At 65.4% G+C, this 54,329-nt stretch carries 56 protein-coding genes (2 of these 56 only partly in view); 27 read left to right on the forward strand and 29 right to left on the reverse strand.

Annotation, left to right across the window (positions count from 1 at the left end; translation table 11 throughout):
• On the forward strand, positions 1-133 hold the 3' portion of the coding sequence (locus tag EPK82_RS01455) for a PLDc N-terminal domain-containing protein (RefSeq protein ID WP_037050625.1). The gene continues 59 nt to the left of window position 1, outside the view; 133 of the gene's 192 nt are visible here — the last part of the coding sequence; its start codon lies beyond the left edge, outside the window; it ends in the stop codon at positions 131-133.
• 38 nt (positions 134-171) lie between these two features.
• Here the strand turns inward: EPK82_RS01455 and EPK82_RS01460 are convergent, their stop codons facing one another.
• From EPK82_RS01460 to EPK82_RS01470, 3 genes are read right to left on the reverse strand one after another with little or no spacing between them, the layout of a single operon-like run.
• Complete coding sequence (locus EPK82_RS01460) at positions 172-669, reverse strand: methylated-DNA--[protein]-cysteine S-methyltransferase (protein ID WP_047591497.1); 498 nt, start codon at positions 667-669, stop codon at positions 172-174.
• Positions 670-672: 3 nt separating this feature from the next.
• Positions 673-1,551, reverse strand: coding sequence for a DNA-3-methyladenine glycosylase family protein (locus tag EPK82_RS01465; RefSeq protein ID WP_134675563.1), 879 nt, complete (start codon positions 1,549-1,551; stop codon positions 673-675).
• A gap of 50 nt (positions 1,552-1,601) precedes the next feature.
• Positions 1,602-2,642 carry an AraC family transcriptional regulator gene (locus EPK82_RS01470; RefSeq protein WP_208651073.1) on the reverse strand — a complete coding sequence of 347 codons (1,041 nt, stop codon included), beginning with the start codon at positions 2,640-2,642 and terminating at the stop codon, positions 1,602-1,604.
• Positions 2,643-2,891: 249 nt separating this feature from the next.
• Here EPK82_RS01470 and EPK82_RS01475 point away from each other — a divergent pair, with 249 nt between their 5' ends.
• From EPK82_RS01475 to EPK82_RS01490, 4 genes are all read left to right on the forward strand, one after another.
• Positions 2,892-4,367 (forward strand): flavin-containing monooxygenase, encoded by a 1,476-nt coding sequence (locus EPK82_RS01475; protein WP_208651075.1) that lies wholly within the window; start codon positions 2,892-2,894, stop codon positions 4,365-4,367.
• Positions 4,351-5,280 (forward strand): alpha/beta hydrolase, encoded by a 930-nt coding sequence (locus tag EPK82_RS01480; RefSeq protein ID WP_134675565.1) that lies wholly within the window; start codon positions 4,351-4,353, stop codon positions 5,278-5,280. Before EPK82_RS01475 ends, EPK82_RS01480 begins: the two co-directional genes overlap by 17 nt.
• 276 nt (positions 5,281-5,556) lie before the next feature.
• Positions 5,557-5,901, forward strand: coding sequence for a ribonuclease E inhibitor RraB (locus EPK82_RS01485; RefSeq protein WP_037050633.1), 345 nt, complete (start codon positions 5,557-5,559; stop codon positions 5,899-5,901).
• 156 nt (positions 5,902-6,057) lie between these two features.
• The gene (locus EPK82_RS01490) at positions 6,058-6,765 is read left to right on the forward strand and encodes a type 1 glutamine amidotransferase (RefSeq protein ID WP_134675566.1); all 708 of its coding nucleotides are present in this window, start codon (positions 6,058-6,060) and stop codon (positions 6,763-6,765) included.
• Position 6,766: 1 nt separating this feature from the next.
• Here the strand turns inward: EPK82_RS01490 and EPK82_RS01495 are convergent, their stop codons facing one another.
• The 10 genes from EPK82_RS01495 to acnA form a co-directional block, all read right to left on the reverse strand.
• A complete protein-coding gene (locus tag EPK82_RS01495) occupies positions 6,767-7,117 on the reverse strand; it encodes a hypothetical protein (RefSeq protein WP_134675567.1) in 351 nt (116 codons plus the stop codon).
• Positions 7,114-7,656, reverse strand: a complete 543-nt coding sequence (locus EPK82_RS01500; protein ID WP_134675568.1) for a DinB family protein — start codon at positions 7,654-7,656, stop codon at positions 7,114-7,116. Before EPK82_RS01500 ends, EPK82_RS01495 begins: the two co-directional genes overlap by 4 nt.
• Before the next feature lie 4 nt (positions 7,657-7,660).
• On the reverse strand, positions 7,661-8,233 hold the full coding sequence (locus EPK82_RS01505; RefSeq protein ID WP_134675569.1) for a GNAT family N-acetyltransferase: 573 nt from the start codon (positions 8,231-8,233) through the stop codon (positions 7,661-7,663).
• Positions 8,209-8,454 (reverse strand): hypothetical protein, encoded by a 246-nt coding sequence (locus tag EPK82_RS01510; protein WP_037050643.1) that lies wholly within the window; start codon positions 8,452-8,454, stop codon positions 8,209-8,211. The genes EPK82_RS01505 and EPK82_RS01510 overlap by 25 nt, the downstream gene beginning before the upstream one ends.
• Positions 8,455-8,659: 205 nt before the next feature.
• Positions 8,660-9,022 carry a VOC family protein gene (locus tag EPK82_RS01515; protein ID WP_134675570.1) on the reverse strand — a complete coding sequence of 121 codons (363 nt, stop codon included), beginning with the start codon at positions 9,020-9,022 and terminating at the stop codon, positions 8,660-8,662.
• Between the two features lie 33 nt (positions 9,023-9,055).
• Complete coding sequence (locus EPK82_RS01520; protein ID WP_037050646.1) at positions 9,056-9,292, reverse strand: helix-hairpin-helix domain-containing protein; 237 nt, start codon at positions 9,290-9,292, stop codon at positions 9,056-9,058.
• 50 nt (positions 9,293-9,342) lie between these two features.
• The gene (locus EPK82_RS01525; protein ID WP_134675571.1) at positions 9,343-9,864 is read right to left on the reverse strand and encodes a P-loop NTPase family protein; all 522 of its coding nucleotides are present in this window, start codon (positions 9,862-9,864) and stop codon (positions 9,343-9,345) included.
• Positions 9,865-9,978: 114 nt separating this feature from the next.
• Entirely contained in the window at positions 9,979-10,383 is a 405-nt protein-coding gene (locus EPK82_RS01530; RefSeq protein WP_134675572.1) for an acyl-CoA thioesterase, read from the reverse strand.
• 101 nt (positions 10,384-10,484) lie between these two features.
• On the reverse strand, positions 10,485-12,050 hold the full coding sequence (locus EPK82_RS01535; RefSeq protein ID WP_037050651.1) for a methyl-accepting chemotaxis protein: 1,566 nt from the start codon (positions 12,048-12,050) through the stop codon (positions 10,485-10,487).
• 181 nt (positions 12,051-12,231) lie between these two features.
• The gene (gene acnA / locus EPK82_RS01540) at positions 12,232-14,973 is read right to left on the reverse strand and encodes an aconitate hydratase AcnA (protein WP_134675573.1); all 2,742 of its coding nucleotides are present in this window, start codon (positions 14,971-14,973) and stop codon (positions 12,232-12,234) included.
• 222 nt (positions 14,974-15,195) lie between these two features.
• On the opposite strand from acnA, the gene rlmM reads away from it, so the two are divergent.
• The gene (rlmM, locus tag EPK82_RS01545) at positions 15,196-16,251 is read left to right on the forward strand and encodes a 23S rRNA (cytidine(2498)-2'-O)-methyltransferase RlmM (protein ID WP_037050655.1); all 1,056 of its coding nucleotides are present in this window, start codon (positions 15,196-15,198) and stop codon (positions 16,249-16,251) included.
• Positions 16,252-16,467: 216 nt separating this feature from the next.
• The gene (gene tusA, locus EPK82_RS01550; protein ID WP_037050659.1) at positions 16,468-16,719 is read left to right on the forward strand and encodes a sulfurtransferase TusA; all 252 of its coding nucleotides are present in this window, start codon (positions 16,468-16,470) and stop codon (positions 16,717-16,719) included.
• On the opposite strand, the gene EPK82_RS01555 is transcribed toward tusA, so the two are convergent.
• Together EPK82_RS01555 and EPK82_RS01560 are read right to left on the reverse strand one after the other, a co-directional pair.
• Complete coding sequence (locus EPK82_RS01555) at positions 16,716-17,798, reverse strand: DUF3080 domain-containing protein (RefSeq protein WP_134675574.1); 1,083 nt, start codon at positions 17,796-17,798, stop codon at positions 16,716-16,718. The genes tusA and EPK82_RS01555 overlap by 4 nt on opposite strands.
• Before the next feature lie 45 nt (positions 17,799-17,843).
• Positions 17,844-19,217 carry an MATE family efflux transporter gene (locus tag EPK82_RS01560; RefSeq protein WP_134675575.1) on the reverse strand — a complete coding sequence of 458 codons (1,374 nt, stop codon included), beginning with the start codon at positions 19,215-19,217 and terminating at the stop codon, positions 17,844-17,846.
• 150 nt (positions 19,218-19,367) lie between these two features.
• On the opposite strand from EPK82_RS01560, the gene pdxB reads away from it, so the two are divergent.
• From pdxB to EPK82_RS01575, 3 genes are all read left to right on the forward strand, one after another.
• Complete coding sequence (pdxB, locus tag EPK82_RS01565; protein ID WP_134675576.1) at positions 19,368-20,498, forward strand: 4-phosphoerythronate dehydrogenase PdxB; 1,131 nt, start codon at positions 19,368-19,370, stop codon at positions 20,496-20,498.
• A 118-nt stretch (positions 20,499-20,616) separates the two neighbouring features.
• Positions 20,617-21,102 carry a glutathione peroxidase gene (locus tag EPK82_RS01570; protein ID WP_134675577.1) on the forward strand — a complete coding sequence of 162 codons (486 nt, stop codon included), beginning with the start codon at positions 20,617-20,619 and terminating at the stop codon, positions 21,100-21,102.
• Complete coding sequence (locus EPK82_RS01575; protein WP_134675578.1) at positions 21,099-21,557, forward strand: MarR family winged helix-turn-helix transcriptional regulator; 459 nt, start codon at positions 21,099-21,101, stop codon at positions 21,555-21,557. Before EPK82_RS01570 ends, EPK82_RS01575 begins: the two co-directional genes overlap by 4 nt.
• On the opposite strand, the gene EPK82_RS01580 is transcribed toward EPK82_RS01575, so the two are convergent.
• A complete protein-coding gene (locus tag EPK82_RS01580) occupies positions 21,547-23,868 on the reverse strand; it encodes a response regulator (protein WP_134675579.1) in 2,322 nt (773 codons plus the stop codon). The two genes, EPK82_RS01575 and EPK82_RS01580, sit on opposite strands and share 11 nt — an antisense overlap.
• 108 nt (positions 23,869-23,976) lie before the next feature.
• Between EPK82_RS01580 and EPK82_RS01585 the strand changes: the two genes are divergently transcribed.
• The 3 genes from EPK82_RS01585 (at position 23,977) to queF (ending at position 26,313) form a co-directional block, all read left to right on the forward strand.
• Entirely contained in the window at positions 23,977-24,867 is an 891-nt protein-coding gene (locus tag EPK82_RS01585; protein WP_134675580.1) for an ATP-binding protein, read from the forward strand.
• Positions 24,864-25,346 (forward strand): GAF domain-containing protein, encoded by a 483-nt coding sequence (locus tag EPK82_RS01590; RefSeq protein ID WP_134675581.1) that lies wholly within the window; start codon positions 24,864-24,866, stop codon positions 25,344-25,346. The genes EPK82_RS01585 and EPK82_RS01590 overlap by 4 nt, the downstream gene beginning before the upstream one ends.
• Before the next feature lie 136 nt (positions 25,347-25,482).
• Positions 25,483-26,313: an NADPH-dependent 7-cyano-7-deazaguanine reductase QueF gene (gene queF / locus EPK82_RS01595; RefSeq protein WP_134675582.1), complete on the forward strand. Its 831-nt coding sequence runs from the start codon at positions 25,483-25,485 to the stop codon at positions 26,311-26,313.
• Between the two features lie 71 nt (positions 26,314-26,384).
• Here the strand turns inward: queF and EPK82_RS01600 are convergent, their stop codons facing one another.
• The 3 genes from EPK82_RS01600 to EPK82_RS01610 form a co-directional block, all read right to left on the reverse strand.
• A complete protein-coding gene (locus EPK82_RS01600; RefSeq protein WP_037050680.1) occupies positions 26,385-26,651 on the reverse strand; it encodes a DUF4404 family protein in 267 nt (88 codons plus the stop codon).
• 116 nt (positions 26,652-26,767) lie between these two features.
• Positions 26,768-27,484, reverse strand: a complete 717-nt coding sequence (locus EPK82_RS01605; RefSeq protein ID WP_037050681.1) for a phosphatase — start codon at positions 27,482-27,484, stop codon at positions 26,768-26,770.
• 62 nt (positions 27,485-27,546) lie between these two features.
• Positions 27,547-27,957, reverse strand: a complete 411-nt coding sequence (locus EPK82_RS01610; protein WP_037050683.1) for an acyl-CoA thioesterase — start codon at positions 27,955-27,957, stop codon at positions 27,547-27,549.
• Positions 27,958-28,061: 104 nt separating this feature from the next.
• Between EPK82_RS01610 and EPK82_RS01615 the strand changes: the two genes are divergently transcribed.
• Positions 28,062-28,766, forward strand: a complete 705-nt coding sequence (locus tag EPK82_RS01615; protein WP_037050686.1) for an MlaA family lipoprotein — start codon at positions 28,062-28,064, stop codon at positions 28,764-28,766.
• A gap of 58 nt (positions 28,767-28,824) precedes the next feature.
• Here the strand turns inward: EPK82_RS01615 and EPK82_RS01620 are convergent, their stop codons facing one another.
• Positions 28,825-29,124, reverse strand: a complete 300-nt coding sequence (locus tag EPK82_RS01620; RefSeq protein WP_134675583.1) for a PilZ domain-containing protein — start codon at positions 29,122-29,124, stop codon at positions 28,825-28,827.
• Between the two features lie 214 nt (positions 29,125-29,338).
• Between EPK82_RS01620 and rssB the strand changes: the two genes are divergently transcribed.
• Positions 29,339-30,523 carry a two-component system response regulator RssB gene (gene rssB, locus EPK82_RS01625; protein WP_037050690.1) on the forward strand — a complete coding sequence of 395 codons (1,185 nt, stop codon included), beginning with the start codon at positions 29,339-29,341 and terminating at the stop codon, positions 30,521-30,523.
• An 8-nt stretch (positions 30,524-30,531) separates the two neighbouring features.
• Entirely contained in the window at positions 30,532-31,014 is a 483-nt protein-coding gene (gene rssC, locus EPK82_RS01630; RefSeq protein ID WP_037050692.1) for an anti-sigma factor antagonist RssC, read from the forward strand.
• A gap of 54 nt (positions 31,015-31,068) precedes the next feature.
• On the opposite strand, the gene tal is transcribed toward rssC, so the two are convergent.
• On the reverse strand, positions 31,069-31,995 hold the full coding sequence (tal, locus tag EPK82_RS01635; protein ID WP_134675584.1) for a transaldolase: 927 nt from the start codon (positions 31,993-31,995) through the stop codon (positions 31,069-31,071).
• Between the two features lie 196 nt (positions 31,996-32,191).
• Between tal and EPK82_RS01640 the strand changes: the two genes are divergently transcribed.
• On the forward strand, positions 32,192-32,518 hold the full coding sequence (locus EPK82_RS01640) for a transcriptional repressor (protein ID WP_037050700.1): 327 nt from the start codon (positions 32,192-32,194) through the stop codon (positions 32,516-32,518).
• Here the strand turns inward: EPK82_RS01640 and dusA are convergent.
• The 4 genes from dusA to dctP form a co-directional block, all read right to left on the reverse strand.
• On the reverse strand, positions 32,488-33,426 hold the full coding sequence (gene dusA, locus EPK82_RS01645; protein WP_037050733.1) for a tRNA dihydrouridine(20/20a) synthase DusA: 939 nt from the start codon (positions 33,424-33,426) through the stop codon (positions 32,488-32,490). The two genes, EPK82_RS01640 and dusA, sit on opposite strands and share 31 nt — an antisense overlap.
• A gap of 275 nt (positions 33,427-33,701) precedes the next feature.
• A complete protein-coding gene (locus tag EPK82_RS01650) occupies positions 33,702-35,000 on the reverse strand; it encodes a TRAP transporter large permease (protein WP_134675585.1) in 1,299 nt (432 codons plus the stop codon).
• 54 nt (positions 35,001-35,054) lie between these two features.
• Positions 35,055-35,630, reverse strand: coding sequence for a TRAP transporter small permease (locus EPK82_RS01655; protein WP_134675586.1), 576 nt, complete (start codon positions 35,628-35,630; stop codon positions 35,055-35,057).
• Between the two features lie 34 nt (positions 35,631-35,664).
• The gene (gene dctP, locus EPK82_RS01660) at positions 35,665-36,696 is read right to left on the reverse strand and encodes a TRAP transporter substrate-binding protein DctP (protein ID WP_167494316.1); all 1,032 of its coding nucleotides are present in this window, start codon (positions 36,694-36,696) and stop codon (positions 35,665-35,667) included.
• A gap of 317 nt (positions 36,697-37,013) precedes the next feature.
• Between dctP and EPK82_RS01665 the strand changes: the two genes are divergently transcribed.
• From EPK82_RS01665 to EPK82_RS01685, 5 genes are all read left to right on the forward strand, one after another.
• Positions 37,014-37,922, forward strand: coding sequence for a dihydrodipicolinate synthase family protein (locus EPK82_RS01665; protein ID WP_134675587.1), 909 nt, complete (start codon positions 37,014-37,016; stop codon positions 37,920-37,922).
• Positions 37,922-39,430, forward strand: a complete 1,509-nt coding sequence (locus tag EPK82_RS01670) for an aldehyde dehydrogenase (protein WP_134675588.1) — start codon at positions 37,922-37,924, stop codon at positions 39,428-39,430. Before EPK82_RS01665 ends, EPK82_RS01670 begins: the two co-directional genes overlap by 1 nt.
• 155 nt (positions 39,431-39,585) lie before the next feature.
• Positions 39,586-40,932 (forward strand): NAD(P)/FAD-dependent oxidoreductase, encoded by a 1,347-nt coding sequence (locus tag EPK82_RS01675; RefSeq protein WP_134675589.1) that lies wholly within the window; start codon positions 39,586-39,588, stop codon positions 40,930-40,932.
• 103 nt (positions 40,933-41,035) lie between these two features.
• Complete coding sequence (locus tag EPK82_RS01680; protein ID WP_134675618.1) at positions 41,036-41,704, forward strand: AzlC family ABC transporter permease; 669 nt, start codon at positions 41,036-41,038, stop codon at positions 41,702-41,704.
• Positions 41,701-42,027: an AzlD domain-containing protein gene (locus EPK82_RS01685; RefSeq protein ID WP_134675590.1), complete on the forward strand. Its 327-nt coding sequence runs from the start codon at positions 41,701-41,703 to the stop codon at positions 42,025-42,027. The genes EPK82_RS01680 and EPK82_RS01685 overlap by 4 nt, the downstream gene beginning before the upstream one ends.
• A 32-nt stretch (positions 42,028-42,059) precedes the next feature.
• Here the strand turns inward: EPK82_RS01685 and EPK82_RS01690 are convergent, their stop codons facing one another.
• Positions 42,060-43,010 (reverse strand): LysR substrate-binding domain-containing protein, encoded by a 951-nt coding sequence (locus tag EPK82_RS01690; protein WP_037050721.1) that lies wholly within the window; start codon positions 43,008-43,010, stop codon positions 42,060-42,062.
• Between the two features lie 253 nt (positions 43,011-43,263).
• On the opposite strand from EPK82_RS01690, the gene EPK82_RS01695 reads away from it, so the two are divergent.
• From EPK82_RS01695 to nahK, 5 genes are all read left to right on the forward strand, one after another.
• Positions 43,264-44,301: a GlxA family transcriptional regulator gene (locus tag EPK82_RS01695; protein ID WP_134675591.1), complete on the forward strand. Its 1,038-nt coding sequence runs from the start codon at positions 43,264-43,266 to the stop codon at positions 44,299-44,301.
• Between the two features lie 134 nt (positions 44,302-44,435).
• Positions 44,436-46,826, forward strand: a complete 2,391-nt coding sequence (gene pqqF, locus EPK82_RS01700) for a pyrroloquinoline quinone biosynthesis protein PqqF (protein ID WP_134675592.1) — start codon at positions 44,436-44,438, stop codon at positions 46,824-46,826.
• Between the two features lie 313 nt (positions 46,827-47,139).
• On the forward strand, positions 47,140-48,324 hold the full coding sequence (locus EPK82_RS01705) for a porin (RefSeq protein WP_047589428.1): 1,185 nt from the start codon (positions 47,140-47,142) through the stop codon (positions 48,322-48,324).
• 273 nt (positions 48,325-48,597) lie between these two features.
• Positions 48,598-49,761, forward strand: a complete 1,164-nt coding sequence (gene nosP / locus EPK82_RS01710) for a nitric oxide-sensing protein NosP (RefSeq protein WP_134675593.1) — start codon at positions 48,598-48,600, stop codon at positions 49,759-49,761.
• Positions 49,691-52,333: a hybrid sensor histidine kinase/response regulator NahK/ErcS' gene (gene nahK, locus EPK82_RS01715; protein ID WP_167494317.1), complete on the forward strand. Its 2,643-nt coding sequence runs from the start codon at positions 49,691-49,693 to the stop codon at positions 52,331-52,333. Before nosP ends, nahK begins: the two co-directional genes overlap by 71 nt.
• A gap of 608 nt (positions 52,334-52,941) precedes the next feature.
• Here the strand turns inward: nahK and EPK82_RS01720 are convergent.
• The 3 genes in view from EPK82_RS01720 to EPK82_RS01730 are tightly spaced (at most 54 nt apart) and all read right to left on the reverse strand, a layout consistent with a single transcriptional unit that may run on beyond the window.
• On the reverse strand, positions 52,942-53,361 hold the full coding sequence (locus EPK82_RS01720) for a GNAT family acetyltransferase (protein ID WP_134675595.1): 420 nt from the start codon (positions 53,359-53,361) through the stop codon (positions 52,942-52,944).
• A gap of 54 nt (positions 53,362-53,415) precedes the next feature.
• Positions 53,416-54,081, reverse strand: coding sequence for a response regulator transcription factor (locus tag EPK82_RS01725; protein WP_134675596.1), 666 nt, complete (start codon positions 54,079-54,081; stop codon positions 53,416-53,418).
• A 23-nt stretch (positions 54,082-54,104) separates the two neighbouring features.
• A protein-coding gene (locus EPK82_RS01730) for a PQQ-dependent catabolism-associated CXXCW motif protein (RefSeq protein ID WP_134675597.1) crosses the window boundary here: on the reverse strand, positions 54,105-54,329 show its end. The gene runs 351 nt beyond the window's last position; 225 of the gene's 576 nt are visible here — the last part of the coding sequence; its start codon lies off the right edge, out of view; its stop codon occupies positions 54,105-54,107.

The raw sequence follows: 54,329 nt of genomic DNA on the forward strand, positions 1-54,329 counted from the left end.
CATCATCAACGTGGTCAAGAGCGGTGCCGAGACTGGCATCAAGATCCTGTGGATTCTGCTGATCGTGCTGTTGCCGGTGGTCGGCCTGATCATCTGGGCGCTGATGGGGCCGCGCGGCAACGTCAGGATCTGACCCGGCCGTGCGGCTGGCGCCGCAGGCGTGCGCCGCGTTCACAGCGCCAGCTGCGCCTGGGTCGGCTGCAGCACGCCTTCCAGTTCCAGCAGCCACTGTTTGCGTGACAGGCCGCCGGCATATCCGGTGAGGCTGCCATCACGCCCGATCACCCGATGGCAGGGCACGATGATCGAGATCGGGTTGGCGCCGTTGGCGGTGCCGACCGCCCGCACCGCCTGGGGGCGCTCGATGACTCTGGCCAGCTCCGAGTAGCTGCAGGTACGGCCGTAGGGGATGGCCTGCAGCGCCTGCCAGACCTGCTGCTGAAATGCCGTGCCGCGTGGCGCCAGGCGCAGCTCGAAATGGCGGCGCTGGCCGGCGAAGTACTGGTCGAGCTGGCTGCACACGGCGTCCAGCTCACGGCCGGCAGGCTGCCAGTCGTCCTCGATGCGCCAGGGCCTGCTGTCCAGCTCCATCAGCAGCAATTGCAGACCGCTGTCGTCGGCGGCGATGAACAGCGGGCCGAGCGGGCTGTCGTGGTAGCGATAGTGCATGCTTCAGCCTCCTGAATAGTTGTGCCAGAGATGCGCCGCGGCGTAGGCGCGCCATGGCCGCCAGGCCTCGGCGCGCAGTTGCAGGCGTCGTGCGTCGATGCCTTCGGCGCCCCATACCGGGGCCTTGAGCAGGCCCAGGTCGCTGGCGGGAAACGCATCGGCCTCGCCGAACGCACGCAGGGCGATGTAGTGCGCCGTCCACGGGCCGATGCCGGGCAGGGCGCACAGCTGTTCGATCAGCGCTGCGCTGCCGTCCTGCAGGCTCAGTTGCAGGCGGCCGTCGGCGATACAGGCCGCGAAGTGCTGCAGGCACTGCACGCGCTTGCCCGGCATGCCGATACCCGTCAGGTCCGCCTCCGCGATCGCCTGCGGGGTAGGGAACAGATGGCTGATGCCCACTGCCTGCGGCGTCTCGATCGGCGCACCGGCACGTTGCACCAGACGGCCGACGATGGTGACCGCTGCCTTGACCGCCACCTGCTGGCCGACGATGGCGCGCACGGCCTGCTCGAACGGGTCGAAGGCCACGGGCAGGCGCAGGCCGGGGTTGCGCTGCAGCAGCGGTGCGAGCAGCGCGTCGCGGCTGAGGTGACGGACTATCGTCTCGGGCTCGCTGTCGAGATCGAACATGCGGCGAACGCGCTGCTCGACGTGATCGAGATGGGCCGGCGAGGTGACCCGGCAGCGCAGTTCCAGGGCGTTCTGTCCGGCCAGCGGCATGACCTGCAGCCAACCGGGTACGCCGTCGATCATGAAGCCACGGCTGTAGCTGGCGGCGCTCAGCGACTCCAGGCCGGGAATCGCGCGCAGGGCGAAGTGGCTGTGGAACTGTTGCCAGTCCCAGGGCGGTTGGTAGGGCAGGAGCAGGGTGATGATGTTCATGGCTCGCACCCTAGCTCGGCATCGAGGGCTTGTCAGCGCGAAGATGACTTTCAAACTGCCGGCGGCTGGCCGAACGCCGTCGTCGCGCGTTGATAGCGCCCGGGTGTCGTGCCTTTCCAGCGCTTGAAGGCGTGGATGAAGTTGGACAGCTCGCCGTAACCCAGGCGCTCGGCTATTTCCTCCAGGCTCAGTCCGCCAGCGGCCAGCAGCTCCTCGGCCAGCGCCTGGCGCACCTCGTCCTGCAGACCACGGAAGTGGGTGCCTTCGTCGAGCAGACGGCGGCGCAGAGTGCGGCTGCTCAGGTGCAACTGGCTGGCCACCTGTTCCATGTCGGCCAGCTGTCCTGGCGATTGCAGCAACAGCTGGCGTACGCGCCCGGCCAGCCCCTGATGCAGCTGATGGCGGGCCAGCAGTGCCTGGCACTGCAGTTCGCAGGCCTGGACCAGCTGCGGGTTGGCGCGTGGCAGCGGGTTGTCCAGCAGGTCGGCGGAGAACCCCAGGCGGTTGTGCGCGGCGCCGAAGCGTGGCGCCTGGCCGAAGGCGGCGATGAACGGCGAGACGTCGGCTGGCGCCGCCTGGCGCAGCTCCAGGGCGAGCAAGGGCAACCTGCTGCAGAGCAGTTCGCGTACCACCACCAGTGCCGCGAGCATGTCACGCTGCACGATGAAGTCCTGCAGCGCCGGTTGCAGTGCCTGGTCATCGAAGCACAGGCTGGCGACGGCGCCCTCGACGTTCAGGCTGATGCGGGTGAACGCGTAGGTCAGGCCGTGATAGCGCAGCCCCAGCTCCGCCGCCTGGCGCACGTTGGCACTGCTGAGAATGGCGTAGCCCCAGGCGCCGTAGGTGGTCAGGTGGTAGCGCCGGCCGGCCTGCAGGCCCAGATCGCCGACCCGGGGCAGCGCCTCGACCAGGTTGGCGATCAGTTGCAGTTCGCCTGCGGCTTCGACCTCGCCGTTCAGACCGGTGAGGTGCACGGGAGTGAGCCCGGTCCCGTGCAGGCACCTGTCCAGGCTCAGGCCGAGGTCGAGCCCCAGCTGGGTGAGCAACTGGACGCTGATGATGCTGCGCCGGGCAGGCCAGGGTGGTGGCATGAGTTGTCCGAAAATCACAATATCCTGGCCGACTATGCCATAACCCGGACGTGGCGAGGCAAGTAGCATCCCCTGATCGCCATAAACGGGTGCTTCTGAAAAACGTGGGCGAGGCAGTCAGCGCAAGGCGAAAACAGGCGAAAAAGTGCAGTTCACAGCTGCAAATCAGCACCTTGAGCCTGTTTTTAACGCAGCGATGACAGCGCAGGTAGTTCTTACGAGGTGCCCATACGGGTCGGGGAGACCACAATGCACAACAACCCCCGTACTGACGCGCCCTGGCGCGTGTTGATCATCGGCAGCGGCTTTGCCGGGCTGGGCCTGGCCATGCAGCTGCGCCAGGCCGGTCAGGAGGACTTCCTGCTGCTGGAAAAAGCCGGCGACGTCGGCGGCACCTGGCGCGACAACAGCTACCCGGGGGCAGCCTGCGACGTGCCCTCGCACCTGTACTCGTTCTCCTTCGAGGCCAAGCACGACTGGTCGCGCAGGTTCGCACCGCAGGCGGAGATCCATGCCTATATCCGCCAGTGCGTGGAGAAGCACCGGCTGCATGCGCATATCCGCCTGAGCAGCGAGGTGCTTGGCGCCGACTTCGATGCGGCGCGCGGCATCTGGCGCGTCGAACTGGCTGGCGGCGAGGTGATCGAGACGCAGGCGCTGGTCAGTGCCTGCGGCCAGCTCAACCGGCCTGCCTATCCGCAGCTGCCGGGTCTGCAGAATTTCCGTGGCGAGGCCTTCCACTCGGCGCGCTGGCGCCATGACCTCGATCTGAGCGGCAAGCATGTGGCCGTGATCGGCACCGGCGCCTCGGCCATCCAGTTCGTCCCGCAGATCCAGCCCAGGGTCGCCAGCCTGAGCCTGTTCCAGCGCTCGGCTGCCTACGTGCTGGCCAAGGCGGATCGTGCCTATCGCCCCTGGGAGATCGCCCTCAAACGCCGTCTGCCGCTGTGGCAGCGTGCCGACCGCCTGCTGCAGTACTTGCACCACGAGGGGCGTGCACTGGCCTTCATCTGTTTTCCCTGGCTGATGCGTGTGTTCCGCCACAGTTTCACCCGCCACCTGCAACGGCAGATGCCCGACGCCGGCAAGCGGGCGCAACTGCAGCCGGACTACCCCATGGGCTGCAAGCGCATCCTGATCAGTAACGATTACTTCCCGGCGCTGGCGCAGGCCAACGTCGAGATCGTCGATTCGCCGATTCACGAAGTGCGTGAACGTTCTCTGCTGACCGCCGACGGTCGCGAGCATCCCTGCGACGTGCTGATCTACGGCACGGGCTTCACCGCGACCGACTTCCTGGCGCCGATGCGCATCCGTGGGCTCGATGGCCAGGACCTGAACCAGGCCTGGAAGGACGGCGCGGAGGCGTACAAGGGCATCAGCGTCAGCGGATTTCCCAACCTGTTCCTGCTGTACGGGCCGAATACCAACCTCGGCCACAACTCGATTCTCTACATGCTGGAGAGCCAGTACGCCTATGTGCTCGGTTGCCTGCGTGCGCTGCGTGAGCAGGGCCTGCGCTATCTCGATCTGCGGCCGCCGGTGCAGCGCCGGTACAACGCCAGACTGCAACAGGCGACTCATCGAACGATATGGGAACAGGGCTGCGACAGCTGGTACAAGACCGCTACCGGCAAGAACACCAACAACTGGCCGGGTTTCACCTTCACCTATCGCCTCATGACCCGTACTCCGGAGCTTGCCGACTATGACTGCGTCCGCTGAATTCCAAGCCCCCGCCGCCGAGCAGATGCTGCTGCGCGGCCTGTTGCGCGGTTTCCTGCGTCTGTTCTTTCGCGGGCTGGTGCGGCCACCGATGCCGGTTTCCGGGCAGCGCCGCGTGCTGCGCGCCCTCACCAGCGTCACCCTGACGCCGCGCGGTGTGCGTCGCAGCGCCTCGACCCTGGGCGGTCGCCCCTGCGAATGGCACCGCGCGCCTGGCGCCCGCGGCGGCGTGCTGCTCTACCTGCACGGCGGCGCCTTCATGATCGGCGGGCCGGATACGCATCGGGGCATCTGCGCCAGCCTGGCCAAGCGCGCTGGTCTGGACGTCTGCGCGCTGGATTATCGGCTGGCGCCGGAGCATCCCTATCCGGCGGCGCGCGACGATGTGGTGGCGGCTTACCGGGGCCTGCTGGAGTCGGGGTATCGCGCGGAGCAGATCGCCATCGGCGGTGATTCTGCCGGCGGCAACCTCAGCCTGGTCGGCTGCCTGCGCATCATCGAGCTGGGCCTGCCGGCTCCTGCGGCGCTGGTGTGCTTCTCGCCAGCCACCGATTTCACCGGCGAGCGGATGCACCAGCCGCCAGCCGGCGATCCGCTGATCCACCCCAGCTGGGTCGAGCAGGCCGCCGAACTCTACTGTCCGGCCGGTGTGCCACGTGACGACCCGGGCATGTCGCCGCTGTTCGCCGACCTGCGCTGCTTGCCGCCGACGCTGGTCCAGGTCGGCGAGGACGAACTGCTGCTGAACGACAGTCTGCGCCTGGCCGAGCGCGCTGCGGCGGCGGGCGTCGACATGCGTCTGGAGCGCTACCCGGGGCTGTGGCACGTGTTTCAGGCGCATGTCGGCGTGCTGCGTGCGGCGGATTACGCCATCGGGCGGGTGGTGGCCTTTCTGCGCGAACGGGGGCTGTGAGAGGGGCGCGGGCGCCCGGCTGGCCAATTGCCGCTGGTCGCCGGCTTCGTTACAAAGACTTTCCATCCAGCGCGCACCTGGCGTTCAGCGACTACCCTTGCAAGGACGGCTTTCAGTCCGGCGCTCTGTCGGGCAGTCGTCGATGCGCTTGAAGTAGACACGTCGAGCATCCGCTCGATTCTCGGGGCGGCGCCAGCAGGGGCCGCGACACCGTCCAGCCGGGCGGTAGCAATGGGAAAGCGGTCAATCCATCCATAGCCTGAGAGGAGGTCGTTTATGAGCACAGCCTTCCACGAAGACTCCAGCACCTCGGTGCTGCGTCGGATGAAAGAAGGGGGGTTCGACTTCGCCCAGTTCCACCCGATCGAGTTCTACGCCATTTTTCCCGATGAGGAGCGGGCCAGAATGGCGGCCAGAAATTTTCGCGGCGAGTCGCTCAACGCCCAGGTATCCGCCCGTGAGGACGGCGCCTGGCACCTGCAAATCAGCAAAGTGATGTACGCCACCCATGCCGGTATTGGCGCGTTCGAGCATGACCTGGAGTCCATTGTCGTCCCGCTGGGCGGCACCCTGGACGGCTGGGGTGTAACCCAGGAGGTGAAAGCGTCGGCGGTCCGTTAGCACGCCTTTCCTGCGGTCTGGCGTGTTCTGCTCCTCTTTCCTGCCGGGGAAGAGGGGCGGAGGGCGCGGCTGACCTGCTGCTGAGAGCGAGCCGGGACAGACCGGCAGCCTCGACTTGGCCAGCGCCATCACGCAGACTGCGTGGCGGAGGTACTCATGACCGATGTTCTGATCCTGACCCATATCGATTATTGCCCGCCCGCGCATCTGGCGCAGGTGCTGCAGGCGCGTGGTTGCAGCTTCGACGTGTTACGCGTCGACCTGGGCGAGCTGCGTGGCTATGACCTCGAGCGACCCAGGGCGGTGGCCGTGATGGGCGGCCCGATGAGCGTCAATGACCCCTTGCCGTGGATCGCCGACGAGGTGGCCGCCCTGCAGCGCCTCATCGCCCGCGAAGTGCCGATCATCGGTCATTGCCTTGGCGGCCAGTTGCTGGCCAAGGCTCTCGGCGCCAGCATTCGGCGGATGCCCTACACCGAAGCGGGCTGGCAGGACATGCAGCGCCATGCGCAGGTGACGGACAGCCCCTGGCTGGTGCACCTGCCCGAGCCGTTCAGCATCTTCCAGTGGCACGGTGACACCTTCGCCCTGCCCGAGGGCGCGCAGGCGCTGTTCAGCAGCCGCTGGTGCGACAACCAGGCCTTCGCCTGGGGCGACAAGGTGCTGGCGCTGCAGGGCCACCCGGAGATGACCGAGCCACTGATCGAGTGCTGGCTCGATGACTGGGCGCACTTGCTCGATGAGCGCCAGCCCAGCCAGCAGTCCCTCGCCGAGATGCGCGAGCAGTTGCCGGAGAAGGTCAGGGCGCTGAATCAGGTGGCCGAGGGCTTCTACGCGCACTGGCTGCAACTGGCGGGTCTGTGAGCTAGGGGCCCCAATAGTTGAAGTAGTAGATGCTGCCTGACTGAATCTCGAATTCGATCTCGCCACCGCATTCGATCGTGTGCACACCCGGTGTCGTTTCTCCGGCCACGTCGAGTGGCACCGGCCAGGGTTCGCCGTCCAGCGAGAGCGTGCCGCAGCCACCGCCGTTGTCATGCTCGACCACCAGGTAGGTCTTGCCATCGGCGCTCGGCTTGTAGCGGCCGCGAAGCTCGTAGGTGGCGTCCGCATCCATGCCGGCGACGTTCACCAGCAGGACGATGGCGATGGCCAGCAGGATGCAGGCCAGCAGGGCTCCCAGGGCGATCAGCGCATACTTGAGCACGCGGATCATGGCTCGGGCTCGTCGGCGATGCTGGCCAGCAGATCGGTCACCCCGACATCCACCCCGGCCTGCGAGAGCAGGGTCGTCGCCTGGCCACGATGGTGGGTCTGGTGGTTGAACAGGTGCATCAGCAGGGCGAAGAAGTTCTTTCTCGCCTCGATCCCCCTGGTGTTGCGATAGGCCAGGGGCTGGTCCAGCTGCTCTTCATTGATCTCCGCAGCCAGCGCCTCGATGCAGGCGTCCAGCTGCACGCGCAGGGCGGTCAGCTCGCGGATGTTCGCGGCCATCGGCTGATCCAGGCGCGTGGGGCGTTGCAGCCCGGCGAGCGCCTGCAGCGCCCGATGGTTCGCCGGGTGTGCGGCATAGCGCCCGAGCCAGATCAGGTCGGCCACCACCAGGTGATTCAGGGTGCCCAGGATCGAGCCGAAGAACGCGCCACGCTCGGCGCTCAATGCCTCGTCGGGCAAACTGGCAGCCGCAGCGTACAGGCGTTCGTTCATCCAGCTGTTGTAGCGCGCCATCTGGCGGATGTGCTCGATTCTCTGCATGCTCTCACCGCTGCTGTTGCCTGTCCTGAAGGCTATACCAATCTTCGCTGAGCAGCCCGTAGAGTGCCGAATCCGATACCTGCCCGTCGATGATCCAGCGTTGGCGGAGCAGACCTTCCTTGCTGAAACCCAGGCGTTCCAGCGCCCGCCCGGAGGCGGCGTTGCTCGGGTCGATCTCCGCTTCGACGCGGTTGAGCCCCAGGGTTTCGAACCCGTGGCGCAGCAGCTCACGGGCCGCCTCCTGGATGTAACCCCGGCCCCAGGCGCTTGAGGCAATGCCGAAGCCGATCTCCGCGCGCCGCGACTCGGGTTCGTAGCTGAACAGCAGGCATTTGCCGATCAGCTCGCCGCAGTCCCTGTTGACGATGGCCAGGGTCAGGCGCTGGCCGTCGTGCATGGCCTGGCATTCCGCGCGGATGAAGTCCTGTGCCACGGCCTCGCAGGCCCAGGCCGGGGTGTTCCAGTACTGCATGACCTGGGGATCGGAAAAGATTGAGAACAGTGCCGGGGCATCCGCAGCTTCCAGTGGGCGCAGGAGCAGACGTGGCGTAGTCAGATGGACGGAAAGATCGGGCATCGGGATATCTCGTTCAGGTAGTCGGGGGGCTCATCGGCAATGGCTGCGCGCAACCGCTCACGCGCCTGGCTGGCAGCGGACAGGCTCAGCAGCGTTCGCACCAGGGCGACGACATCGTGCAGTGCAATCAACTGGCCCTCGCCGTTCCGCGCCGCCTGTTCGAGCGGGGTGTTCAGCTGGCCCGCTTGCAGGCAGGTGAAGGCCAAGGCCTCGGCGGGCATCGATCAGCATGATCCGCATCCACGACCCGGGCGCAGCGACGCTCGCCCGAGAGGTGAAGGGCAGGGACGTTAATGTGCACCCAGGGCAGTGGTCAAACGAATGCCGGCGGTCAACTATTACAGCGTTTCTCCGCCGGTATTCCCGCACCCCTGGCACCGCGTACGGGACCTGGGCGAGGGCGGGCACTGCTGCAGAGGGGGTCGGCTACTGGCTGTCCGGCTCCGACCACACGGCGAACTCGTTGCCGCCGGGCTCGACGAAGTGGAAGCGCCGGCCTCCCGGGAAGGCGAAGATCGGTTTGACGATCTTCCCGCCAGCAGCCTCGATCTTGTGCAGCGTTTCCTCCAGTCGCGCGCTGTAGAACACGATCAGCGCGCTGCCGTGTTCGTTACGCGCCGACATCTCGGCGCTGAAGAATCCGCCGTCCAGGCCTTCGCCCGCGAATGCCGCGTAATCCGGGCCGTAATCCGTGAAATGCCAGCCGAATGCGGCCTGGAAGAAGGCTTTGCTGGCCGGCAGGTTGCGGGTGGGGTATTCGACGTAGTCGATCTTCTCGTGGGCAGGCATGCCGGGCTCCTTGGCTCTGTGTGCAGGGTGGATTCACTGACGGGATCTGGCCAGGTCGATGGCCGCCTGGATGGCTGCGCGTGCCTGCGGGCTGTTCTTCCAGCAGGTCGAGCCAAGCTGGGCCGATACGGCGCTGACGATATCGCCGACGCAGGCTTCGGCCAGGTCGCCGAGTGAGTTGAAACCTATCTGTTCGAGTCGTCGAACGACGGTCGGGCCTACGCCCTTGAGGCTGATCAGTGCGTCGTATTCATGGGCTGGAAAGGGCATGGTGATGGCTACCGAGGGATTGAATTTGCCGTTGATCGACTGGCGCGTGTTCAGCGGCGCACCGTATGCGCGTTGACGAAGGCGTCGATATCTGCGGTCGACTGCAAGTGGTAGAGCGCCTTGCCGGCGGCGCTTGCCTCGATCCTGGCGAGCAAGGCGCTGGTCCAGAAACGTGGTGACAGGCGCAGGTATCTCCAGCTCGCCAGGGTGCCTTTCAGCACGGAGCTGCCCTCCGGCCAGCCTTCCGGTCTCACCCATGCGCTCTGCAGCAGTCGCTTGCAGGTGAACCAGTAGTGCTGCCAGTATGGCAGGTCGACGTAGATGAGCGTGTCTGCGGATTCCAGCCGTTGCCAGAAGGACTCCAGCGTGCCCAGACCTTCGATGATCCAGCCGTCCCTGTCCAGAATGGCGCGGTGCGCCGCGTCGTATTCCTCGTTCGACACCTTGGTTCCGTCGGCTCGGTAGACCATCAGGTCCTGGGGGAACAGCTCGAGGCCCTTGGCCTGTGCCAGTTTCCTGCCCAGTGTGGACTTGCCGCCACCTGGCTTGCCGAAAACGGCTATCCGTTTCATGCCTCATCATTCCCTTCGCGTGCACTGCGTTGTGCCGGATGATTGCACGGCTGCCCGGCGCCTGGGTACTGTACAAACGCCGCATGCAGGCGCGTGTCGGGTCGCCGTGGGGCGTCAGGTCGCGCTCAGGGCGTCACGCAGCGCCTGGGGCAGCGGGATGGGGCGCTTGCTCTCGGGGGACACGGCTACCTGCGTGAGGGTGGCGCGGAAGGTGACGTCGTGCGCGGCATTGCGGGCCTCGACGCAGAAGGAGAACGAGCTGGTGGTGAGATCGCCGCTGCGCACCTCGATGTCGATGACCTCGTCCCAGGCCATGGGCGCCAGGAACTCGATCGAGAGTGCGCGGGCGGGAGGCAGAATGCCCATCGCGAAGATTTCGCGTATGGCCGGCCCGCCAAGGGCGTGAGCCAGGAAGTCGTGCACCGCTTCGATGACGAAGTAGCTGATGCGTGGCGTGTAGACGATGCCGGCCGGGTCGCAGTCGCCGAAGAGAATTCGTCGCTTCGTTACAAAGCTCATGGGGAAGGTCTCGGGTTGGGCGTTGCTGGACGTACTGTGCGCCTGGAACAGCGCAGGTGCGCAACCCGGCGCAGCGGCTGAGCCACTGCGCCGGGGCGGGGTCAGCGGTTGAAGCGTTCGACCAGCGCGTACTGGCCCTGGGCGGTGCCGGTCAGGGCCTGGCTGAGCTTGGCCGTGTTCTGCGCCTCGCCAGCCGTCTGGTCGGCCAGCTGGGCGATGGTGGTGATGTTGCGATTGATCTCGTCGGCCACGGCGCTCTGTTCTTCCGCGGCGGCAGCGATCTGGTTGGCCATGTCGGCGATGTTGGCGACCGAATCGCTGATGCCGGACAGCGCCTGGTCGGCCTTCAGCACGCGTTCGACGCCTTCGTCGGCCTGCTTGCGGCCGATTTCCATGGTCATCACCGCTTCTTCGGCGGTGCGCTGCAGTTTGGCGATCAGCGTGTGGATCTGCTCGGTGGATTCGGCGGTGCGTTGCGCCAGCGACCGGACTTCATCCGCCACCACGGCGAAACCACGCCCCATCTCGCCGGCGCGGGCCGCTTCGATGGCCGCGTTGAGGGCCAGCAGGTTGGTCTGGTCGGCGATGCCCTTGATCACATCGACCACGCCGCCGATTTCATTGCTGTCCTGGGCCAGGCGGGTGACGGTCTCGCCGGTATCGCCCACCGACTGCGACAGGCGCTGGATCGCTTCGCGGGTTTCCTCGGCGATGCCGCGGCCCTCGCTGGTCAGGCGATTGGCCTCCTGGGTGGCGATGGCGGTGCGGGCGACATTGCTGGCCACTTCCAGGGTGGTGGCGGCCATCTCGTTGACGGCGGTGGCGACCAGTTCGGTTTCGCTGCGCTGACGCTCCAGGCCGGCCGAGCTGTTGTGGGCCAGCTTGTCGGCTTCGCGCGCCTGCTGGGTCAGGTGCTCGGCGGTGTCCTGCAGCCGGGTGAGGCAGGTCTTCAGGCGCGCACCCTGGCTGAGCATGGCCATCTCCAGGCGTGCTTCGGCGCCACGGCTGTCGGTGTACATCTGCGCGATCAGCGGGTCGGAGGTGGTCTGCTCGGCGATGCGCAGCAGGCGCTTGATGCCGCGGGTCTGCCAGGCGATGCCGGCCAGCCCCAGCGGCACGGAGAGCAGGGCGGCGAGGATGAAGCCCCAGTTGCTGCCCATCCAGTGGCCGATGAGAAAACCGATCTGGCTGACCAGGATGAACGGCATCCACGCCTGGACGATGGGCACCCACTGATTGCTCGCCGGAATGGCCGACTTGCCGGCGTTGACCCGTGCGTAGAGTGCCTCTGCGCGGCGTACCTGCTCGGCGCTGGGCTTGACGCGGACGGACTCGTAACCGACCACCTGGTTGTTCTCGGTGATAGGGGTGACGTAGGCGTTGACCCAGTAGAAGTCACCACTCTTGCAGCGGTTCTTGACGATACCCATCCACGGGCGGCCACTCTTGAGGGTCGTCCACATGTGATCGAACACGGCCGGCGGAACGTCCGGGTGGCGCACGATGTTGTGCGGCGCACGTTGCAGTTCTTCGCGGGTGAAGCCACTGATCTCGACGAAGGCGTCGTTGCAGTAGGTGATCTGACCCTTGAGATCGGTAGTGGAGATCAGACGCTGCTGCGCAGGGAAGGTGCGTTCGCGCTGGGTGACCGGTTGGTTGTTACGCATGGCAGGTATCCGTCGTTGTAATGCCCTGTCATCGGCCGGCAAGTGGCGAAGTTGAGGGCTGAATCCGTTTTTTGCGAGTGTAACGCTTTTTGAATGGCGTCACATTTCTGTCGCGATGGTGGCCGTCCCTGACCCAACGAAGAATAGGCGCCCTGCCGCAGGAAGCAGCAGGGCATTTGCGTCAGTTGGCGATCATCTGGCGCAGCACGTAGTGCAGGATGCCACCGGCCTTGAAGTACTCGACCTCATTGAGCGTATCGATGCGGCACAGCACCTCGACCCGTTCCTGCTGACCACCCTCGCGGCTGACGATCAGGGTCAGGGGCATTTGCGGGCGCAGTTCCACGCCTTCGAGCCCTTCGATGGCCAGCGTCTCCTGGCCCGTCAGCCCGAGGGTGTTGCGATCGGTGCCGGGCTTGAACTGCAACGGCAGCACGCCCATGCCCACCAGGTTGGAGCGGTGGATGCGCTCGAAACTCTCGGCGATCACGGCCTTGACGCCCAGCAGGTTGGTGCCCTTGGCCGCCCAGTCGCGGCTGGAACCGGTACCGTACTCCTTGCCGGCGACGATCAGCAGCGGCGTGCCTTCGCCCTGGTAGCGCATGGCGGCGTCGTAGATCGCCAGCTTGTCACCGCTGGGGATGTGCAGGGTGTTGCCGCCTTCCTCGCCGCCGAGCATTTCGTTGCGGATGCGGATGTTGGCGAAGGTGCCGCGCATCATCACCTCATGGTTGCCACGGCGCGAGCCATAGGAGTTGAAGTCGGCCTGGGCCACGCCATTGTCGCGCAGGTAGCGTCCGGCCGGGCTGTCGGCCTTGATGTTGCCGGCCGGCGAGATGTGGTCGGTGGTCACCGAGTCGCCCAGCAGGGCGAGGATGCGCGCATCGCGGATGTCAGTGATGCGCGGGGGATCGCCGGCGATGTTCTCGAAGAACGGCGGGTGCTGGATGTAGGTGGAGTCCGTCTGCCAGGCGTAGGTGTCGGCCTCGGGCACGCTGATCGCCTGCCACTTCGCGTCGCCGGCGAAGACCTCGGCATACTCCTTGCGGAACATCGCGGTATCGACCTTGGCGATGGCGTCGGCGATTTCCGCCTGGCTCGGCCAGATGTCCTTGAGGTAGACCGGCTGGCCGTCCTTGCCGGTGCCGAGCGCGTCCCGGGTGAGATCGATGCGCACGCTGCCGGCCAGGGCATAGGCGACCACTAGGGGCGGCGAGGCCAGCCAGTTGGTCTTCACCAGCGGATGCACGCGGCCCTCGAAGTTGCGGTTGCCGGAGAGCACCGAGGCCACGGTCAGGTCGGCCTTGGCGATGGCTTTCTCGATGGGCTCGCGCAGCGGGCCGGAGTTGCCGATGCAGGTGGTGCAGCCGTAGCCCACCAGGTCGAAGCCGAGTTTTTCCAGGTAGGGGGTCAGGCCGGCGGCCGCGAAGTATTCGGTGACCACCTTGGAGCCAGGGGCGAGGGAGCTCTTGACCCAGGGCTGGCGCTGCAGGCCTCGCTCCACGGCCTTCTTGGCCAGCAGGCCGGCCGCCATCATCACGCTGGGGTTGGAGGTGTTGGTGCAGGAGGTGATGGCGGCGATCACCACGGCGCCATCCTGCAGGCGGTGGGTATGGCCGTCGTCCTGATAGTCGATCCCGCCGCTCTGCTGGTCGCCGCCGACGGCCGTACCGCCGCCGCCTTCGTTGAGCATGCGGCCTTCTTCCCTGGCCGCCGGTTTCAGCTGCAGGCCGACGAAGTCGTCGAAGGCCTGGCTGACCTGGCCCAGCGCGACGCGGTCCTGCGGACGCTTGGGCCCGGCCAGGCTGGCTTCGACGCTGCCCATGTCCAGACTCAGGCTGTCGCTGAACAGCGGTTCTGCCCCGGCTTCACGCCACAGGCCCTGGGCCTTGCTGTAGGCCTCGACCAGTTGCACGCTCGCTTCCGGGCGGCCGGACAGGCGCAGGTAGCCGAGGGTGATGTCGTCCACCGGGAAGAAGCCGCAGGTGGCGCCGTATTCCGGTGCCATGTTGGCGATGGTGGCGCGATCGGCCAGTGGCAGCTCGGCCAGGCCGTCGCCGTAGAACTCGACGAATTTGCCCACCACGCCTTTCTTGCGCAGCATCTGCGTCACGGTGAGCACCAGGTCGGTGGCGGTGATGCCTTCCTTGAGCTTGCCGCTGAGCTTGAAGCCGATGACCTCGGGGATCAGCATCGACACCGGCTGGCCGAGCATGGCTGCTTCCGCCTCGATGCCGCCAACCCCCCAGCCGAGCACGCCGAGGCCATTGATCATGGTGGTGTGCGAGTCGGTGCCGACCAGGGTGTCGGGGTAGGCGAGGGTGGCGCCGTCCTCGCTCTTCGTCCACACCGTGCGTGCCAGGTATTCGAGGTTGACCTGGTGGCAGATGCCGGTGCCTGGCGGTACCACGCTGAAGTTGGCGAAGGCGTGCTGGCCCCAGCGCAGAAAGGCATAGCGTTCACCGTTGCGCTGCATTTCCAGCTCGACGTTGTCGTGGAAGGCGCTGGAGGAGGCGTAGCGGTCGACCATCACCGAGTGGTCGATGACCAGGTCCACCGGCGACAGCGGGTTGATGCGTTGCGGATCGCCGCCGGCCCTGGCCATGGCGTCGCGCATGGCGGCCAGGTCGACCACCGCCGGGACGCCGGTGAAATCCTGCATCAGGACCCGTGCCGGGCGGTACTGTATCTCGCGGTCCGAGGCGCGCTGGCCGAGCCAGTCGACCATGGCCTGCAGGTCTTCGGCGCTCACGGTCTGGCCGTCTTCGTTGCGCAGCAGGTTTTCCAGCAGCACCTTGAGCGACTTGGGCAGGCGCTGGATGTCGCCAAGGCGGCGGGCCGCCTCGGGCAGGCTGAAATAGTGGTAGGTGGTGTCGCCGATCTTCAGTTCGCGGCGGCAGTTCAGGCTATCGAGGGAGGGCATTGCACGTCTCCTTGGGCCCGCACGGTTCGGGCTATGTCTGATGGCGGCAGACTCTCAAGCTAGTCCTGCCTGACGAGTCTTGCGAGCCGTATCCTTGAATGTGCGTGGTTTGCGAGCAAGTCGTAGCCGCTTCAAACGATGATGGCTACACAGTAGCTGGACAGGTTTGCAGGCCTCAGGTTCCCGCCTCAGGTATCATGCGCGGCTCAAGGAGACGCTTTGATGAATACCCTGTTTCTGCATTGCCGCCCCGGTTTCGAGGGCGAGGTCTGCGCCGAGATCAGCGACCTCGCGGCTCGTCTGGACGTGCCCGGCTACTCCAAGGCCAAGCCTGGCAGCGCGTGCGCCGAGTTCGTCTGCAACGATGCGGCCGATTGCGAGCGCCTGATGCGCAGCGTGCGTTTCAACCAGTTGATCTTCCCGCGGCAGTGGGCGCGTGGGCGCTTCGTCGAGCTGCCGGAGAGCGAGCGCATCAGTGTGCTGCTGGAGGCACTGGCCGACTACCCGGTGTGCGGCAGCCTGTGGCTGGAGGTGCTCGACACCAACGAGGGCAAGGAAGTCTCCACCTTCTGCAAGAAGTTCGAGGCCCCGCTGCGCAAGGCGCTGCTCAAGGCCGGCAGGCTGGTGGAGGACGCGAAGAAACCGCGCCTGCTGCTGACCTTCAAGAGCGGCCGCGAGGTGTTCGCCGGCATCGCCGAGGCGGATAACCTGGCGATGTGGCCGATGGGCATTCCGCGTCTCAAGTTCCCGCGCGAGGCGCCGAGCCGTTCCACGCTCAAGCTGGAGGAGGCCTGGCATCACTTCATCCCGCGTGAACAGTGGGACCAGCGCCTGGCGCCGGGCATGACCGCCGTGGACCTGGGCGCTGCGCCCGGTGGCTGGACCTGGCAGCTGGTCAACCGGGAAATCCGCGTCACTGCCGTGGACAACGGGCCGATGGCCGAAAGCCTGATGTATTCGGGGTTCGTGGTGCACCAGCGGGCTGACGGCTTTACCTTCCGCCCGCGCCATCCGGTGCACTGGATGGTCTGCGATATCGTCGAGAAGCCGGCGCGCACCGCCTCGATGATCGAGACCTGGCTGGGCGAGGGGCTGTGCCGCGAGGCGGTGGTCAACCTCAAGCTGCCGATGAAGCAGCGCTATGCCGAGGTGCGGCGCTTGCTCGAGCGCATCGCGTCGGGGCTGGCGGAGCGAGGCATGAAGGTCAGTATCGGCTGCAAGCAGCTCTACCACGACCGTGAGGAAGTGACCTGTCATCTGCGCCGCCACGGCAAGTGAGGGGATGAACCGGGCTCGGGCCGCAGGGGCCCGGCCCGGACTCCCGCGTCGTTCCGGAGTCCTCCCGGAGCGCGCGTGCGGGCCATCCCTGACACGCCGGAGCGCAGGCACTCTGCCGCAGTTGGCGAGCATGCGCCGCCCATCCAAGGTTGTGCGCGCAGGGTGACCTGGAGGTCAGCTTTGCGCGACAATGCGCGCCTGCCTGTGGAGCCCCCTATGTCCGAAGCCCTGACCCTCAATCACGATGACCTGCTCGACGCCAGTGGCCTGAACTGCCCCGAGCCGGTGATGATGCTGCACAACAAGGTGCGCGACCTGTCGCCGGGCGGCCTGCTCAAGGTGATCGCCACCGATCCCTCGACCCGGCGTGACATTCCCAAGTTCTGTGTGTTCCTGGGCCATGAGCTGCTCGGCCAGGCCGAGGAAGACGGCACCTACCTGTACTGGATCCGCAAGAAGACGGACTAGCCAGCCCAGGATTCGGCGTCGCGCCCAGCGCCTTTCCATCCCGTTTGCCCCGGCGCCAGGCCGCAGCTGTTCAGCACCTTCTGCCAGGCCTTGACGTGGCGCGCCGTGGCGGCGCGAAACGCCTGCCACAAACCGTCCTGTTCGCCAGCCAGTCGCTGCAGGTGCTCGCGGGTGGCCGCTGGAATGCCCTCGACGCGCTGCAGCTGCTGCAGCGCCGCCTGCCACTGCTGGCCGCGCTGGTCGACCTGGGCCAGATAAGGCTGCAGGCCGCCGGCGTAGAACTTGACGAAGATGTTCTGCAGGATGCGCCCGCGTGGCGTCGCCTGGCCCAGCGGGCACAGGGGGCGCGTGCGCTGGCGCTGCTCCAGCAGTTCACTGCCGGCGTCGAGAGTGTGGCGCAGGCTGGCCAGGCTGGTGATCAGCTGGCCGCCTTGCTCGCTGGCGTAGAGCGCAAAGAACAGCGGGTCCAGGGTGTCGCTGCCCGGCGGCAGCTGGCGGGGCAGGGCCGCGCCGACGCTGGCCAGGCGCTGCAGGGCGTCGAGGGCGGCGTTGTCTTCCTGGCTGCCGAGCGGCAATGCCTGGTCGGCGAAACGCAGGTAGTGCTCGAACTCCGGGCTGCCATTGAGTGCGTTCCAGAACACGGCGGGCAGTTGCCGGCGTTTCTCTGCGGCCAGGCGCTGCAGGGTGCCTTTCAGGCTGGCGCTGTCCGGCAGGTGCGGCAGGCAGTCGTCGATGGCGCGCAGCAGGTCGCCCTCGTAACCCAGGCGCTGGCTGGGCAGGAGCTGCTTGCCCAGGCTGCTGTTGCGCTGGCTGATGAGTTGCTGCAGGTGCGGGCAGCGCCGCGCATCGATCACCAGATCGAGCAGGCCGATGCGCAGTTCCGGCAGCTCCAGCAGGCGCTGGCGTCGCGCGGGCAGGCGATACTGGCTGAGCGTGCGCGTGTCGAAGGGCGCGAAGTCCGCGCCGTCGAGCGAGCGCTGCAGGCGCTCGAGGTAGTCGCGCTGCAGTGCCAGCCCGTCGTTGCCCGGTTGGCAGCCGGCCAGCAGCAGGAGGCCGAGGAACAGGACGAGTCGTGTCATGGGCTCAGTCTAGAGCCGATCCCCCGGCTATCCAATCGCCCTCGTTCAGACCGCGTGACGAATGCGCCTGCGTGCGCTGCGCGCCAGGCGAATGGCGAGCATCACCGCCGCGCAGGTCAGGCCGACCACCAGGCCCTGCCACAGGCCGCTGGGGCCGCTGGGTTCGCCGAGCCAGTCGGACAGCCCCAGGGCGTAGCCCACCGGCAGGCCGATGCCCCAGTAGGCGAAGAGCGTCAGCAGCATGGTGATGCGGGTGTCCTGATAACCACGCAGGGCGCCGGCAGCAGTGACCTGGATGGCATCGGAGAACTGGAACAGCGCGGAGTACACGATCAGCGTCGCCGCCACCGCGATCACTGCCTTGTCCGGGGTATAGATCTGCGCGATCTGCTCGCGCAGCAACAGCATCAGGCTGGCCGACAGGCAGGCGTAGCCCAGCGCGGCGCCCATGCTCACACCGGCCGCGAAGCGCGCCTCGCGCGGCTGCCCGCGTCCCAGTGCCTGACCGACGCGCACTGTGGAGGCCATGGCCAGCGAGTAGGGAATCATGAACACCATGGAGCTGAAGTTCAGGGCGATCTGGTGCCCGGCGACCACGGTCGCGCCGAGGCCGCCGATCAGCAGGGCGATCACCGCGAAGATGCTGGATTCGGCGAAGACGGCCACGCCAATCGGTACGCCGATGGCCAGCAGGCGGCGGATCACGGCCCATTGCGGCCACTCGAAATGAGCGAACAGCCCGCTGGCGCGGTAGTACGGCGCCCATTTCACCCAGACCAGCATGCCGATCAGCATGAAGCCCATCACCAGCGCCGTGGCCCAGCCGCAGCCGACACCGCCCATGGCCGGCAAACCGAACTTGCCGTAGATGAAGATGTAGTTGGCCGGAATGTTCAGCATCAGGCCGATGATGCCCAGCACCATGGTCGGTCGCGTGTGGCCCAGGCCGTCGCTGAAGCAGCGCAGCACATGGAACAGCGCGACCGCAGGAAAGCCACAGGCCACGGCCCGCAGATAGCCCATGGCCGGGGTGACCAGGGCCGGCTCGACATTCATGTGGCGCAGGATGAACTCGGCATTCCACAGCAGCGTCGCCGCGCTGCCGCCCACGGCCAGAGCCAGCCACAGGGCCTGGCGTACCAGCGGGCCGATGCTCGGTTCTTCGCCCGCGCCGAAACGCTGAGCGACCTTGGGTGTGGTCGCCAGGAGCACGCCGGTCATCAGCAGGAACACCGGTACCCAGATCGAGTTGCCCAGCGCTACGGCGGCCAGGTCCTGCGGGCTGACGCGCCCGGCCATCAGCGTATCGACGAAGCCCATGGCGGTGTGCGCCAGCTGGGCGATGATGATGGGGGTGGCCAGCAGGAGCAGGCTGCGCAGTTCCGTGCGCACGCGGCCAAGGCGGGTGTCGGTGGACATTTCGGTTCTTCGGGAAAGCAGGAAACCGCGTAGTCTACGCCTTGACGTGTCGGTCAGGAAAGCTCGGTGTGACGCACCGTCAAGCGGCCTGCGGGGCGACGCTGACGGCGATGCTGGCTTAGAATGGGCGCCTGCCTCGTGGAGCCCGCCATGCTGATAGTCGCTGACGAAAACATTCCCCTGCTCGATGAATTCTTTGCCGGTTTCGGCCGTATCCGCCGCCTGCCCGGACGTGCGATCAATGCGGCGGACGTGCGCGATGCCGACCTGCTGCTGGTGCGCTCGGTGACCCAGGTCGACCGCGCCCTGCTCGAAGGCAGCAAGGTCCGTTTCGTCGGCACCTGCACCATCGGCACCGATCATCTGGACCTCGACTACTTCGCCGAGGCGGACATCGCCTGGAGCAGTGCGCCGGGCTGCAATGCCCGTGGCGTGGTCGATTATGTGCTGGGCAGCATCCTCGCCCTGGCCGAGCGCGAGGGAGTCGACCCGGCCATGCGGGTCTACGGCGTGGTGGGCGCGGGGCAGGTCGGCGGGCGCCTGGTCGATGTGCTGCAGGCGCTGGGCTGGCAGGTGCTGGTCTGTGATCCACCGCGACAGGCTGCCGAGGGCGGCGCGTTCGTCGATCTGCAGCGGATCATCGAGGCGTGCGACGTGATCAGCCTGCATACGCCGCTGGACGCTTCGACACGCCACCTGTTCGATGCCCGGCGCCTGGCCGCATTGCAGCCTGGCACCTGGTTGATCAACGCCAGTCGCGGCGCGGTCGTGGACAACGCCGCCCTGCGCGAGCTGTTGCCGATGCGGCGCGATCTTCAGGCCGTGCTGGATGTGTGGGAGGGGGAGCCGCAGGTCGATGTCGAACTGGCCGCGCTGTGCCAGCTGGCGACGCCGCATATCGCCGGCTACAGCCTGGACGGCAAGCTGCGCGGTACGGCGCAGATCTATCAGGCCTGCTGCCGCGTTCTCGGCGTGGCCGAGCAGGTGAGCCTGGCCGATCTGCTGCCGCCGCCCTGGCTGGGTGAGCTGTGCGTCGATGCCAGCGCCGAGCCCGGCTGGCTGCTGACCAGCCTGTGCCGGGCGGTATACGACCCACGGCGCGACGACGCCGATTTTCGCCGCAGCCTCGTGGGCGAGGCCGCCACGCGCCGCGCGGCATTCGACCACCTGCGCAAGCACTACCCGATGCGCCGCGAGATCGACGGGCTGCGCGTACGCCTCCAGGGCGAAGCGCCGCAACTCGCCAGGCTGGTGCAGGCGCTGGGCGCAACCTTGGTGTAACGCTGCGGCCAGGCAATGAGGCGCTATCCATGCGCCTTATTTTTATGGGTATTAAATTGCATGCAATTTAGTTGCTCGCTATTTTGTTCGCCACTCTCATCCATTCAGGACGATTCCCATGAGCAATGCGCTTTTCGATATTCCGGTCACCACCATCAAGGGCGAGCAGAAAACCCTGGCGGACTTCGGCGGCAAGGCCGTGCTGGTGGTCAACACCGCCAGCAAGTGCGGCTTCACTCCTCAGTACAAGGGCCTGGAAAGCATCTGGCAGCAGTACAAGGACAAGGGCCTGGTGGTGCTTGGCTTCCCCTGCAACCAGTTCGGCAAGCAGGAGCCGGGTGACGAAGGGGCGATCTCCGAGTTCTGCGAGCTGAACTTCGGTGTCAGCTTCCCGCTGTTCAAGAAGGTCGACGTCAATGGCAGCGATGCGCATCCGCTGTTCGTGCAGTTGAAGAAGCGTGCGCCGGGCCTGCTCGGCAGCCAGGGCATCAAATGGAACTTCACCAAGTTCCTGATTGGTGAGGATGGCCAGGTGGTCAAGCGTTTCGCCCCGACCACCAAGCCGGAAGAGCTGGGCAGCGAGATCGAAGCGCTGTTGAAATGAGTGCATCCGATAGCGCGCAACTGCAGCTGGACAACCAGCTGTGTTTCAAGCTGTACGCGGCGTCACGCGCGGTCATTCGTGCCTACAAGCCGATGCTCGACGCGCTGGGCCTGACCTACCCGCAGTACCTGGTGATGCTGGTGCTGTGGCAATGGCAGGACGAGGCGCCGGTGCAGCCCACGCTCAAGGCGCTCGGCCAGCGCCTGCAGCTGGATTCGGGGACCCTCACGCCGCTGCTCAAGCGCCTGGAGCAGATGGGTCTGGTGCTGCGGCGGCGCTCGGTCAGCGACGAACGTGAGGTGCATCTGGCACTGAGCGAGGCGGGGCAGGGCTTGCGCGCGCAGGTCCCGCCATTGAAGGCGCAGCTGCTGTGCCAGTTCGCCGATCAGGAGCTGCTGGAGATGGAGGGGCTGCGGCGCAATCTGGACCAGTTGCTGGCCAGGCTCAACGGCTGACGCTCTCAGGCAGCCAGGTGTTGAGCATGTTGGCCAGCTCCTCGCGCTGGAAGGGCTTGGCCAGGTAATCGTTCATGCCGGCGGCGCGACAGCGTTCGCGCTCGTCGGACAGCGCATTGGCGGTCAGGGCCACGATCGGCAGTTCCGGCCAGCGACCGTTGCTGCGAATGCGCCGGCTGGCCTCGTAGCCATCCATCACCGGCATGTTGCAGTCCATCAGGACCAGGTCGACGGACTCCTGCTCCAGCACGTCCAGGGCCTCGGCGCCGTGGCCGGCGATCAGTACCTGGTAGCCGAGCTTGCTCAGCATGCCCTTGGCCACCATCTGGTTCACTGGGTTGTCCTCGACCAGCAGCACGCGGGCCGAACTCGAGCGGGTCGGCTTGGTCTGGGCGTCGGCATGCACGTCGCCGTCGTCGCTCTGCAGAATGTGCCGCAGCACCTGGATCAGGCCGCTGCGGGACAGCGGGCGGGCGATCTGCAGCAGGGGCATGAGACGCTGCGCCTGATCGTGCGGCAGGAAGTTGCCATAGGCCGTCACCAGCAGCACCGGTGTGCTGATGGCCGGGCGAATGCCGAGCAGGCACTCCGGGCAGTCGCTGATCAGCAGGTCGGCGTCGACACCGAGCAGGCTGGCATCGGTATCCAGGCGGCGGAAGCCCAGGCCCCAGGCGGGCAGCCACTGGCTGAGCATCTGCTGCAGGCCGCTGCTGGCGGCGGTCAGCGCGACGATGTTGCCTTGCAGCAGCGGCTGCGGGTTGGCCTGCGCATGCGTGGGCAGCGGCAGTTCGGCGCGGAACTCGCTGCCGAAGCCTTCCTTGGAGTCGAGGCTGAGCTGGCCATGCATGGCCTCGCAGAGACGTCGGGTCAGCGCCAGGCCGAGGCCGGTACCGCCATACTCGCGGGTGATGCCCACCTCGGCCTGGGCGAAAGGCTGGAAGATGCGCGCCTGGGCTTCCTCGGAGATGCCGATGCCGGTATCGCGCACGCGGATGCAGATCCCCTCGGGGCAGCGCGTCAGCGCCAGGTCGACGCGGCCGAAGCGGGTGAACTTCAAGGCATTGGACAGCAGGTTGCTGACGATCTGGCGCACCCGGGTCGGGTCACCCAGCACCTGCGCCGGCAGCGCGGGGTCGATCAGGCAGGTCAGCTCGACGGCACCTGCCGCGTTCTGCGACAGCAGGCTGGCGGTTTCTTCGGCCAGGGCGCCGATATCGAACGGGATGGACTCCAGTTCGAGTTGCCCGGCCTCGAACTTGGACAGGTCGAGGATATCGTTGAGCAGGTCGACCAGCACCTTGCCGGAGTCATGGGCGATGCCCAGCTGCTGGCGTTGTTCGGCACTGAGCGGGCCGTCCAGTGCCAGGGCGAGCATGCCCAGCAGGCCGTTGAGCGGCGTGCGAATCTCGTGGCTCATGTTGGCCAGGAAGGCCGAACGCGCCTGCGCCATGTTCAGCGCCGTGGTACGGGCGACCTCGAGTTCGCGGTTGGACTGGCTGAGGCGGGCATTGGTGGCCTTGAGTTCGGCCGTGCGCGCCGAAACGATGTTCTCCAGCTCGTTCAGGTACTGGGTCAGGCGGTCCTCGGCATTGCGCCGCTGCTCGATTTCCTGGGCGATGCTCGACAGCTGGCGGTTGGTGACCTCCACCAGAATGCCGATCTCATCGCGCTCGTGGCCTTCCGGGCAGGGCACCGGACGATGTTGCGGGTCCTGCGGGTTGCGCTCGCTGAGCGCGCGAATCACGCCGGTCAGCGGCTTGGTCAGCATGAAGTAGAACAGCACCAGCAGGATCAGCGACAGCAGCAGGCTGCGGGCGAAACCGGTCAGCAGGGTCAGCAGGGAGCGCCGCAGAAAGTGGCTGCCGAAGGCATAGGTGTCGACCTCCAGGCGCAGAATGCCCAGCGCCTCATGGGGCGCATGGGAGACGAAGAGCGGGTCCTGGAATTCGCGCTCGGCTCTGAACAGGCTGTCGCTGAATACCCTGTAGCGACTCTCGCTGCGCGGCCGGCTGACGCTGGCCAGCACCAGGCCGCTGTTGTCGATCAGCTCGGCGCGGGTAACCGCTGGCGAGCGCAACAGGCCGAGCACCAGCTCCTGGGCCAGTTCCGCGTCGATGTTGTAGGCGATGCGCGCTGCCGGGTTGTGGCTGATTTCCAGCAGGGCGCGAATCTCTCGGTTGATGGAGGCGTCTTCGCTGGCATAATCGATCGCCACCTGGGTGACGCTCAACAGCGTGCCGAGGATAAACGCCACCAGCACGGTCAGGCCGGCCTGTTTGAATGACAGGCGATTGGTGAGCGAAATATCCATGAATGTGTGCGTGTCTCTGATCCTTGGCGCATGCCAAGCATAGCTGATCGCGACGCTGTATCGGCAGAGCCTGCAACGTGCGGTTCTGCGCAAAAGGAGTAGTCGATCGTGGATTCCCGATTGCTGGACTTTCTGGCCCGCGCCGAGCAGGTGCTGGAACGCCTTGAACCCTTGCTGCCGGCGCTGCGTCCGCACGTGGACTGGAGCCACTGCGTGGCGGCGCGCTGGGTGCGTGATGGCCGCAGTGGTTTCCTGCAGCCGCTGGACGTGTGCCTGGACCTGTCGCTGAGCGATCTGCTGGGGGTGGATGTCCAGCGCGAGCAGCTGGCGCGCAACACCCGTCAGTTCGTCAGCGGCCTGCCGGCCAACCACGCACTGCTGTGGGGGGCGCGGGGTACGGGCAAGTCATCGCTGGTGCGCGCCCTGCTCGCCGAGCACGCTGCGGCAGGCCTGCGCCTGATCGAGATCGAACGCGACCACCTGGCCGATCTGCCACGGGTGGTGGAGCTGCTGGCGGGGCTGTCGCAGCGTTTCGTGCTGTTCTGTGACGACCTCTCGTTCGAGGCGGGCGAGGGCGACTACCGGGTGCTCAAGAGCGTGCTCGACGGCTCGCTGGAGCAGGCGCCGGACAATGTATTGCTGTACGCCACCTCCAACCGCCGCCATCTGGTGCCCGAGCGGCAGAGCGACAACGAGAACTGGAAGATGGTCGATGGCGAGCTGCACCCCAGCGAGGCCGTCGAGGACAAGATCGCGCTGTCCGACCGCTTCGGTCTGTGGCTGTCGTTCTATCCCTTCAGCCAGGAGCACTTCCTGATCGTCGTGCGTCATTGGGTCGAGGTACAGGCGCGCCAGGTCGGCCTGCGCTGGAACTGGGACGAGGCGCTGGAAAAGGCCGCCATTCGCTGGGCGCTGGGGCGCGGTAACCGCAACGGCCGTTGCGCTTATCAGTTCGCCCGTCACTGGGTCGGCCTGCAACTGCTGGAGCAACAGGCATGATCGATCTGTCGCAAACCGGCTCCGGACTCGATGGCTACCGCTTGCTGAGCGCACAGCTGGAGGCGCTGCTCAGCGGCGAGCGGGATTTCATCGCCAATGCCGCGCAGTTCTCCGCCTTCCTCTTCCATGAACTGGCGGACCTGAACTGGGCGGGTTTCTACCTGGTCAAGGACGGCGAACTGGTGCTCGGGCCGTTCCAGGGCAAGGTTGCCTGCGTGCGCATCCCCTTCGGCCGTGGCGTCTGTGGCGCCGCTGCTGCCAGCCGGCAGACGCAGCGCATCGAAGACGTGCATGCCTTCGCCGGGCATATCGCCTGCGACAGCGCCTCGAACAGCGAGCTGGTCGTGCCGCTGGTGAAGGATGCCCGACTGATCGGGGTGCTGGACCTGGACAGCCCGTCGCTCGGGCGTTTCAGCGAGGCCGATCAGGCCGGGGTCGAGGCGCTGGCGGCGATCTTCCTGGCAGCCAGCGACTGCTGAGCCGTGACGGGGCACCAGCGGCCGCGCACCGGCGCGGCTGCGTGCCCACGACCGGCGCGCCTTGCGCAACGGCTCAGGACAAGCGCTGCTCAAGTCATTAAACTCGCCCGGTTCTCGCCATTCCGGATTCCGCACCATGCAGCACCCCGCCGAACACTCTCCGCTGGGCAAGTCCAGCCAGTACATCGCCGAATACAGCCCCGAACTGCTGTTTCCCATTTCGCGCACGACCAAGTGGGCCGAGCTGGGCCTGGATGGCGCCAACCTGCCGTATCAGGGCGTGGATTACTGGAACTGCTATGAGCTTTCCTGGCTGCTGCCGTCCGGCAAGCCGGTGGTGGCCATCGCCGAATTCGCCATCCCGGCCGATTCGCCGAACATCATCGAGTCGAAGTCGTTCAAGCTCTATCTCAACTCGCTGAACCAGACGATGTTCGCCAGTTGGGACGAGGTGCAGGCGACCCTGGCCAGTGATCTGTCTGCGGTGGCCGGCAAGCCGGTGGCCGTGCGTCTGCGTTCGCTGGCGGAAGTGGCGGAGGAGGGCGTGGCGACGTTGCCGGGCCAGTGCATCGACGACCTGGAAATCAGCGTCAGCCAGTACGATCACCCGCAGCCGGAGCTGCTGCGTTGTGACGCCGGACGGGTGGAGGAGGCGTGCCTGCACAGCCACCTGCTCAAATCCAACTGCCCGGTCACCGGTCAGCCGGACTGGGGCAGCCTGGTGGTGCACTACCAGGGCGCGGCGCTGGACCCTGCCAGCCTGTTGGCCTATCTGGTGAGCTTCCGTCAGCACGCCGACTTCCACGAACAGTGCGTGGAGCGCATCTTCCTCGACCTGCAGCGCCTGCTGAACCCGCAGTCGCTGACCGTGTATGCGCGCTACGTACGCCGTGGAGGGCTGGACATCAATCCCTACCGCAGCACGGACGCGATCACTAGCGAGAACGGTCGTCTCGCGCGTCAGTGATGCCATGAAAAATGCCGCCATCGGGCGGCATTTTCTGCTGGAGGCGCCGGTGTCATCCGGCGCTGGCTTGTTCAGATGCCCATGTTGGCCAGGCTTTGCATGATGTTGCGCAGAGTGCCGGCGAGCGTGGGGTGGCTGGCCTCGAAACGCTCCACTGCCAGGTTGACGCCATCGACCAGCGTCGCATCCGGTGCAGCCGCGGCCTCGCGCGCCAGTTGCACCTCGATTTCCTGGGTCAGCAGGTAAAGCGATGCCCGTTCTTCCTCACTGAGCGGCGTGTCCTGGGCCAGGTGTTGCTGTAGGGCTTCCAGTTGCTGCTGCAGGTCGCTTGCTGGCATAGAGTTCTCCTTGTCGAATCGGCATAGGCATTGACCCCAGGCCATGCTGGAAGTTTTCCGCCTGTACCTGAAGGGTACTCCAAGCGTGGCGCTTTTGCCTGACCCGGATCAACCGCTCAGGGTCTTTCGCCCTTGCTGCGGCGCATGCCGATGTCGTCCAGGCTGGCGGCGATTTCGCCCAGGTGATCGACCACCGAATGAGCGCCCAGGCGATAGAGCTGCAGCGTGGCTTCGGCACGCAGGCGCTCCTGCTGGTTGCCGGCCAGCGCCTGCCAGTCGGCCGGGGCATGCCCGCACAAGGGGCCGCAGGCGGCCAGGCCGATGGTCCAGCAACCGGCGTTCAGCCCGGCCTGCAGCAGCAGCGGGTTGCCGCTGACCAGGATGCAGCCGTCCAGGCGCTCGACCCCCAGCTGAGTCAGCGCTTGCCAGCAGCTGTCGGGGGCCGGCCAGGCTCTGGCCTGCTGCGGCAGGGCTGCCAGCACCGAGTCCGGCAGCGCCTCGGCCAGGCGCAGGCTGGCATCGCTCGGCAGCCTGTCGAGCCAGGCGCAAGGCACGCCACCGTCGGCCAGGTCATTGAGCAGGCGTTCGGCGCCTGGCGCCAGTTCGGCGTGTTCTCCGGCCACCTCGCTGAGCGTCTCCCGCAGGGCCTGCAGCTGCGCTGGCGTCGCGGGGCGCCCCAGTGAAGCCTCCAGTGCCTGCTGAGGGGTGTCGACAGGCGTCGTTGTGCTGCATTCGGGGTAGAGCCGTTGCAGGGCGACGGGCAGCGTGCGCGCGCCGAAGTCGACCAGGCAGCCGGATAGCTCGAAGAGGAGGGCGGTCGGGGAGGAGGGCATGGCAGCGTCCGTGACAGTGGCCCCGCTCAATCTACTGGCGCTGGATGACCAAAAGATGACCGTCAGGTGACGGCGAACAGCGCACGCACGTGTTCTGGCAGGGCAACGGAACGGCCGCTGGCGTGATCGACCCACACCAGCTTGCAGTAACCTTCGCCGTACAGCGTCTCGGGATCGTCCAGCGTGCTCAGGCGATGCTCGACTACCAGGCTGCTGCGACCAGCCTTGCCGGCGCGCAGCTCGACGATCACGGTCGCCGGGTGGACCACGGGTTTCAGGTAGGTGTGCTGGGTCTGCAGCACGACCGGGCCCTGGGGCACGTTGCTCATGGGCACGCCCGCCAGTTCGAGCCAGGCGACGCGGGCTTCCTCCAGGTATTGCATGTAGATGATGTTGTTGACGTGTCCGTAGCTGTCCATGTCGCCCCAGCGTACGGGGATGTGGGCGGTATGCAGCAGTGTCTTATCGGTCATGGCAATTGTTCGCTATGCTGCCCAATCCGGGCTCCTGGCTTTATACTACGCGGCCTTCGGGCCGCTGGCGGTGGCCACGTTATTTTCCTCAAGGAGAGAATTCAATGCATGTGACCGGTACTCGCTGGATCGCGCGCCTCGGCAGTCTGGTCGCGCTCGTCGGCCTGAGCTGCTTGCCTGTGCTGAGTCAGGCGGCGTCGGAGGATGACCCCTGGGAGGGTTTCAACCGCGCCATGTTCAGCTTCAACGACACGCTCGACACCTACGCGCTGAAGCCGGTCGCACAGGGCTACCAGGCCGTGACGCCGCAGTTCCTCGAAGACGGCGTGCACAATGTCTTCGGCAATATCGGCGATGTCGGCAACCTGGCCAACAACCTGCTGCAGGGCAAGTTCCACGATGCCGGCGTCGATACCGGTCGTCTGCTGTTCAACACCACCTTCGGTCTGCTGGGCTTCTTCGATGTGGCCAAGCACATGGGGCTGCAGAAGAACGACGAAGACTTCGGCCAGACCCTCGGCGCCTGGGGTGTGGGGAGCGGGCCCTACCTGGTGATCCCGTTCCTCGGCCCGAGCACCGTGCGTGATGCCACCGGCCGCGTACCGGACAGCTTCCTGACGCCCTATCCGTACATGGACCACGTGCCGACCCGCAACGTGACCCGTGGCGTGGAAGTCATCGACACCCGTGCCAGCCTGCTGCAGGCCGAGCGCCTGGTCAGCGGCGACAAGTACATCTTCATCCGCAACGCCTACCTGCAGAGCCGCGAGTTCAAGGTCAAGGACGGTGAGGTCGAGGACGACTTCTGAGCACCTTGGCGGATGCAAAAAAGGCGGCCCAGGGCCGCCTTTTTCGTAAGGGCAGATTTCAGCTCATGGAGAGGATGGCCAGCCCGAGCGACTGACGGCCATCCTCGAGTTCACTGATGCGCACCACCTCGGCCTGGGCATCGAGGCCCGCCAGCTCGTTGTGTTCGGAGGGGATGTGGACCTTGACCTTGTCGCCCATGCTCAAGGTGACTTCGGCCTCGATTTGCATGCCGGTACTGGAGAGATCCAGGCACATTGCCGGGATTTCCCGGCCAGCATGATGGAGGATGACTGGAGCTTCCAATCGCATGCGGATGTAGTCGCGTTTCTCGCTGTACGCTCGATCGTTCTGACTCATGGACCCTGTCCTCTTCTTATGAGCTCTCCCGCGGCTCTTATAACCCCCGCCGATTTGACCTGTAAAGCCGCCGAACGACGACCGGTCCCGGCTTGAATCGCTGGACAGATGGGAGTACCGTCTGCCCCTTGAAATCGCCCTGGCGCCACCGATGCGGCGCCGCGCTACGGGCAGTGACCAAAAATTGCCCTGGCGCAGTTTGCCTGGATACCCCATGCACAAAACCAGTGCCACTCTGCTGATCATCGACGACGACGACGTCGTGCGTGCAAGCCTCGCGGCCTATCTCGAAGACAGCGGCTTCAAGGTGTTGCAGGCCAATAACGGTTTGCAGGGGCTGGAAGTCTTTCAGCAGGAACACCCCGACCTGATGATCTGTGACCTGCGCATGCCGCAGGTCGACGGACTCGAGCTGATTCGCCGAATCAATGCGCTGGGCATCGAAGTGCCGGTCATCGTGGTGTCCGGGGCCGGCGTGATGAACGATGCCGTCGAGGCCCTGCGCCTGGGCGCGGCCGATTACCTGATCAAGCCCCTGGAAGACCTGGCCGTGCTCGAGCACTCGGTAAACCGAGCGCTCGACCGCTATCGCCTGCGCCAGGAAAACCAGCGCTACCGCGACAAGCTCGAAGCGGCCAACCGCGAACTGCAGGCCAGCCTGCACCTGCTGCAGGAAGACCAGAACGCCGGGCGCCAGGTGCAGATGAACATGCTGCCGGTGACGCCCTGGCAGGTGGATGACCTGACCTTCGCGCACCAGATCATTCCGTCGCTGTACCTCTCCGGTGACTTCGTCGACTACTTCCGTATCGACGAACGGCGCATCGCCTTCTATCTGGCGGACGTCTCCGGGCACGGCGCGTCCTCCGCGTTCGTCACCGTGCTGCTCAAGTTCATGACCACGCGCCTGCTCTACGAGTGGCGTCGCGGCGGCGGGCTGCCGGAGTTCAAGCCCTCGGACGTGCTCGGCCACATCAACCGTGGGCTGATCAACTGCAAGCTGGGCAAGCACGTGACCATGCTTGGCGGGGTGATCGACCAGGACAGCGGTACGCTGACCTACAGCGTCGGTGGCCACCTACCGCTGCCCGTGCTGTTCGAGAACGGCCAGGCCCGCTATCTGGAAGGGCGTGGTCTGCCGGTCGGCCTGTTCGAAGAGGCCGAATACAACGACCTGGTCATGGCGCTACCCGAGTCGTTCAGCCTGACCCTGTTGTCCGATGGCATCCTCGACCTGTTGCCGGGGGATACCCTGAAAGACAAGGAACTGGTGCTGCCACAACTGCTTAGCCAGGCTGGCGGTACCCTGAGTGGTTTGCGTCAAGTTCTCGGTCTGGCCAATCTGGGCGAGATGCCGGATGATATCGCCTTGCTGGTGTTGAGCAGGAACCTTGCATGAATCCTGGGATGAGCCCCGGTCGCATCCAATTCGCCGAGCAGGACGGTACCTTCGTCCTGAAGTTCGTCGGTGAAGTCCGGCTGACATTGTGTTCAGCGCTGGATGCCACGATTGAAAAGATTTTTACCGCACTGAATTTTTCGGCCATCGTCATCGACCTGACCGAAACCCGCAGTATCGATAGCACCACACTCGGTTTGCTGGCGAAATTGTCCATTCTGTCCCGGCAGAAGGTTGGCCTGTTGCCCACCGTCGTGACCACGCACGACGATATCACCCGCCTGCTGGAGTCCATGGGCTTCGATCAGGTGTTCAATATCGTCAACCGGCCGATCCCTTGCCCGGAGTGCCTGGACGACCTGCCTTCGCAGGATCAGTCCGAGGAAGTGGTCAAGGCCAAGGTGCTGGAAGCGCACCGTATCCTGATGGGGCTCAACGATTCCAATCGCGAGGCCTTTCACGATCTGGTCAGCGCGCTCGAACGGCACTGACCTCGGGCGTATTCGAAAGGGGGCGTCAGCGTGGCTGACGCCCCCTTTTTTCATTCAGGCCGTGGCGGTCAGCAGCGCCTCGAGCTTTTCCTGGTCGCGGGCGAACAGACGAATGCCCTCGGCCAGTTTCTCGGTGGCCATCGCATCTTCGTTCAGCGCCCAGCGGAAGCCGCTCTGATCGAGACACTGGCGCGGTTCGCCCGCTGCCCCTGGCGCCAGCTGGCGGCTCAGCTGGCCGTCGTCCTCGGCCAGTTTCTGCAGCAGCTCGGGGCTGATGGTCAGACGGTCGCAGCCAGCCAGTGCTTCGATCTGGCCGAGGTTGCGGAAGCTCGCGCCCATCACCACCGTGTCATAGCTATTGTGCTTGTAGTAGTCGTAGATGCGGGTGACCGACTGCACGCCCGGGTCTTCACTGCCGACGAAGTCGCGGCCTTCGGCCTTCTTGTACCAGTCGTAGATGCGCCCTACGAACGGCGAGATGAGAAACACACCGGCATCGGCGCAGGCCTGGGCCTGGGCGAAGGCGAACAGCAGGGTCAGGTTGGTCTGTACGCCCGCTTTCTCCAGGCGTTCGGCCGCGCGAATGCCTTCCCAGGTCGAAGCGATCTTGATCAGCACGCGTTCGCGGCCGATCCCCGCTTTTTCGTAGAGACCGATCAGGCGTTCGGCACGCTGCAGGGTGGCCTCGGTGTCGAATGACAGGCGTGCGTCGACCTCGGTCGAGATACGCCCTGGGATGACCTTGAGAATCTCCTGACCGACCGCGACGGCAAAGTGATCGCAGGCCAGGCCCAGGTCCCCCTTGCCCGCGTCGACGGCCTGGCGCAGGAGGTCGGCATAGCGGGGCAAGGCCGCGGCCTTGAGCAGCAGCGACGGGTTGGTGGTGGCGTCCACCGGTTGCAGGCGAGCGATGGCGTCGAGGTCGCCGGTGTCGGCGACTACGGTGGTGAACTGCTTGAGTTGTTCCAGCTTGGAGGTCATGACGTGGCCTTGTCGTTGCGGATGGCATGACCTTACCCGAGGCGCTCCGGGCGCTCAACGGTCGGGTCACTGACAAAATTTACCTGCATGGGATGCGCTTTTTGCTCGCTCGTTCGTCTTTATCTATACAGGCGTGGTAGAACGCCCCTGAGTCGGTGGAGTCCGACTTGTAACGAGCAGCCAAGGAACCCGAATTATGTCGACCCAGACCCAGACCTCTCGTTCACTCGAAGCTGTGCCGGACACGCGCCAGTGTCGTGAATGGCTACAGGCGGTCGGGCTGCGCTTCAGCATGCCCCGGCTCAAGGTGGTGGAGGCGCTGTGCGTGGCGGATGAGGAGCAGGGCGTATCCGCCCGCGAGCTGCATCAGCAGCTGTGTGACGCCGGCGAGCCGCTGTCCCTGGTCAGCGTGCGCCAGGTCCTGCGGCGCATGGAAGACAACGGCATGGTCCGGGCGACAGGGCGCAGCCGCTATCGCCTGGTGACGCCGGCTCAGTGTCCGCGCAGCAGTTCGGCTGCCTGATCGAGCAGGCCCAGCGGGTCCTGGACCTTGTTCAGGTCAGTCGACAGCAACTGGCGGAAGCGGCGTGCGCCAGGAAAGCCCTGGGCCAGGCCGAGTACGTGACGGCTGATGTGGTGCAGGGTGCCGCCGTCGCGCAGGTGTTGCTCCACGTAGGGACGCATGGCGAGCAGGGCGTCCAGGCGCGTGATGCCATTGCCTGGCGCGCCGAACAGGCGCTGGTCGACCTGCGCCAGCAGGAAGGGGTTGTGATAGGCCTCGCGGCCGAGCATCACGCCGTCGAACGTCTGCAGGTGCTGCTCGCATTCCTCCAGGGTCTTGATGCCGCCATTGAGGACGATCTCGAGGTCGGGGAAGTCCTGCTTGAGCTGGGCGGCGATGTCGTAGCGCAGCGGCGGAATCTCGCGGTTCTCCTTGGGCGACAGGCCTTCGAGGATGGCGATGCGCGCGTGCACGGTGAAGCTGCGGCAGCCGGCATCACGCACCTGGCCGACGAAGTCGCATAGCTCGGCATAGCTGTCGCGACCATTGATGCCGATGCGGTGCTTCACCGTCACCGGGATGCTCACGGCATCCTGCATGGCCTTCACGCAGTCCGCCACCAGCGCCGGGTGGCCCATCAGGCAGGCGCCGATCATGTTGTTCTGCACCCGGTCGCTGGGGCAGCCGACGTTCAGGTTCACCTCGTCATAGCCGTGTTCTTCGGCCATCTTCGCGCAGGTCGCCAGGTCCTGCGGGTTGCTGCCGCCCAGTTGCAGGGCCAGTGGGTGTTCGCACTCGTTGTAGCGCAGGAAGCGCTCGCGATCACCGTGGATCAGCGCACCTGTCGTGACCATCTCGGTGTAGAGCAGGGCATGGCGCGACAGCTGGCGCAGGAAGAAGCGGCAGTGGCGGTCCGTCCAGTCCATCATCGGTGCCACGGAGAAGCGGCGGGACAGGGCAGGGCGTGTGGTGGCGGCTTTCAGGTTGGATTCTTGATGCATCGTCGATCAGTGCAGTTGAAACCTGCGCCCGTACCCTCGGCAGCGATGCTGAGGGTACCGGCAGGTGGGCAAGTAATCGGCAATTCTACCAAGAAAGCGCCTGCCCGGCGCAGTCGGACGTCGCCAGGTGCAGCGTCGCTGGTTATCCCCGATGTGCAGAATGCACGAGGGCGGGAAAGTCCCGCCCTCGTGCAGTCACGCAATCAACCGATGTAGCCGAACGCTCTCGGCAGATACAGCGAGAGCGGGGGCCAGTAGGTCGTCACCAGCATGACCGGCAGTGCCGCGAATGCCATGAAGCCGAGGGCCGGGCGCATGACCTGGGACATGCCCACATTGCCTATGCGACAGGTCATGAACAGGATCGGGGCCATAGGCGGGCTGTTGCAGCCGATGACCACGCTGGTGCCGACGATGGCTGCGAACTGAATGGGCTCCACGCCAATGTTCACCATCACCGGCAACAGCAGCGGGCTGATGATGGCGACGACGCTGACATCGTCCATGATCATGCCGAGCAGGATCAGAAATACGTTCACCACCAGCAGAATGAGCAGCTTGTTCTGGAACAGGTCCATCAGCAGGTCGGTCAGCTGCTGGGGGACGCGTTCGAGGGTGAAGATCCGACTGGCCACGAAGGAGAACACCAGGATGACCATGATCACACCGGTGGTGGTGGCCGCCGCGATGAAGCACTCGGCGAGGCGCTTGAGATCCAGCTCGCGATAGATGAACAGGCCGACGGGGATGGAGTAGACCACCGCGATGGCGGCCGCCTCGGTGGGAGTGAAGACGCCGCCATAGATACCGCCGAGGATGATCACCGGCAGCAGCAGCGCTGGAAATGCCTTCCACATGGAATTGCCGATCTCTTCGGCGCGCTGGCGAAATCCGACGGGTTGTTGCAGCGGATCGTGACCTGCACGCATCTTGATCCAGTTGATCAGGCACAGCAGCAGGATCAGCAGCATGCCCGGGCCGATGGTCGCGAGGAAGCAGGCGGCGACCGACTGGCGTGTCACCACGGCGAACAGGATCATGGTGATGCTCGGCGGGATGAGCAGGCCCAGCAGCGAGGAGATACCCAGCAGGGCGCTGGTGTATTCGCGCGGATAGCCATGCTTCTCCATCGGGCCGATCATGATGGTGCCGATGGACGCGACTGCTGCAGAGGCCGTGCCGGAGATGGCGCCGAACACGCCACAGGCGACGACCATCGACGAGCCCATGCCGCTTCGCGACTTGCCCACGATGGCCTCGACGAAGTGCACCAGGCGAGCGGCCATGCCCCCCGCCTGCATCAGGTAGCCGGTCATGACGAAAAGAGGGAGGGCCAGCAGGATGACGGAATTGACCGACCAGAAGCCGGTGGTCATCAGCGACGAGATATCGACCCCGTAACTGATGGCCAGCACCAGAGTCATCGCGGCGAATGAGAAGACAACCGGAACTCCGATCATCATCAGCATGATGACGACGACGATAGCAAGTATTGCGCCCATGATAAGTCTCTGTATCTCTTGTAGGTTTATCTGCGAGTGGCGGGTTCTGGATGTTCAGGCCTGTTCTTGATCAGGGCCGCTGCAGGAACGAAAGCTGTTGATGTCGTTCAGGACATCTCGCAGTTGATAGAAGATGAAGAGGATGCTGGCGACGAACAGGCTGCTCTGTGACAGGTACCAGGGCATTTTCAGCACGGTGCTGCTCTGGCCTTTGATGACGGCCCAATAAAGCAGGTCGTAGCTCCAGGAGGCGAAGAAGATCGCCATGACCAGCGATATCAGCGCGGCGACGATACGAAACGCCTGGATCGTCTTCGGGTTCTTGAACATGACCTCGATGAAGTCGGCCGTCAGGTGCGAGCGGTCACGTGAGGCGAGAACGGCGCCCAGCATGTACAGCCACATGGCGCCCAGCAGCACCAGTTCCTCGAGACCGAACACCGGTTTGCCCATCACGGCGCGCGCGAAGATGCCATAGGCCAGGAAAACAGCTACCAGGAAGCTGATTACGACGACGACCGGCTTGATGATGAGCATGAGAAATTTGTCGATCGACACCATCAGTGTCAGCAACTTGTTCATCAAGATGTCCTGCTGTTGTAAATAGAAAAAGGCAACCGTAAGACGCATGGGTTGCCTCAAGGCTGGCGTTATCGCCGGCTAATTATTCGGGGACGGAGGCGTTGGCGCGGATCTTGTGCATGATCTCTTTGCCAAGGGATTTTTCCGCTTCCGGCCATACCTCGGCCCGTACCCGCTTGACCCAGGCCTGCATGTCTGCGGTGGAGGGCTCGATGTACTTCATGCCGGCCTCCTGGGCCTTGGCAATCCACTTGTCGTCCTCGGCCTTGGCGTCCTTGAACTGCTTGTCGATCACGTGTTCTGCCGCCGAGGCGATGATCGACTGATCCTCGGCGTCGAGCGCCTCCCAGGTCGCGTTGTTCATCAGCATGGCGTAGGACGAAAAGTTGTGCTTGGAGTGCACGAAGTAATCGAGTTGGTCGCGGAAGTATTCGTAGTCCCAATAGATGACGTTGCTCGAGTCGCCGTCGACGACCCCGGTCTGAATCGATGTGTAGACTTCGGCCCAGTCGATCGGAACGGCCTGGAAGCCCATGGCCTTCATGGTTTGAGGCAGCGGGAATACGGGCTGCGACCGGACTTTCATGCCGGCGGCATCTTGATAGTTGGTGGCATAACGGCCCTTGGTCGCGATGCCCCCGAAACCTTCGGGGTAGGGGCCGAAATACTTCAGGCCAATATCGGCATATACCGGGTCGAGGATGTTCTTCAGCCAGCCGTCTTTGTCATAGGCTTTCAGCGCATCGTCCCAGCCCAGGGTGAGGTAGGGAATGTAGTTGACGCCAAGGCGTTCGTCATACGAAGTCTGAGGCCAGGTCAACATCATATCGATATTGCCTTTTACAAGTTGGTCGAACAGTTCCTGTTGGCCACCAAGTTCACCCTGATAATAAATATCGACCTTCATGCGGCCGGCGGACTTTTCCTTTATCTGGTCGGCCCAGAGTTGCATGGATTTGGCCGACGCCGAGTCGCGGTCGCCGGATTCCAGTGCAAGTTTGAAGCTGTAATCCTTGTTGCTTGCCAGTGCCCCTGTGGTGCAGCCCAGAGCCAGCGCGGTGGAAATGACGACTGCCTGTGATGCGTTAAATAGCGTTCGGATCGACTGTTTCATTTTTATCTCCGGGACTGTTGTTTGATTGCCGAGTCACGCGCTCTTCAATCTTTGTTGTGTCCAGATGGGTTGTTAACACGCCGGTCTGAACGGTATGTCGGTCGTCACTGAGCGTCAAGAAACAAAACCGGCGAGCAAACGATAACGTCACGTTATGGCAGCGCCCGCTATTCAGGTGCAAGGCGCGCCATTACCTGAAGTTATCGTTTGTGGAACATAAAAGTTGATTGTCGCGTGACGTCGCTTGTCATTAGATCTTGCGTCGTTCGTCTTTGTGTTTTGTTTCGAACCACGACAATTATTAATAGGTGAGGCCTATGCGATTTGAAGGAATCTATACCCCGGTAATTACGCCCTTTCGTGAAGACTTCAGTATCGACTTCGATGCGTATATGGCGTCCATCGATTATCTGATCGAGGCCGGGGTGCATGGTGTTGTCGTGGGTGGCACGACGGGCGAGTACTACGTCGAATCTCACGACGAGCGTGTTCGCCTGCTCGAGATCGCGGTGGCGCGCTGTGCGGGGCGTGTGCCGGTGATCTTCGGCACCGGCTCGATCGATCCGAACGAGTCGATTCGCCTGGCCAGGGCGGCCGCCGAGTACAAGGCCGATGCGATCCTGGTCGCCACGCCTCCTTACTCGCTGCCGACCGAGCACGAAGTCGCGCAGCACGTGCTGGCGGTGGACCGCGCTGCCAACCTGCCGGTCATGCTGTACAACTACCCGGCGCGCATGGGCACGGTGATGGGTGAGGCCTGCCTGGACGAGGTGCTCGCTTCGCCGAACATCCGTTCCATCAAGGAAAGCTCGGGCGATATCAACCGCCTGCATCTGCTGATGCAGAAGTATCCCGCCCTGCAGACTTCCTGCGGCATGGACGACCAGGCGCTGGAGTACTTCGCCTGGGGCGCCAGGAGCTGGGTCTGCGCAGGTTCCAACTTCCTCGCCGAGGAACATATCGCCCTGTACGACGCCTGCGTCGTGGAAGGCGACTTCGACAAGGGGCGGCGCATCATGGGCGCGATGATGCCGCTGATGAGCGTGCTGGAGCAGGGCGGCAAGTTCATCCAGAGCGTCAAGCACGGCGTGACCCTGGCGGGTCGATTCGCCGGGGTGACCCGCAAGCCCTTGCTGGGCCTGGACGAGGCCGAGCAACAGCAGCTGGAAACGGTGATTCGCACGTTGAAGGCGAGCATTGCCGCGATCCAGAAGGAGGGCAAGTGATGAGCGACCTGCTGACCCTTGATGAGTATCGTGCCATTGCCGATGGCCTGAAGATCCAGACGCAGAGCTTCATCGGCGGGGCGTTCCGCCCGGCGCTGTCCGGGCAGACGCTGCCGACCATCAACCCGGCGACCGGGGCGGTCCTGGCGGAGATCGCGGCCTGTGGCGCCGAGGATGTCGATCTGGCCGTACAGAGCGCCCGCGAGGCGTTCGAGGATGGTCGCTGGAGTCGCCTGCATCCGCGTGAGCGCAAGGAGACCCTGCTTCGTCTCGCCGAGCTGATGGAGCGCGACCGTCGGGCGCTGGCGGTGCTGGAGTGTCTCGATTCCGGCAAGCCCATTGCCGACTGCGAGACCATCGATGTGCCCGAAACCATCCACGTGCTGAAGTGGCATGCGGAGCTCATCGACAAGATCTACGACCAGACCGCGCCAGTCGGTTCGGACGTGGTGGCGATGGTCGTGCGCGAGCCGATCGGCGTGGTCGGCGCCGTGTTGCCATGGAACTTCCCGCTGCTGATGCTCGGCTGGAAGCTGGGGCCGGCGCTGGCTGCGGGCTGCTCGGTAGTGGTCAAGCCGGCGACCCAGACCTCGCTGACGGCGCTGCGTATCGCCGAGCTGGCCAGGGAGGCCGGCCTGCCAGCCGGGGTACTGAACGTCGTCACCGGTTCCGGCTCGGTCGTCGGCGCGGCGCTGGGGCGTCATCCGGATGTCGACATGGTGGCGTTCACCGGTTCGACCGAAACCGGCCGTCGCTTCCTCCACTACGCCGCCGAGTCGAACCTGAAAGAGGTGGTGCTCGAGTGCGGTGGCAAGAACCCCTGCATCGTTCTGGATGACGCCGAGGACCTCGATGCAGTCGCGGACCAGGTGGTCTCGGCGGCATTCTGGAACATGGGCGAGAACTGCTCGGCCGGCTCGCGGCTGATCGTGCATGAAAAGATCAAGGACGAGCTGATGAGCCGGGTCTGCGCCAAGGCGGCCGAGTGGCGCACGGGCGAGCCGCTGGACCCGAGCAATCAGTTGGGCGCGCTGATCGACGGCGGGCACTTCGCCAAGGTGTGCAGCTATCTGCGTCAGGGCAAGGAGGCCGGCCATCGGTTGCTGCTCGGTGGCGAGGTGCTGGGCGACAACTTCGTGCCGCCGACGATTTTCGATGGTGTGCGCAGCAGTGACGTGCTGGCTCGCGAGGAGATCTTCGGCCCCGTGTTGGCGGTGGTGACCGTGTCCAGCTTCGAGGAGGCGATCGCAGTTGCCAACGACAGCGAATACGGTCTGGCCGCGTCCGTGTTCACCGCCAGTTCGCGCAAGGCCCTGCGGGCCGCGCGGGCCATCCGGGCCGGCACCGTCACCGTCAACTGCTTCGGCGAAGGGGATATCACCACGCCATTCGGTGGTTACAAGCAGTCGGGCTTCGGCGGTCGTGACAACTCGATCCATGCGCACGATCAGTACACCGAGCTGAAGACGATCTGGATCAGCCTCGGGGACGAAACGATCGAGGGCTGAGGGCTGGCGCGCTGAAATGCGCCGATGCCCTGCCTGGGGCATCGGCGAGTCCGCCCGGCGGGAGGCCAGCGTCACGCCACGTCTGCAATTTCTTGCACATTCATGAGGGCGGTCCTTGCCCTCTCTACCCAGCTGTCATCCTGGCAGGTCCGTTTATGAGCAAAACAATAAAGGTAAGGCGTCTGCCCAGGGATACAGGCCCTGCGGCATGGAACGCGATACTGTCTTCAGCCCCTGTCTACCCGCAGCTCGATGAAGACATCGATGCCGAGTGGGCCGTGGTGGGCGGCGGATTCGCCGGCCTCGCTGCGGCTCGTCGCCTGAACCAGCTGGTGCCTGGGCAGCGAGTCGTGGTGCTGGAGGCCGGGCGGCTCGCCGAGGGGCCGGCGGGGCGCAACAGCGGCTTCATGATCGATCTGCCCCATGAGCTGAACTCCGAAACCTATGCCGGCGCCAAGGATGCCGACCTCCGGCAGATCCGCCTGAATCGGCACGCCATCGAGTTCGCCCGGCACACCGCCGCGGAGGCCGCAATGCCGAAGCAGGTGTTCGACCCCTGTGGCAAGGTCACGGGGGCGGCGACGCAGAAAGGTGAGCAGCATATCGATACCTACAGCCGGCACCTGGCTTCGCTGGGTGAAGCGTTCAGGATCATGGATGCGACGGAGATGAAGGCCTGGACAGGCACGGACTTCTACCGTCGTGGTCTGTTCACCCCTCATTCCGTGATGATCCAGCCGGCGGCCTACATCCGCATGTCTGCCGCTGAGCTGAGCCGGCGAGTGTGCATCTATGAGCACAGCCCGGTCGTGTCGATGACCCTCGGTGACCGCCACGTGCTGCAGACGCCGAAGGGCAGGGTGCGCGCACGTCACGTGATCCTCGCGGTGAATGGCCATATCCAGTCGTTCGGCTACTTTGCGCAGCGCCTGCTGCACGTGTTCACCTACGCCTCGATGACCAGGCCGCTGAGCGAGGCCGAGGTCAAGTGTCTGGGCGGCGTCCCGGACTGGAGCCTGCTCCCGGCCGATCCGATGGGCACGACGCTGCGTAGGGTGTCGAGCTATGACGGCAGCGGCCACCGCATCACCGTACGCAACCACTTCACCCTGAACCAGTCCATGGAGATCGGCGAGCGTCATATCCGTCGGGCTGCCAGGCTGCACGACCGTGCCTTCTCGGCTCGTTTCCCGATGCTGGACGGCGTGTCGATGGATCATCGCTGGGGCGGGCGTCTGTGCCTGTCGCTGAACTCGGTGGCGGCGTTCGGCGAGCAGGAAGAGCGAGTGTTCTCGGCTGCCTGCCAGAACGGCCTGGGCACCGTGAAGGGGACCTTGTCAGGCCTCCTCGCGGCGGAGCTGGCGCTGAATCAGCGTTCCACCCTGCTCGACGATTTCCAGGCCAGTGCTCAGCCCAGCCGCCTGCCTCCCGAACCCTTCCTGTCGCTCGGCGCCAATATGACCATGCGCTGGAAGGAGTGGCAGGCGGGGATCGAGTTGTAGCGGCCGACGATGTGCTGGCAGCCCACAGTTCACCGATGCGCTGGAGGATGATGTGACGCGACACTGGACGGCATTCTTCGAGGGTGTTCGAGCCCTGCTGCCAATGGTGCCGGGGGTCATTCCCTTTGGCCTGGTCACCGGGGTGATGGCGGTCGAGCAGGGATTCTCTCCGGGCGCCACGCTTGGCATGACCCTGCTGTTCTTCGCCGGGTCGGCGCAGATGGCGGCATTGCAGTTGCTGCGCAGTGATGCGGTCGCACTGGTGATCCTGCTCACGGCGCTGGTGATCAACCTGCGCTTCGTCATGTACAGCGCCTCGCTGGCGCCTTACCTGCATCACTTGCCCCGGCGCTGGAAATGGCCGTTGGCATACATGCTGTCGGATCAGGCCTATGCGCTGAGCATCATGAGGCTGTCGTCGGGCGGCGACCCTGCCCTGGGGTACTGGTTCTATGCCGGCAGTGCCTTGAGCATGTGGCTGAGCTGGCAGTTGTCGGTGATGGCTGGCGTCTTCATCGGCGCCGGGATACCCGCGAGCTGGTCGCTGGAGTTCGCCATTCCCCTGTCTTTCCTGGGGCTGCTGGTGCCGGCGATCCGCAACTGTGCCGGCCTTGCCGCCGCCTGTGTCGGCGGTGCCGTCGCGGTACTGGCTATCGGGCTTCCGTACAACCTGGGGCTGTTGCTCGCGTCTTTCTGTGGTATCTGCACCGGTCTGTTCGTCGGGCGCCGTCGTTCGCCTGCGCCTGTCAGCACGACCAAGGAGGCGCCATGAATGCGGAACTGGCGCTCTGGGCGCTGTTCGTCGCCATCGGCCTCGGCACCTTCGCGCTGCGGGTTTCCTTCATCCAGGCGTATGGTCGCCTGCGTATCCCGCCGCTGCTCAGCCAGGCGCTCGCCTATGTGCCGGCCAGCGTGCTGGCCGCGCTGGTGTTGCCTGCCGTGACCCATCCCGGCGGCGAGATGGCGCTCGATCCGGGCAATGCCCGACTGCTCGCGGCTGCGCTGGCTGCACTGGTCGCATGGCGCACGAAGAGCATCCTGCTGACCCTGGCGAGCGGCATGGGCATGCTCTGGCTGCAACAGTCGCTGATGTAGGGCGCACAGCCGTCGAAGCACTGCAGCGCCGGTCAGAGCTGCTGCATCAGCCAGTCGCGCAGGCGACAGCAGGCATCGTCATCTTCCCGGTCTTCGCGGAACGTCAGGTAGTGCAGACTCTCGCGATGCACGACCTCTTCGGCCAGCGGTCGTACCAGCAGCCCTTGTTCGATCAGATGCCCCACCAGGTGATGCCAGCCCAGCGCCACGCCCTGATGGCTGAGTACCATCTGGATCAGCATGTTGTAGTCGTTGGCATTGAAGAAGTGGGGGCTGTCGTGAGCACGGGCCTCCACATCGATATCGTTGAATGCCAGCCAGACGCCCCAGTCGACATGCTCGGCGACCTGTGAGCGACCGTAGGGGGTGAGGTTGAGCAGCACGCTGTCACGTAGTCCCTCGAGGCTGCTCAGCTCAGGGTGCTGTTGCAGATAGTGCGGGGTGCAGACGGGGTAGATGATGTCATGGAAGAGCGGCGCGCTGCGGTAGCCATCATGCACCTTGGCCAGCTTGGTGATGAAGATGTCGGGGCGTACGCCTGGCTCCATCGACAGGAAGTTCTGCGTGGTGATCAGGTTCAGGTCGATGTCCGGGTTGGCACTGAAGAAACTCGGCAAACGATGCGCCAACCACAATGCGGAGAAGGCCGGCGAGCAGCATAGCGTCAGTACCCGCTTGCGCGTGTTGTGGCTGCGGATGCGTTCGGCTGCCTGGGCGATATTGACGAAGGACAGTTGCACGGCGTCGTAGAAGATCGAACCGGCGGTGGTCAGCTCCACCGCGCGACCGGCGCGGGTGAACAGTTCCGCACCCAGGTAGCTTTCCAGCTCGCGAATCTGCCGGCTGATGGCCGCCTGGGTCACGCACAGCGCCTCGGCAGCCCTGGTGAAGTTCTGGTACTTGGCTGCGGCGATGAAGGATTTGACCGCTCGCAGCGACGGCATCTTGATCAGCGTCTGATCGGGCTCGGTGTGCATGACCATAACGAAAGGTATTCAACTTCCTGAATAAAAAGTCAATTCTGCAGCGTACGGGCGGGCCCTAGAATTGAAGAGGAAGGCAGGTGCAAACCTGTTCCGACAGACCCCCGAGAGTATCTGAAAGCGCTGGCCAAAGGGAACTGCGCGGGCGTCCTTTCCCGCAGGCCCGTGCCATCCCCGGCGCGGCTGCACGGACCGCCCCTGAAGGCCTCGCCCGAGGGCGACGACCACTGACTTCGATGGAGTTGCCAGCACCGTGAAATCCTCCTTCGAGAGTGTCCTGAGGGACAAGAACCGCATGCATCTGCGCCGGCGCCAGGATGACCGGCTTGCAGCCAACGGATTGCCGGTGGCCTTCGTGTTGCTGGAAAACTTTTCGATGATGGCGTTCACCGGAGCGGTGGATGCACTGGTCACTGCCAACCTGATGAACGCCACGGCGCTGTATGACGTACGCGTGGTGGGGTACCAGGACGTCGTCGTCAGCGATCTCGGTATCGCCATCTCGGTCGACTGTCGGCTCGCTGAGCTGAACGAGCGAGAGCAGCACATGATCGTGGTATGCGGCGGCTTCCGTACCACTCTGCACGCCGAGCCGCTGCTGCGTGGCAAGTTGCGTCAGGCCGAGGCCTGCGGCTCTGTGCTCGGCGGCTTGTGGAACGGCGCCTACTTCCTTGCCGAAGCCGGGCTGCTCGACGGCCACGAGTGCGCCTTCCACCCCGACGGCAGGGTGATGATGAGAGAGCTGTTCCCCAGGGTCAGGATGACCAGCCATTCCTATGTCGTTGCGCATGGGCGGATCAGCTGCGCGGGGGCGAACAGTTCGCTGAACATGATGCTGGAGGTGGTGCGGCAGACGGCGGACGCCGAGCTGGTCGGTTCTGTCGAAGAGGTGCTGGGCTGCGACAGGATGCGGCAGACCTACGATGTATCCGTCGCCTCGCTCGACCTGGACCCGCGCCTGCCGGTTTCGCTCAGAACGGCCCTGGAGCTCATGCACAGCAATATCGAAGACCCGATCGAGATCGGTGAGATTGCTCGCTACTCGGGGATCTCGCGTCGTCATCTGGAGCGCCTGTTCTGCCGTCATGTGCAGGCCACGCCTCCGCGCTATTACCTGGAACTGCGCCTGACCCGGGCAAGGCAGTTGCTGCAGTACACCAACAAGGCGCTGCTCGAGGTTGCAGTCGCTTGCGGCTTCGTGACGCCTTCGCATTTTCAGCGGCGTTTCCGCGAGATGTTTGGCGTTGCACCCGGCAAGTTTCGCAAGAGCACGAGCGCTCTGGAGCCCTAGGTGCGTGTGACGGCGGCGTACCTGACGGAAACGGGCATGCGACCAAGGGTGTAGTGCCCCAGGGCGAAAGAAGGATTGTCCGCTACTGGTGGCGAGCCGAGGATTGTCGGCAGACTGCCCGAGGTCGATGATCGATGCCCGAACCGGATGCGCCTGCCGCCCATGCCCTGTACCTGGCCAACGGCGCACAGCTGTGCGTGCAGCGGCAGCCCTGGGCGCAGCGCGTCGGCTTGTGCCTGCGGGTGGCGGCCGGCAGCCATGACGAGCCGCCGGAGTACCCTGGCCTGGCGCATTTTCTCGAGCACCTGCTGTTTCTCGGCAGCCGCGATTACCCGGGCGAGCAGGGGTTGATGGCCTTCGCCCAGCGCCATGGCGGCCTTGTCAATGCCTCGACCCGGGCGCGGCATACGGATTTCGTCTGCGAGCTGCCGGCCGCGCAACTGCAGCCGGCGCTGACTCGCCTGCTGGATATGCTCTGCTGGCCGCTGCTGGAGAGCGAGGCGCAGCTGCGCGAGCGCGACGTGCTGCATGCCGAGTACCAGGCACGCAGCCAGGATGGCGACAGTCGCATCGATCACGCACTGGGGCAGGCACTGGCCGCCGGGCATCGTTATGGCGAGTTCCTGGCCGGGGATCGCCGTACCCTGGCCGTGGAGTCACCGCATTTTCAGCAGGCGCTGCGGGCGCACCATCGGCGTTACTTCCGGGCCGGGTGCATGCGCCTGACCCTGGTCGGGCCACAACCTGCGGAACAGTTGCTGGCCATCGCCGAGACCTTGCTCGGGGCGCTGCCAGGGGGCGAGGGCGGCGTTGGTTCCGCGTCGCCGGCCGACCTCCTGCCGCTGCGCGCGACGCGCTGGTGTTTGCAGCAGGCGCGCCCGGCGCTGCATCTGGGGTTTGCTGCGCAACTCGCTGCCGGTAGCTGTGAGGCCGCCCTGGCGCTGTTGCTGGACGCGCTGCATGACCCTGCGCCCGGTGGCCTGCTGGCGGCGTTGCGGGAACGGCGGCTGTGCCGGCAATTGCAGGCGTGGGTGCTGTACCAGCACGCGGGGCAGTGTCTGTTGCGCCTCGACCTTGCCGGCGCCACGGCGGAGCAGGGCGGCGTCCTGCGCGCCATCGTGCAGGATTGGGCCGCGCATCTGCGGGGTCATGCGCACTGGTCGTTGCGCCTGCAGCATCAGCAGCAGGCAGCCGCTCTCAGGTCGCTCGGCCTCGGCCCGCTGGCGCTGGCTCAACACCTGCAGACGCCTGCGCAGGATGACGACCAGACGCTGCGAGACCTGAGCGCTCTGCTGGCAGCCCTGGCGCAGGGTGACGGTCTGTTCGAACTGCACTGCGGCGACCAGGCGCAGCTCAGTTGGCCCGCCATTGGCCTGGAGCTGCCGTTGCGGGCACTGGCGGAGCGATCGCCGGCACCGGCACCAGCGTACACATGGCAACTGCCTTGCGATGAGCCGCTGCTGGCTGGCGCCAGCGCGACAGCGGCCGTTCTGCCGGTGGCGGAGCTGCGACATCATCCGGGGCAGGCCGAGGGCGGCCCCGCCGCTCTCCACTGGCGCGGCCCCTGTTCGGCGACGGCAGACGTGGCGGCCCTGGAGGCCAGCCTGCAAGCACGCAGCGCCGACCTGCGCTGGCGCGGCGAGCGGCTTGGCATCGGCAGCCAGTTGAGCGTGCAGGCCTCCGGCTGGAGCCTGGCGCTGCATGGGCCCGCAGCGCTGTTGCCTGCATTCAGTGGCCTGCTGCTGCCGGTGTTGCTGGCGCCGCTGGATGAGCTGGCCGAACCGGAGGCACAGGGCCTGCTGTTGCGCGATCTGTTGCAGCGCCTGCCGCAGCTGTGCGAGCTGCCCGCTGCACCCGGGCTGCAAGGGTTGAGCGTCGGCCTGGGGGACGCCGGACAGGCGCAGCTGGCCGGGCTGTGCGCGGCTGTCGAGCCGCTGCCGGACATGCCGCCATGCACGGATGCGGCGCGAGGTCTCGACTGGCAGCGCCTGGCGCAGCCGGGTGCGGATGCGGCGTTGCTGCTGTTCTGTCCGCTGCCTGCCCGCGATGCACGCACCGAGGCGGCCTGGCGCCTGCTCGGGCAGGTGCTGCAGGGGCGTTTCTACCGGCGCCTGCGCGGCGAGCTGCAGCTGGGCTATGCCTTGTTCGCCGGCTTTCGCCAGGTCCAGGGCTGCCGCGGCTTACTGTTCGCCCTGCAGTCTCCGTGCTGCGATGCGCCAGGCATCTTTGCCCATATCCGCGCGTTTCTCGATGAGCAATGCCAGTCGCTCGCCGCACTGGACGACGCGGCGCTGTCCGCTGAGCGCGATGCATTGCAGCTGGCGCTGGCCCCGGCCACCACGAACCGCGCACGCGCCGAGCAGCTGTGGCAGCTGCACCTGGCCGGGCTGCCCGAGGCTCACCCGCAAAGGCTGCAGCGGGCAATGACCGCCTTGACGCCCCGCGATCTGCTGCGCGCGCACCGGCAATTGCTGCGCGCCGATGACTGGCGCGTGCTGGCCAGTGGAGCCGCGACGCCGGTCTAGGCTGCTCCCGTCTTTCCCTCTCCCTATCGAACCCGTGGCCGCTCGGCGAGCTCCGGGCGTTTCCCGTGCGTGCGTTCGCCGCGCCTGGCAGACGCCGTGCGCTGTCGTTCTACATCCAAGGGCTGGCGGGTACTACGACCTTTCTCCCGCTACCGGTAGCAGGCTGGTCGCGAGCCGCCGGAAGCGGGCCGGTCACTCCAGGCCAAAGCAGCAGGCAAACGCTGCCAAGGCAGCGTATGGCCGTCAGGGCGCGCTTTCGATAATCGCCTCCGACACGACTGCCCTGGCGGTCGCCACTCAAGCGGAGAGCGTTATGCACAACAACAAGATCGCCATCACTCGACTTCTGCCCCTGACCCTGGCCACCGCCGTCGCCCTGGCGACCGCGCAGCAGGCTGCCGCCGAGATCGTCCTGTACGACCAAGACGACACCACTTTCTCCACCGACGGTTATATCAACGCCTTCTACGTCAACAGCGACGTGGATCGCGATGGCGACCAGTTCGACCGCCGTCAGTCACGGGTGAAGATGGGCTTCCTGCCCAACTGGATCGGTTTCAACTTCGGCAAGCAGATCGATGACCTCAAGCTGACCGGGCGCTCGTCCTTCTGGGTCACCATCAACGACAGCGAAACCAACGGCACCGATACCGCCATCGACGTTCGCCAGTTCTACGGCACCGTTTCCAACCCGGAATGGGGCGAGGTGCTGGTGGGCAAGGACTTCGGCCTGTTCTCGCGCTCCAACATCTTCCTCGACGAACTGCTGGCCGGCTACGGCAACGTCTCCGACACCCTGGGCCTGGTGGACGGCAATGGCGTGTCCTTCGGCAACATCGGCACCGGCTACCCGTACCCCTTCCCGACGTCGCAGATCACCTACCGCAACAACAACCTGGCCGAGGGCCTGCGCGTGGCGGTGGGCATCATGGACCCGGTCGACACCAACGACGACAGCGCCACCGGCAAGGCCTACCAGGAGAACCCCCGTTTCGAGTCCGAGGTCAGCTACCAGTTCGAGGTCGGCGGCTCGACCATCTACACCTGGATCAACGGCGCCTACCAGACCTCCGAGAACACCGACGACACCGTCGACACGGTGACCTCCAAGGGCCTCGGTTATGGCGTGCAGGCCAAGTTCGGCGGCCTGTCGCTGACCGGTTCCGGCTTCCAGGCCAAGGGCATCAACCCGTTCTTCACCAACAACCTGGGCGAGCCGACCCTGCGTGACATCGACAGCGATGGCTACCTGCTGCAGGGCTCCTACAGCTGGGGCAAGAACCGCCTGGCGCTGTCCTACGGCAAGACCGAGGACGACGGCAACGGCCTGGGCGTGGCGGCCGACTACGAGACCCGTGGCATCGCCTACTTCCGCACCATCAACGACAACCTCAAGCTGGTCGCCGAGTACAACCAGTACCAGATCGATGCCGCCGCCGGCAGCGGCCTGAACGAGGACACCGACACCTTCGCCGTGGGTGCGGTACTCAGCTGGTAACGCGCAGCGTTCGAGGCCGGGCAGGGGGCGACCTCCGCCCGGCCTTTTGCCGTCTGTGGCTGCTGCATATCCCTGGCCCTGTAGCCCGGATGAAATCCGGGGCGTTTTCCGTTGCACATCCCGGATTTCATCCGGGCCACGTCGCGGCTGCATGGCTGCTGTGCAAGGCGCACCCTACCTAGGAAGGCCCGATCCAGTACTCAAGTAGCATGGGGCGGGCAACCTGCGCTTCGTAGAATTTCCACTCGATCAGTAGGTGCATTGGGGCGTGGTATGGCCTTGGAACAGTCGCAAGGGGTGCTCAGGGCGGTATCCAGCACGAAGGACGTGGAACTGGCGGCCCAGGAACTGGCGCGCCAGCTGATTCATCCCTATCTGGGCTTCGTGCTGTTCTTCTGCTCGGCGGAATACGACCTCGACGGCCTCGGCCAGGCGCTGGAGGCGCACTTCGGCGGCGTCAGCCTGGTCGGCTGCACCAGCGCCGGCGAGATCACCCCGCAGGGCTACGACCGGGGCTGCGTGGTGGCGCTGGGCTTCGACCTGCGCTGCTTCTCCATCGCCAGTGCGCTGATCGATGAGATGGAGCGCTTCAACCTGCTCGACGCGCAACACCTGGTGGACGGCCTGGTCAAGGACTGCCGCAGCAACGAGCTGGCCTCGATCAAGGGCCACAGCTTCGCCCTGACCCTGCTCGATGGCCTGTCCAGCCGTGAGGAGCTGGTGCTCGGCGCGCTCAGCGCAGCGCTCGGCAGCATCCCGCACTTCGGCGGCTCGGCGGGCGACGACAACCACCTGACGCATACCCACGTCTATCACGGCGGGCGCTTCCACAGTGGCGCGGCGGTGGTGGTGCTGTTCAACACCTGGCTGGATTTCGAGGTGTTCAGCACCCACCACATCCAGCCCAGCGGCGACAAGCTGGTGGTCACCCGTGCCGACAGCACCAGTCGCCGGGTCTACGAACTCAACGCGATGCCCGCCGCGCAGGAGTACGCCGAGCTGATCGGCGTTCCGCTCGATGCCCTCGATCACCGGGTGTTCGCCGCCTATCCGCTGGCGGTGCGCATCAGCGATCACTACTACGTGCGCTCCATCCAGCAGGTGCACGACGACCTCAGCCTGACGTTCTACTGCGCGGTGGAGAACGGCATCGTCCTCACCGCCATGCATCCCGGCCCGTTGCTGCCCAACCTGGAGCAGCTGTTCGCCGGGCTCGAACAGCGCCTGGGGCCGCTGTTGCTGACCATCGGTTGCGACTGTTTCCTGCGGCGCCTGGAAATCGAGAACGACGGCGGCGTCGAGTCGGTCGCCACGCTGCTGCGTCAGCAGGGGGTGATCGGCTTCAACACCTACGGAGAGCAGTTCAATGGCATGCACATCAATCAGACCTTCACCGGTGTCGCCATTGGCCGACCTGTCGGGCGTGGCGAGCGCTGATCTGCAGGCCCGCTGTGCGGCCCTGGAGCAGGAGAACGCCAAGCTCAGGCGCATCAACGCGGCGCTGATCGAACGGGTGGAGTCGATCCACTCCCGGGGTGACGACGCTTACGCGGCGTTCCAGCATTCGGTGGTGCTGTCGGAGCAGGTGCGCGAACGCACCGATGCGCTGAACCAGGCGATGGCCGAACTGAAGTCGAGCAACCAGTTGCTCAGTGACGCGCGCCTGCGTGCCGAGACCGCCCACCAGCACCTGATCGACGCCATCGAGAGCATTTCCGACGCCTTCGTGCTGTTCGACGATCGCCAGCGCATCGTGCTGTTCAACAGCCGCTTCAAGGCCCTGTGGGAACGCAGCCGGGCGCGCATCGGCACCGGTACGCGGCTGGAGGAGATTCGCCGCCTGAGCCGCAGCACCGGGCTGGTGGTGGAAGCGCAACTGGGCCGCGAGGGCGAGCCGAGCCTGTTCCGCCTGCAGGACGGGCGCTGGGTCCAGGTCAGCGAGCGGCCGACCCGTGAGGGCGGGCTGGTGATCCTCTACACCGATATCACCGAGGTGAAACAGAGCGAAGCGCTGCGCCGCGAGCAGGCGCTGGCGCAAAAATCCCGCCTGCTGCAGCGCGCGGTCGACAACCTGTCGCAGGGCATGGCCATGGTCAATGCCGAAGGGGCGCTGGAGTTGTGGAATCACCGCTTCCTCGAGCTCTGCGGCCTGGCACCGATCAACGCCCACCGGCCGTTCGCCGAGGTCATGGCCGAGAGCGAGCTGGAGCCGCTGACCCCGGAAAGCCGCGACGCCAATGGCAAGCTGTTGCGCCAGGTGGAAGTGCGCCTGTTCGATGGACGCATGCTCGAGGTGCGCACCCATCCGCTGCCCACCGGCGGCTTCGTCAACAGCTTCACCGATATCACCGAGCGCCATCGGCAGGCGCAGGCGCTGTGCGAGAGCGAGCGCTGGATCCGCCTGATCACCGACCACGTCCCGGCGCTGATCGCCTACCTGTCCGCCGATCTGGTCTACGAGTTCACCAACAAGGTCTACGAGGAGTGGTACTGCTGGCCGCGCGGCGCCATGCTCGGCCAGAGCCTGCGCGAGGTGCACAGCGAGGAGCACTGCCAGCGCCTGGAGCCCTACGTGGAGCTGGCGCTGTCCGGCGAGAGCGTGACCTTCGAGTTCGCCGAGACCAACCACAGTGGCCAGGAGCGCTACATGCTGCGCTCCTACGTGCCCAATCGCCTGGCCAGCGGCGAGGTGGTGGGGATCTTCGTGCTGATCCGCGACATCACCGAGCGTCGGCGTACCGCCGAGGCGCTGCACCAGGCCTATCAGCACCTGGAGCAGCGTGTCCGCGAACGGACCGCCGAGCTGACCACGGTCAACGACCAGCTGCGCCGCGAGATCGACGAGCGCACGCAGATGGAGGCGCGCCTGCGCGAGGCCAAGGGCGAGGCGGAGCGGGCCAACCTGTCCAAGACCAAGTTCCTCGCGGCGGTCAGCCATGATCTGCTGCAGCCGCTCAACGCCGCCCGGCTGTTTACCAGCGCGCTGCTGGAGAAGCCGGATCTCTCCGGCTGCGAGCCGCTGGTGCGCAACGTCAGCAACTCGCTGGAGGATGTCGAGAGCCTGCTGGGCACGCTGGTGGACATATCCAAGCTCGATGCCGGGGTGATCAAGCCGGATATCGCGCCCTTCGCCGTCAGCGAGCTGCTGGAGAACCTGGCCACCGAGTACCGCCAGGTCGCCGGCAGCGAGGGGCTGCGCCTGGATTACCTGCCCAGCTCGGCGCTGGTGCGCAGCGACGTGCAGCTGCTGGCGCGGATACTGCGCAACTTCCTCAGTAACGCTATTCGCTACACCGCCAGCGGGCGCGTGCTGCTCGGCTGCCGGCGACGTGGCAACAGCCTGTCCATCGAGGTCTGGGACAGCGGTATCGGCATTCCTGCGGACAAGCTCGGCGAGATATTCCAGGAGTTCAAGCGCGGCGATACGGTACAGCGCAAGCAGGATCGCGGGCTCGGCCTGGGGCTGGCCATCGTCGACAAGATCTCGCGCATGCTCGGCCATCGCATCCGCGTGGCCTCGCAGCAGGGCCGTGGCTCGATGTTCGCCGTGGAGGTGCCGCTGACCCGCCGGGCGCCGCGCGTGCGCGCCGTGCAGGACAGCCCGGATCAGCTGATCGAACGCCTCAGCGGCGCCCGGGTGTGGGTGCTGGATAACGACGCGGCGATCTGCGCCGGCATGCGTACCCTGCTCGAAGGCTGGGGCTGTCGCGTGGTTACCGCACTGTCCGAGGAAGACCTGGCGCGCCAGGTGGACAACTACCACGCCGAGGCCGACCTGCTGATCGCCGACTACCACCTCGACGACGAACGCAACGGCGTCGATGCCGTGGCGCAGATCAACGCCAGGCGCAGCGCGCCGCTGCCGGCGCTGATGATCACCGCCAACTACAGCAACGAGCTCAAGCAGCAGATGCGCGAGCTTGGCCACAGTCTGCTGCACAAGCCGGTGCGGCCGATGAAGCTGAAGACGGCGATGAGTCACCTGATGGAGCGCGGGGCGGGGGCTTGAACGCGGGCCATATCCACAGGGCGCTGCCTGCTCAGCGGGCAGATTTCCAGGTCGTGAGTGGCAATCGGACGGTATGTGTAGGAGCCGGCTTGCCGGCGATCAGGCCACGGATACATGGATCGCCCGCAAGCGGGCTCCTACGACAAGCAGAGCCGTAGGGTGGATGTCGCCTTTTACATCCACCGCAGCGGTGGATCGGTGAAGCGCGATCCCCCCTGCGACTGCTCAGCGGGCAGATTTCCAGGTCGTGAGTGGCAATCGGACGGTATGTGTAGGAGCCGGCTTGCCGGCGATCAGGCCATGGATACATGGATCGCCCGCAAGCGGGCTCCTACGACAAGCAGAGCCGTAGGGTGGATGTCGCCTTTTACATCCACCACGGCGGTGGATCGGTGAAGCGCGATCCACCCTGCGACTGCTCCGCGGGCAGATTTCCAGGTCGTGAGTCGCAATCGGACGGTCTTTGTAGGAGCCGGCTTGCCGGCGATCAGGCCACGGATGCATGGATCGCCCGCAAGCGGGCTCCTACGACAAGCAGAGCCGTAGGGTGGATGTCGCTCCTTACATCCACCGCAGCGGTGGATCGGTGAAGCGTGATCCGCGTGTGATCAGTCATCCGCGATCAGGCGCTTGCCCAGGCTCACCGAGGCATCGATCTGGTAACCAAGCCGTTCGTAGAAGGCCAGCGCGGCGGCGTTGGTGTCGCGCACCTGCAGGCTCAGTTTGGGGCAGCCCATGGCCAGCAGCAGCGTCTCGATATGGGCCATCAGCTGGCGCGCCAGGCCGCGCTGGCGCTGCTGCGGGCAGACCGCCAGGTAGTTGACCCAGCCACGATGGCCTTCGTAGCCGGCCATCGCCGAGGCCACCAAGGTGCCGTCGATCTCGCCGACCAGAAACAGCTCGGGCTGCACCTGCAGCTTGCGCTGGATGTCCTTGTACGGATCGTTCCAGGGGCGAGTCAGGTCGCAGCGTTGCCAGAGGTCGACGACGGCGGCTTCGTCGCTCGGTTGAAAGGGGCGGATCAGCATGGCGGACTCCCGTGAATGAGGCCGCCGTTTTAGCACAAGCGGATGACGCTGGCGCTAGCGTCGCAGGTAGGAGGCGAAGTCGATGTCGCCGGCCGAGAGAATCGCCTGCACCCGGTTGTGCACGCCCAGCTTGCGCAGGATGGCCGAGACATGCGCCTTCACCGTGGTCTCGGCGATATCCAGGCTGTAGGCGATCTGCTTGTTCGACTCGCCCTTGGTCATGCGCTCGAGCACCAGCAGCTGCTTGCGCGTCAGGGCCTGCAGCAGTTCCGGCGGAATGCTGTGGTTGTCGTGATGCGCGCGCGAGCTGCCGCTCTTCTGCGAGCGGATGATGTCCGGCGGCAGGTAGACGTTGCCGTCGAGAATCTGCGCGATGGCGTCGGTCATCTGCGCCCGTGGCGAGGACTTGGTGATGAAACCCACCGCGCCATAGGTGATGGCCTGCAGCACGATCTGCTTGTCTTGTTCGGCGGAGACGATCACCACCGGAATGGTCGGCGCCTCGTTGCGCAGGTTCATCAGCCCGCCCAGGCCGTGCATGCCGGGCATGTTCAGGTCGAGCAGGATCAGGTCCAGGTCGTCGTGGTTCTGGGTCAGCTCCAGGGCGCTGTCCAGGTCGGCGGTTTCCATGATCTCGCTACCGGGAAAACCGTCGGCGATGACGTTATGGATGGCTTCACGAAACAGCGGATGGTCGTCGGCAATCAGAATCTTGTACATGGCCTTGCACCTCGTTGTTGTGATTATGGGGTGGCGGTGGGCGTGAGGAAAGCAGCAGGCAGTTCGGCAGGTTGTGCCGGCACCAGGGGCAGGCCGGCCTGCTCCCAGGCGTCGATGCCGTCACGGTACCAGTAGAGCTGGCGGTAGCCCAGGGCATGGGCGCGGCGCGCGGCGTTCCAGCTCAGCCAGCAGTCGGAGCGGCAGTAGAACGCCAGCGGGTGCTGCTGGTCGCCGCCGCTGGCCTGCTG

The sequence above is a fragment of the Ectopseudomonas khazarica genome (assembly GCF_004521985.1).
Classification (GTDB): Bacteria; Pseudomonadota; Gammaproteobacteria; order Pseudomonadales; family Pseudomonadaceae; genus Aquipseudomonas; species Aquipseudomonas khazarica.

Bases quoted from the DNA above. Each gene is read 5' to 3' on its own strand.
- pdxB (WP_134675576.1), top strand. From the start codon at position 19,368: ATGCTGATAGTCGCTGACGAAAACATTCCCCTGCTCGATGAATTCTTT.
- EPK82_RS01650 (WP_134675585.1), bottom strand. From the start codon at position 35,000: ATGGGCGCAATACTTGCTATCGTCGTCGTCATCATGCTGATGATGATC.
- rlmM (WP_037050655.1), top strand. From the start codon at position 15,196: ATGAATACCCTGTTTCTGCATTGCCGCCCCGGTTTCGAGGGCGAGGTC.
- queF (WP_134675582.1), top strand. From the start codon at position 25,483: ATGCAGCACCCCGCCGAACACTCTCCGCTGGGCAAGTCCAGCCAGTAC.
- EPK82_RS01615 (WP_037050686.1), top strand. From the start codon at position 28,062: ATGCATGTGACCGGTACTCGCTGGATCGCGCGCCTCGGCAGTCTGGTC.
- EPK82_RS01505 (WP_134675569.1), bottom strand. From the start codon at position 8,233: ATGCCCGATCTTTCCGTCCATCTGACTACGCCACGTCTGCTCCTGCGC.
- EPK82_RS01590 (WP_134675581.1), top strand. From the start codon at position 24,864: ATGATCGATCTGTCGCAAACCGGCTCCGGACTCGATGGCTACCGCTTG.
- EPK82_RS01460 (WP_047591497.1), bottom strand. From the start codon at position 669: ATGCACTATCGCTACCACGACAGCCCGCTCGGCCCGCTGTTCATCGCC.
- tusA (WP_037050659.1), top strand. From the start codon at position 16,468: ATGTCCGAAGCCCTGACCCTCAATCACGATGACCTGCTCGACGCCAGT.
- EPK82_RS01675 (WP_134675589.1), top strand. From the start codon at position 39,586: ATGAGCAAAACAATAAAGGTAAGGCGTCTGCCCAGGGATACAGGCCCT.
- EPK82_RS01530 (WP_134675572.1), bottom strand. From the start codon at position 10,383: ATGAGCTTTGTAACGAAGCGACGAATTCTCTTCGGCGACTGCGACCCG.
- EPK82_RS01705 (WP_047589428.1), top strand. From the start codon at position 47,140: ATGCACAACAACAAGATCGCCATCACTCGACTTCTGCCCCTGACCCTG.
- EPK82_RS01720 (WP_134675595.1), bottom strand. From the start codon at position 53,361: ATGCTGATCCGCCCCTTTCAACCGAGCGACGAAGCCGCCGTCGTCGAC.
- EPK82_RS01500 (WP_134675568.1), bottom strand. From the start codon at position 7,656: ATGCAGAGAATCGAGCACATCCGCCAGATGGCGCGCTACAACAGCTGG.
- EPK82_RS01575 (WP_134675578.1), top strand. From the start codon at position 21,099: ATGAGTGCATCCGATAGCGCGCAACTGCAGCTGGACAACCAGCTGTGT.
- EPK82_RS01690 (WP_037050721.1), bottom strand. From the start codon at position 43,010: ATGGTCATGCACACCGAGCCCGATCAGACGCTGATCAAGATGCCGTCG.
- rssC (WP_037050692.1), top strand. From the start codon at position 30,532: ATGAGCCCCGGTCGCATCCAATTCGCCGAGCAGGACGGTACCTTCGTC.
- acnA (WP_134675573.1), bottom strand. From the start codon at position 14,973: ATGCCCTCCCTCGATAGCCTGAACTGCCGCCGCGAACTGAAGATCGGC.
- EPK82_RS01725 (WP_134675596.1), bottom strand. From the start codon at position 54,081: ATGTACAAGATTCTGATTGCCGACGACCATCCGCTGTTTCGTGAAGCC.
- EPK82_RS01475 (WP_208651075.1), top strand. From the start codon at position 2,892: ATGCACAACAACCCCCGTACTGACGCGCCCTGGCGCGTGTTGATCATC.
- EPK82_RS01570 (WP_134675577.1), top strand. From the start codon at position 20,617: ATGAGCAATGCGCTTTTCGATATTCCGGTCACCACCATCAAGGGCGAG.
- rssB (WP_037050690.1), top strand. From the start codon at position 29,339: ATGCACAAAACCAGTGCCACTCTGCTGATCATCGACGACGACGACGTC.
- EPK82_RS01485 (WP_037050633.1), top strand. From the start codon at position 5,557: ATGAGCACAGCCTTCCACGAAGACTCCAGCACCTCGGTGCTGCGTCGG.
- dusA (WP_037050733.1), bottom strand. From the start codon at position 33,426: ATGATGGACTGGACGGACCGCCACTGCCGCTTCTTCCTGCGCCAGCTG.
- EPK82_RS01495 (WP_134675567.1), bottom strand. From the start codon at position 7,117: ATGATCCGCGTGCTCAAGTATGCGCTGATCGCCCTGGGAGCCCTGCTG.
- EPK82_RS01580 (WP_134675579.1), bottom strand. From the start codon at position 23,868: ATGGATATTTCGCTCACCAATCGCCTGTCATTCAAACAGGCCGGCCTG.
- EPK82_RS01490 (WP_134675566.1), top strand. From the start codon at position 6,058: ATGACCGATGTTCTGATCCTGACCCATATCGATTATTGCCCGCCCGCG.
- EPK82_RS01620 (WP_134675583.1), bottom strand. From the start codon at position 29,124: ATGAGTCAGAACGATCGAGCGTACAGCGAGAAACGCGACTACATCCGC.
- EPK82_RS01525 (WP_134675571.1), bottom strand. From the start codon at position 9,864: ATGAAACGGATAGCCGTTTTCGGCAAGCCAGGTGGCGGCAAGTCCACA.
- EPK82_RS01600 (WP_037050680.1), bottom strand. From the start codon at position 26,651: ATGCCAGCAAGCGACCTGCAGCAGCAACTGGAAGCCCTACAGCAACAC.
- EPK82_RS01510 (WP_037050643.1), bottom strand. From the start codon at position 8,454: ATGCCCGCCGAGGCCTTGGCCTTCACCTGCCTGCAAGCGGGCCAGCTG.
- EPK82_RS01555 (WP_134675574.1), bottom strand. From the start codon at position 17,798: ATGACACGACTCGTCCTGTTCCTCGGCCTCCTGCTGCTGGCCGGCTGC.
- EPK82_RS01560 (WP_134675575.1), bottom strand. From the start codon at position 19,217: ATGTCCACCGACACCCGCCTTGGCCGCGTGCGCACGGAACTGCGCAGC.
- EPK82_RS01680 (WP_134675618.1), top strand. From the start codon at position 41,036: ATGGTGCCGGGGGTCATTCCCTTTGGCCTGGTCACCGGGGTGATGGCG.
- EPK82_RS01670 (WP_134675588.1), top strand. From the start codon at position 37,922: ATGAGCGACCTGCTGACCCTTGATGAGTATCGTGCCATTGCCGATGGC.
- EPK82_RS01640 (WP_037050700.1), top strand. From the start codon at position 32,192: ATGTCGACCCAGACCCAGACCTCTCGTTCACTCGAAGCTGTGCCGGAC.
- nahK (WP_167494317.1), top strand. From the start codon at position 49,691: ATGGCATGCACATCAATCAGACCTTCACCGGTGTCGCCATTGGCCGAC.
- EPK82_RS01655 (WP_134675586.1), bottom strand. From the start codon at position 35,630: ATGCGTCTTACGGTTGCCTTTTTCTATTTACAACAGCAGGACATCTTG.
- EPK82_RS01515 (WP_134675570.1), bottom strand. From the start codon at position 9,022: ATGCCTGCCCACGAGAAGATCGACTACGTCGAATACCCCACCCGCAAC.
- EPK82_RS01610 (WP_037050683.1), bottom strand. From the start codon at position 27,957: ATGACCGATAAGACACTGCTGCATACCGCCCACATCCCCGTACGCTGG.
- EPK82_RS01520 (WP_037050646.1), bottom strand. From the start codon at position 9,292: ATGCCCTTTCCAGCCCATGAATACGACGCACTGATCAGCCTCAAGGGC.
- EPK82_RS01685 (WP_134675590.1), top strand. From the start codon at position 41,701: ATGAATGCGGAACTGGCGCTCTGGGCGCTGTTCGTCGCCATCGGCCTC.
- EPK82_RS01535 (WP_037050651.1), bottom strand. From the start codon at position 12,050: ATGCGTAACAACCAACCGGTCACCCAGCGCGAACGCACCTTCCCTGCG.
- tal (WP_134675584.1), bottom strand. From the start codon at position 31,995: ATGACCTCCAAGCTGGAACAACTCAAGCAGTTCACCACCGTAGTCGCC.
- pqqF (WP_134675592.1), top strand. From the start codon at position 44,436: ATGCCCGAACCGGATGCGCCTGCCGCCCATGCCCTGTACCTGGCCAAC.
- nosP (WP_134675593.1), top strand. From the start codon at position 48,598: ATGGCCTTGGAACAGTCGCAAGGGGTGCTCAGGGCGGTATCCAGCACG.
- EPK82_RS01465 (WP_134675563.1), bottom strand. From the start codon at position 1,551: ATGAACATCATCACCCTGCTCCTGCCCTACCAACCGCCCTGGGACTGG.
- EPK82_RS01605 (WP_037050681.1), bottom strand. From the start codon at position 27,484: ATGCCCTCCTCCCCGACCGCCCTCCTCTTCGAGCTATCCGGCTGCCTG.
- dctP (WP_167494316.1), bottom strand. From the start codon at position 36,696: ATGAAACAGTCGATCCGAACGCTATTTAACGCATCACAGGCAGTCGTC.
- EPK82_RS01665 (WP_134675587.1), top strand. From the start codon at position 37,014: ATGCGATTTGAAGGAATCTATACCCCGGTAATTACGCCCTTTCGTGAA.
- EPK82_RS01480 (WP_134675565.1), top strand. From the start codon at position 4,351: ATGACTGCGTCCGCTGAATTCCAAGCCCCCGCCGCCGAGCAGATGCTG.
- EPK82_RS01470 (WP_208651073.1), bottom strand. From the start codon at position 2,642: ATGCCACCACCCTGGCCTGCCCGGCGCAGCATCATCAGCGTCCAGTTG.